The organism is Mycobacterium sp. shizuoka-1 (assembly GCF_002723835.1).
Taxonomy (GTDB): Bacteria; Actinomycetota; Actinomycetes; order Mycobacteriales; family Mycobacteriaceae; genus Mycobacterium.
In genome coordinates, this window is sequence record NZ_BEWG01000068.1 from 1 (window position 1) to 57671 (window position 57671).

The 57671-nt window shown below is 65.5% G+C and carries 48 protein-coding genes, 9 pseudogenes and 1 other annotated feature (1 of these 58 running past the window's edge); of the genes and pseudogenes, 17 read left to right on the forward strand and 40 right to left on the reverse strand.

The annotated features are described in order from the left end of the window. Positions 1 to 72: 72 nt before the first annotated feature. Both MSZK_RS20070 and MSZK_RS33110 read right to left on the reverse strand, forming a co-directional pair. A pseudogene (locus tag MSZK_RS20070) lies at positions 73 to 306 on the reverse strand (helix-turn-helix domain-containing protein); the annotation flags it as partial. A 122-nt stretch (positions 307 to 428) separates the two neighbouring features. Next, the gene (locus tag MSZK_RS33110) at positions 429 to 686 is read right to left on the reverse strand and encodes an aldehyde dehydrogenase family protein (protein ID WP_083339453.1); all 258 of its coding nucleotides are present in this window, start codon (positions 684 to 686) and stop codon (positions 429 to 431) included. A gap of 136 nt (positions 687 to 822) precedes the next feature. Here MSZK_RS33110 and MSZK_RS20080 point away from each other — a divergent pair, with 136 nt between their 5' ends. Continuing rightward, entirely contained in the window at positions 823 to 2127 is a 1305-nt protein-coding gene (locus MSZK_RS20080; protein WP_099250435.1) for an IS256 family transposase, read from the forward strand. Positions 2128 to 2563: 436 nt separating this feature from the next. Here the strand turns inward: MSZK_RS20080 and MSZK_RS20085 are convergent, their stop codons facing one another. Next, positions 2564 to 3019 carry a YkvA family protein gene (locus tag MSZK_RS20085; protein WP_047040634.1) on the reverse strand — a complete coding sequence of 152 codons (456 nt, stop codon included), beginning with the start codon at positions 3017 to 3019 and terminating at the stop codon, positions 2564 to 2566. Beyond that, a complete protein-coding gene (locus tag MSZK_RS20090) occupies positions 3016 to 3612 on the reverse strand; it encodes a Chromate resistance protein ChrB (RefSeq protein ID WP_052773270.1) in 597 nt (198 codons plus the stop codon). Before MSZK_RS20090 ends, MSZK_RS20085 begins: the two co-directional genes overlap by 4 nt. A gap of 131 nt (positions 3613 to 3743) precedes the next feature. Here MSZK_RS20090 and MSZK_RS20095 point away from each other — a divergent pair, with 131 nt between their 5' ends. After that, on the forward strand, positions 3744 to 3980 hold the full coding sequence (locus MSZK_RS20095) for a three-helix bundle dimerization domain-containing protein (protein ID WP_047040632.1): 237 nt from the start codon (positions 3744 to 3746) through the stop codon (positions 3978 to 3980). Positions 3981 to 4075: 95 nt separating this feature from the next. Here the strand turns inward: MSZK_RS20095 and MSZK_RS20100 are convergent, their stop codons facing one another. Together MSZK_RS20100 and MSZK_RS33615 are read right to left on the reverse strand one after the other, a co-directional pair. Beyond that, on the reverse strand, positions 4076 to 4441 hold the full coding sequence (locus MSZK_RS20100; RefSeq protein ID WP_233211411.1) for a hypothetical protein: 366 nt from the start codon (positions 4439 to 4441) through the stop codon (positions 4076 to 4078). Positions 4442 to 4489: 48 nt separating this feature from the next. Further along, positions 4490 to 4774 (reverse strand): ANTAR domain-containing protein, encoded by a 285-nt coding sequence (locus MSZK_RS33615; RefSeq protein ID WP_324614534.1) that lies wholly within the window; start codon positions 4772 to 4774, stop codon positions 4490 to 4492. A gap of 474 nt (positions 4775 to 5248) precedes the next feature. Here MSZK_RS33615 and MSZK_RS20105 point away from each other — a divergent pair, with 474 nt between their 5' ends. Further along, positions 5249 to 5431, forward strand: a complete 183-nt coding sequence (locus MSZK_RS20105; RefSeq protein ID WP_047040625.1) for a hypothetical protein — start codon at positions 5249 to 5251, stop codon at positions 5429 to 5431. A gap of 372 nt (positions 5432 to 5803) precedes the next feature. On the opposite strand, the pseudogene MSZK_RS20110 reads toward MSZK_RS20105, so the two are convergent. After that, a pseudogene (locus MSZK_RS20110) lies at positions 5804 to 6923 on the reverse strand (adenylate/guanylate cyclase domain-containing protein). Between the two features lie 695 nt (positions 6924 to 7618). Here MSZK_RS20110 and MSZK_RS20115 point away from each other — a divergent pair. Then, complete coding sequence (locus MSZK_RS20115) at positions 7619 to 8392, forward strand: FadR/GntR family transcriptional regulator (RefSeq protein WP_075909486.1); 774 nt, start codon at positions 7619 to 7621, stop codon at positions 8390 to 8392. 186 nt (positions 8393 to 8578) lie between these two features. Here MSZK_RS20115 and MSZK_RS20120 read toward each other — a convergent pair. Together MSZK_RS20120 and MSZK_RS20125 are read right to left on the reverse strand one after the other, a co-directional pair. Then, positions 8579 to 8857: pseudogene (locus MSZK_RS20120) on the reverse strand (serine hydrolase domain-containing protein); the annotation flags it as partial. A 40-nt stretch (positions 8858 to 8897) separates the two neighbouring features. Continuing rightward, positions 8898 to 9321: pseudogene (locus MSZK_RS20125) on the reverse strand (transposase); the annotation flags it as partial. A 167-nt stretch (positions 9322 to 9488) separates the two neighbouring features. Between MSZK_RS20125 and MSZK_RS20130 the strand changes: the two are divergent. Together MSZK_RS20130 and MSZK_RS20135 are read left to right on the forward strand one after the other, a co-directional pair. Further along, on the forward strand, positions 9489 to 9752 hold the full coding sequence (locus tag MSZK_RS20130) for a hypothetical protein (protein ID WP_225330463.1): 264 nt from the start codon (positions 9489 to 9491) through the stop codon (positions 9750 to 9752). Positions 9753 to 9782: 30 nt separating this feature from the next. Further along, positions 9783 to 10409, forward strand: a complete 627-nt coding sequence (locus tag MSZK_RS20135) for a site-specific integrase (protein ID WP_011331207.1) — start codon at positions 9783 to 9785, stop codon at positions 10407 to 10409. A 335-nt stretch (positions 10410 to 10744) separates the two neighbouring features. Here the strand turns inward: MSZK_RS20135 and MSZK_RS20140 are convergent. The 7 genes and pseudogenes from MSZK_RS20140 to MSZK_RS20170 form a co-directional block, all read right to left on the reverse strand. Next, positions 10745 to 10984 (reverse strand): annotated as a pseudogene (locus tag MSZK_RS20140) (MaoC/PaaZ C-terminal domain-containing protein); the annotation flags it as partial. Then, a complete protein-coding gene (locus MSZK_RS20145) occupies positions 10981 to 11739 on the reverse strand; it encodes a 3-hydroxyacyl-CoA dehydrogenase (protein ID WP_011331213.1) in 759 nt (252 codons plus the stop codon). The gene MSZK_RS20145 and the pseudogene MSZK_RS20140, both read right to left, overlap by 4 nt. 91 nt (positions 11740 to 11830) lie before the next feature. Next, positions 11831 to 12991, reverse strand: a complete 1161-nt coding sequence (locus MSZK_RS20150) for an acyl-CoA dehydrogenase family protein (protein ID WP_011331214.1) — start codon at positions 12989 to 12991, stop codon at positions 11831 to 11833. An 8-nt stretch (positions 12992 to 12999) separates the two neighbouring features. Beyond that, positions 13000 to 13788, reverse strand: a complete 789-nt coding sequence (locus MSZK_RS20155; RefSeq protein WP_011331215.1) for an enoyl-CoA hydratase/isomerase family protein — start codon at positions 13786 to 13788, stop codon at positions 13000 to 13002. Further along, entirely contained in the window at positions 13785 to 15452 is a 1668-nt protein-coding gene (locus MSZK_RS20160; RefSeq protein WP_011331216.1) for a long-chain-fatty-acid--CoA ligase, read from the reverse strand. The genes MSZK_RS20155 and MSZK_RS20160 overlap by 4 nt, the downstream gene beginning before the upstream one ends. A 7-nt stretch (positions 15453 to 15459) precedes the next feature. Next, complete coding sequence (locus MSZK_RS20165) at positions 15460 to 16635, reverse strand: thiolase family protein (protein WP_011331217.1); 1176 nt, start codon at positions 16633 to 16635, stop codon at positions 15460 to 15462. Further along, positions 16632 to 17498 carry a CoA transferase gene (locus MSZK_RS20170; protein ID WP_011331218.1) on the reverse strand — a complete coding sequence of 289 codons (867 nt, stop codon included), beginning with the start codon at positions 17496 to 17498 and terminating at the stop codon, positions 16632 to 16634. The genes MSZK_RS20165 and MSZK_RS20170 overlap by 4 nt, the downstream gene beginning before the upstream one ends. Positions 17499 to 17599: 101 nt before the next feature. Here MSZK_RS20170 and MSZK_RS20175 point away from each other — a divergent pair, with 101 nt between their 5' ends. Next, the gene (locus tag MSZK_RS20175; protein WP_011331219.1) at positions 17600 to 18187 is read left to right on the forward strand and encodes a TetR/AcrR family transcriptional regulator; all 588 of its coding nucleotides are present in this window, start codon (positions 17600 to 17602) and stop codon (positions 18185 to 18187) included. Positions 18188 to 18313: 126 nt separating this feature from the next. On the opposite strand, the gene MSZK_RS20180 is transcribed toward MSZK_RS20175, so the two are convergent. The 3 genes and pseudogenes from MSZK_RS20180 to MSZK_RS33120 all read right to left on the reverse strand — a co-directional run bounded on the left by MSZK_RS20180 (position 18314) and on the right by MSZK_RS33120 (position 22205). Further along, positions 18314 to 21349 (reverse strand): Tn3 family transposase, encoded by a 3036-nt coding sequence (locus MSZK_RS20180; protein WP_011331220.1) that lies wholly within the window; start codon positions 21347 to 21349, stop codon positions 18314 to 18316. Between the two features lie 83 nt (positions 21350 to 21432). Beyond that, positions 21433 to 21631: pseudogene (locus MSZK_RS33115) on the reverse strand (transposase); the annotation flags it as partial. Between the two features lie 49 nt (positions 21632 to 21680). After that, positions 21681 to 22205: a hypothetical protein gene (locus MSZK_RS33120; RefSeq protein ID WP_233211412.1), complete on the reverse strand. Its 525-nt coding sequence runs from the start codon at positions 22203 to 22205 to the stop codon at positions 21681 to 21683. Positions 22206 to 22309: 104 nt separating this feature from the next. Between MSZK_RS33120 and MSZK_RS33125 the strand changes: the two genes are divergently transcribed. Further along, a complete protein-coding gene (locus tag MSZK_RS33125; protein ID WP_233211413.1) occupies positions 22310 to 22948 on the forward strand; it encodes a hypothetical protein in 639 nt (212 codons plus the stop codon). 338 nt (positions 22949 to 23286) lie between these two features. Here the strand turns inward: MSZK_RS33125 and MSZK_RS20195 are convergent, their stop codons facing one another. From MSZK_RS20195 to MSZK_RS33130, 7 genes and pseudogenes are all read right to left on the reverse strand, one after another. Then, on the reverse strand, positions 23287 to 23604 hold the full coding sequence (locus MSZK_RS20195) for a helix-turn-helix transcriptional regulator (RefSeq protein ID WP_095785371.1): 318 nt from the start codon (positions 23602 to 23604) through the stop codon (positions 23287 to 23289). Between the two features lie 2 nt (positions 23605 to 23606). Continuing rightward, positions 23607 to 24659 carry a site-specific integrase gene (locus MSZK_RS20200; protein WP_095785370.1) on the reverse strand — a complete coding sequence of 351 codons (1053 nt, stop codon included), beginning with the start codon at positions 24657 to 24659 and terminating at the stop codon, positions 23607 to 23609. Positions 24660 to 24814: 155 nt separating this feature from the next. Continuing rightward, positions 24815 to 25457 (reverse strand): annotated as a pseudogene (locus MSZK_RS20205) (transposase); the annotation flags it as partial. 198 nt (positions 25458 to 25655) lie between these two features. After that, a complete protein-coding gene (locus tag MSZK_RS32665) occupies positions 25656 to 26642 on the reverse strand; it encodes a hypothetical protein (RefSeq protein ID WP_233211414.1) in 987 nt (328 codons plus the stop codon). Beyond that, on the reverse strand, positions 26629 to 27177 hold the full coding sequence (locus tag MSZK_RS20220) for a hypothetical protein (RefSeq protein ID WP_095785369.1): 549 nt from the start codon (positions 27175 to 27177) through the stop codon (positions 26629 to 26631). Before MSZK_RS20220 ends, MSZK_RS32665 begins: the two co-directional genes overlap by 14 nt. Before the next feature lie 34 nt (positions 27178 to 27211). Continuing rightward, entirely contained in the window at positions 27212 to 27817 is a 606-nt protein-coding gene (locus MSZK_RS20225; protein WP_095785368.1) for a hypothetical protein, read from the reverse strand. Positions 27818 to 27960: 143 nt separating this feature from the next. Beyond that, positions 27961 to 28317: a hypothetical protein gene (locus tag MSZK_RS33130; RefSeq protein WP_095785367.1), complete on the reverse strand. Its 357-nt coding sequence runs from the start codon at positions 28315 to 28317 to the stop codon at positions 27961 to 27963. 131 nt (positions 28318 to 28448) lie between these two features. Here MSZK_RS33130 and MSZK_RS20235 point away from each other — a divergent pair, with 131 nt between their 5' ends. Further along, positions 28449 to 29399 (forward strand): integrase, encoded by a 951-nt coding sequence (locus MSZK_RS20235; protein WP_233211415.1) that lies wholly within the window; start codon positions 28449 to 28451, stop codon positions 29397 to 29399. Continuing rightward, entirely contained in the window at positions 29396 to 30823 is a 1428-nt protein-coding gene (locus MSZK_RS33135; protein ID WP_226519342.1) for a hypothetical protein, read from the forward strand. Before MSZK_RS20235 ends, MSZK_RS33135 begins: the two co-directional genes overlap by 4 nt. A gap of 973 nt (positions 30824 to 31796) precedes the next feature. Here MSZK_RS33135 and MSZK_RS20250 read toward each other — a convergent pair. The 4 genes from MSZK_RS20250 to MSZK_RS20270 all read right to left on the reverse strand — a co-directional run bounded on the left by MSZK_RS20250 (position 31797) and on the right by MSZK_RS20270 (position 35320). Continuing rightward, positions 31797 to 32318, reverse strand: a complete 522-nt coding sequence (locus tag MSZK_RS20250) for a WhiB family transcriptional regulator (RefSeq protein ID WP_233211416.1) — start codon at positions 32316 to 32318, stop codon at positions 31797 to 31799. Between the two features lie 354 nt (positions 32319 to 32672). After that, positions 32673 to 33374 carry a helix-turn-helix transcriptional regulator gene (locus tag MSZK_RS20255; protein WP_087083930.1) on the reverse strand — a complete coding sequence of 234 codons (702 nt, stop codon included), beginning with the start codon at positions 33372 to 33374 and terminating at the stop codon, positions 32673 to 32675. Between the two features lie 100 nt (positions 33375 to 33474). Then, positions 33475 to 33774: a type VII secretion target gene (locus MSZK_RS20260; RefSeq protein WP_198344639.1), complete on the reverse strand. Its 300-nt coding sequence runs from the start codon at positions 33772 to 33774 to the stop codon at positions 33475 to 33477. A 949-nt stretch (positions 33775 to 34723) separates the two neighbouring features. Then, the gene (locus tag MSZK_RS20270) at positions 34724 to 35320 is read right to left on the reverse strand and encodes a TetR/AcrR family transcriptional regulator (protein WP_044524776.1); all 597 of its coding nucleotides are present in this window, start codon (positions 35318 to 35320) and stop codon (positions 34724 to 34726) included. A 113-nt stretch (positions 35321 to 35433) separates the two neighbouring features. Here MSZK_RS20270 and MSZK_RS20275 point away from each other — a divergent pair, with 113 nt between their 5' ends. Continuing rightward, positions 35434 to 37209, forward strand: a complete 1776-nt coding sequence (locus tag MSZK_RS20275) for an acyl-CoA dehydrogenase (protein ID WP_099250437.1) — start codon at positions 35434 to 35436, stop codon at positions 37207 to 37209. A 158-nt stretch (positions 37210 to 37367) separates the two neighbouring features. On the opposite strand, the pseudogene MSZK_RS32100 reads toward MSZK_RS20275, so the two are convergent. The 6 genes and pseudogenes from MSZK_RS32100 to MSZK_RS20305 all read right to left on the reverse strand — a co-directional run. Continuing rightward, positions 37368 to 38069, reverse strand: a pseudogene (locus MSZK_RS32100) (IS256 family transposase); the annotation flags it as partial. Between the two features lie 204 nt (positions 38070 to 38273). After that, positions 38274 to 39905 carry a long-chain fatty acid--CoA ligase gene (locus tag MSZK_RS20285; protein ID WP_099250438.1) on the reverse strand — a complete coding sequence of 544 codons (1632 nt, stop codon included), beginning with the start codon at positions 39903 to 39905 and terminating at the stop codon, positions 38274 to 38276. Between the two features lie 34 nt (positions 39906 to 39939). Then, the gene (locus MSZK_RS20290) at positions 39940 to 40344 is read right to left on the reverse strand and encodes an SCP2 sterol-binding domain-containing protein (RefSeq protein ID WP_006438776.1); all 405 of its coding nucleotides are present in this window, start codon (positions 40342 to 40344) and stop codon (positions 39940 to 39942) included. A gap of 48 nt (positions 40345 to 40392) precedes the next feature. Beyond that, positions 40393 to 41892, reverse strand: coding sequence for an aldehyde dehydrogenase (locus MSZK_RS20295; RefSeq protein ID WP_087140121.1), 1500 nt, complete (start codon positions 41890 to 41892; stop codon positions 40393 to 40395). 317 nt (positions 41893 to 42209) lie between these two features. Then, positions 42210 to 43316, reverse strand: a complete 1107-nt coding sequence (locus MSZK_RS20300) for an NDMA-dependent alcohol dehydrogenase (protein WP_099250439.1) — start codon at positions 43314 to 43316, stop codon at positions 42210 to 42212. A 346-nt stretch (positions 43317 to 43662) separates the two neighbouring features. After that, positions 43663 to 44367, reverse strand: coding sequence for a response regulator transcription factor (locus MSZK_RS20305; protein WP_099250440.1), 705 nt, complete (start codon positions 44365 to 44367; stop codon positions 43663 to 43665). Between the two features lie 37 nt (positions 44368 to 44404). Here MSZK_RS20305 and MSZK_RS20310 point away from each other — a divergent pair, with 37 nt between their 5' ends. From MSZK_RS20310 to MSZK_RS20345, 6 genes and pseudogenes are all read left to right on the forward strand, one after another. Next, a complete protein-coding gene (locus tag MSZK_RS20310; protein ID WP_099250441.1) occupies positions 44405 to 45736 on the forward strand; it encodes a sensor histidine kinase KdpD in 1332 nt (443 codons plus the stop codon). 478 nt (positions 45737 to 46214) lie between these two features. After that, entirely contained in the window at positions 46215 to 47468 is a 1254-nt protein-coding gene (locus MSZK_RS20320; protein ID WP_233211417.1) for a cytochrome P450, read from the forward strand. Further along, complete coding sequence (locus tag MSZK_RS20325; RefSeq protein WP_099250444.1) at positions 47468 to 48742, forward strand: NAD(P)/FAD-dependent oxidoreductase; 1275 nt, start codon at positions 47468 to 47470, stop codon at positions 48740 to 48742. Before MSZK_RS20320 ends, MSZK_RS20325 begins: the two co-directional genes overlap by 1 nt. Positions 48743 to 48763: 21 nt before the next feature. Continuing rightward, complete coding sequence (locus tag MSZK_RS20330) at positions 48764 to 49084, forward strand: 2Fe-2S iron-sulfur cluster-binding protein (RefSeq protein ID WP_099250445.1); 321 nt, start codon at positions 48764 to 48766, stop codon at positions 49082 to 49084. Positions 49085 to 49671: 587 nt separating this feature from the next. Continuing rightward, positions 49672 to 50924 (forward strand): IS3 family transposase gene (locus MSZK_RS20340; protein ID WP_099250446.1). Its coding sequence is split into 2 segments (ribosomal slippage): positions 49672 to 49966 and positions 49966 to 50924, totalling 1254 coding nucleotides; the frame shifts between segments, so codons are not numbered across the junction. Further along, positions 49956 to 50087 (forward strand) — a sequence feature (AL1L pseudoknot). Its footprint overlaps the gene before it by 132 nt. 55 nt (positions 50925 to 50979) lie before the next feature. After that, positions 50980 to 52003, forward strand: a pseudogene (locus MSZK_RS20345) (aldehyde dehydrogenase family protein); the annotation flags it as partial. Positions 52004 to 52154: 151 nt separating this feature from the next. Here MSZK_RS20345 and MSZK_RS20350 read toward each other — a convergent pair. The 4 genes in view from MSZK_RS20350 to MSZK_RS20365 are tightly spaced (each overlapping or abutting the next) and all read right to left on the reverse strand, a layout consistent with a single transcriptional unit that may run on beyond the window. After that, positions 52155 to 52568: a hypothetical protein gene (locus MSZK_RS20350; RefSeq protein ID WP_044524474.1), complete on the reverse strand. Its 414-nt coding sequence runs from the start codon at positions 52566 to 52568 to the stop codon at positions 52155 to 52157. After that, a complete protein-coding gene (locus MSZK_RS20355; protein WP_099250447.1) occupies positions 52565 to 54706 on the reverse strand; it encodes an integrase in 2142 nt (713 codons plus the stop codon). The genes MSZK_RS20350 and MSZK_RS20355 overlap by 4 nt, the downstream gene beginning before the upstream one ends. Next, a complete protein-coding gene (locus MSZK_RS20360) occupies positions 54703 to 56487 on the reverse strand; it encodes a hypothetical protein (protein ID WP_099250448.1) in 1785 nt (594 codons plus the stop codon). The genes MSZK_RS20355 and MSZK_RS20360 overlap by 4 nt, the downstream gene beginning before the upstream one ends. Further along, positions 56484 to 57671, reverse strand: partial view of a site-specific integrase gene (locus tag MSZK_RS20365; protein WP_099250451.1) — the 3' portion only. The gene runs 321 nt beyond the window's last position; 1188 of the gene's 1509 nt are visible here — the last part of the coding sequence; the start codon falls outside the window, past its right edge; it ends in the stop codon at positions 56484 to 56486. Before MSZK_RS20365 ends, MSZK_RS20360 begins: the two co-directional genes overlap by 4 nt.

The window sequence follows — 57671 nt, forward strand, 5'->3', positions numbered from 1 at the left end:
AGCAACCTCACAAGAATCCGGCGCCTCACATCAGCAACCTCAATGACGAATAACTACCCCGTGGTCGTCATGCTGAGAGACGGTCAACAGGCGGACGAAACCGCGATACTGAAGCATCGATAACAGCCGATGCGCAGTCGACGATGCCACGTCTAGATAGACGCTTGCCTCGGTAAGACGGACCTCTGATCGTTCACCCAGGAGTAGAAGTAGGCGAAGAGCGTTGTCGACAGCCTTGATCGGATACTGAGGCGGTTTAGCGGTACCGAGTTGATCCATTTGTCGCGTTTGCGCCGGTCTCTGCATGGCAGAAAGGGTACCTCCCCTGAGGAACGAGTGAGGCCTGCCGCGCAATTGGTGACTCTTGCGCGATCGGAAGCCCGGGTACCTGGAGTCAAGTATCGTCAGCGCCGCCCGGATCGTTCCGCTCAGCCTCGGGTGCATTCGCGTTCGGCGAAGGCTACCTGGCCACCCAGGACGCCTCCCCTTGATAGCGGGCTCGCGGGCGGTTGGGTCATCGGCTTAACGGTCTCGATCATGCGAAACGCGCTCGTGAACTCCACGTCGAGCAGCGCGAGTTCTTCGGTATGCTCTCGCATGAGTGTCGCCAAAGCTCGCAGCATGGTGCCGCGCTGCCGCGGCGTCCGGAGTGCCCAGTCACGTTGGGCAGCATGCGCAGTCGCCACCGAGCAATGATCAGAACCTGTGGATGAGCCTCGGCGAGGTGGCGTGAAAGTGGGCGCACCTTCCCGAGGATGATCATCACGGAAACAGGATCTCGATCAAGACCGGCGTTGGCGCGCTGGTTGGGAAGGTACGCCCATGCTCACGGTAGTTCACGACGCGGAATCAGCCAACGAGAACGGCAGCGGTGCTGGTCGGTCGTTGTTGGATGAGATCGTCCGCGACGGTGCGCGGCAGATGTTGGCGGCGGCACTGCAGGCTGAAGTAGCCGCCTACGTCGACGCCCATGCCGGTGAGGTCGACGACAACGGTCGGCGTCTGGTGGTCCGCAACGGCTATCACCACGAACGTGACATCCTCACCGCCGCGGGTGCGGTCACGGTGACCGCCCCGCGGGTCAACGACAAGCGCATCGACGCCGTTACCGGTGAGCGGCAACGGTTTTCCTCGGCGATCCTGCCGGCGTGGGCACGCAAGTCCCCGCAGATGACCGAGGTGCTGCCACTGCTGTACCTGCACGGGCTCTCGACGAGTGACTTCGGTCCGGCGCTGGAGCAGTTTCTCGGCTCGAGTGCCGGACTGTCGGCCACGACGATCACCCGGCTCACCAGCCAATGGCAGGACGAAGCGAAGACTTTCGGCGAGCGTGACCTCTCGGGCACCGATTACGTCTACCTGTGGGTCGACGGCATCCACCTCAAGGTCCGCCTCGAGCAGGAGAAGCTCTGCCTGCTGGTGATGATCGGGGTCCGCTCCGATGGCCGCAAGGAACTCGTCGCCCTGGCCGACGGATACCGAGAATCGACCGAGTCGTGGGCCGATCTGCTGCGGGGCTGCCGCCGCGGGATGACCGCGCCGGTGCTGGCCGTCGGCGACGGTGCACTGGGCTTCTGGAAGGCGATGCGCGAGGTCTTCCCGGCTACCCGCGAGCAACGCTGCTGGTTCCACAAACAGGCCAATGTCCTTTCCTGCCTGCCTAAATCGGCGCACCCGGCAGCATCAGCGGCGATCAAAGAGATCTACAACGCCGAGGACATCGACCACGCGCAGGTCGCCATCAAGGCCTTCGAGATCGACTACGGCGCCAAGTACCCCAAAGCGGTCGCCAAGATCGTCGACGACGCCGACGTGCTCCTGGAATTCTACAAATACCCAGCCGAACACTGGATCCATTTGAGAACCACGAACCCGATCGAATCAACGTTTGCCACCGTCCGCTTGCGGACCAAGGTCACCAAGGGCCCGGGATCCCGGGCGGCCGGAATTGCCATGGCCTACAAGCTCATCGACGCCGCGCAAGCCCGCTGGCGGGCAGTCAACGCACCCCACCTGGTCGCCCTCGTCCGTGCCGGCGCCGTCTTCCACAAAGGCAAGCTACTCGAACGCCCCGCCGACATCACACCGCCCGAGCCGGGCGAAACAACCGAAACCGAGGTCGCCTGAAACACCCCGATCCACAGGTATTGACAATATCTCGTCGAGAAGCGCGATCCTGATTTCTCCAAGATCCGCCGATCCGCCGATGAAGCTAGCTGAGCGGTGACCCTGAGCCGCTAAGGCCAGCAGGCCGTTGTCGCGGGCAGTGCTCAACTACGTCAGCCGCGCGGCCGGGCTGCCAGAGTCCCACTGACGACGTTGCCGACGCTACGATATCTCCGCGCTCGCGGCCGTCAGCTGTAGAAGCACGTTCCGTGCTTGGACAACGTCACTCGCAGCACGGCGACCGAGACGGCGCTCTAGCGGCCTCTACCCCGGCGCCAACCTTCGTGATGAAGGGCAAGAGTCTTATCTGTAACGGTTGAGGGGTGTGTAGGACTGTTCCCCACGTGGTTCTCAGCGCGGTTTGACGTCGTAGGTGACAGTGTTATCTGTAACGGTGTCACCCACGTTGGGGTGGTACGTCTCTGTGTTGTCGGCTGGAGGGCTTGGCCAGCCCGGTGAGTCGGGTCAGTGCGGTGAATCCGTCGTCGGTTCCGGGCCAGTGTGCGCGAACGGTGTCGAGGCCGGCGCGGCGGACGACGCTGCGCAGGACGGCGGCGACGATGATGGCGTCGTCGGCGTATCCGAGCACCGGGATGAAGTCGGGGATCAGGTCGATCGGGATCGCGAGGTAGGCCAGCAGCAACCCGAGGCGGACGCGGATCCCGCGCGGCAGGGTGCTGTCGCCGGCGAGGCGACGCACCAGCCGCAGCACGTCGGGCAGGATGCGCACCGCCTCGCGCAGTAGCCCTCCCCGCGGCCGGAGAATTGCCAGTGCGACCAGCAATGCCAGCCAGGCGAATAGGAGTGCGCCGCCAACGCCGATGAGGAGATCCCACCCGAATGAGCCCGTCACGATTCGTGCGCCACGTGCAGCCGCTGCGAGGTGCGCGCATCGGTTTGCGCGGATGTTTCGGCCTGCAGGGCAGCGTCCTCAAACGCTGCCAGCTCAGCAGCCGCGGCGTCGACGGCTGCGCGGGCAGCGTGCCCACCGGGGGCCGTGAAGTAGTCACGGGCGGCGATCTTGGCCAGCCAGCTGCGGAACCGGTCCAGGTCGGCTTCGGACTCCTCGACCTCGGCGTAGGTGAGCCGTCCGCGAGCGCGTTCATCGGCCAGCTCCTGGCGCAGCGCCGGGAGCCGCTCCAGGACTTCGGCGTACTCGCCGTCGCGGGCGGCGTTAAGCTCGTCGATCACGGCCTGTTCGTCGGCGGGATCGACGAAGCTCATCGGTAGGACGCGGGCGGTGCCGCCGTGGTGATGGATCCGATCGGCCAGCCGCCGCACTTCGCGGACCACATGTGCGTGGGCGGGCAGCAGACACACCGATTGCTGCAGATATAAGGCACCGAGCGAGCGCAGTTTGCGCCACACCTGCACCCGCAGCGTGCCCGCCGCGCCAGCAGTCGACACGCTGATCACCAGCCAATCGAGTTCGTCGCCCCTAGCCACAATGAGATGTTACACCCGTAACATCATGCTGATACAGCAGCTACGCGGGCTGAGGTATCTGGTGGCCAGCAGCTGCACCCAACCTCGCTGCGGCAGCCGTGAGATTGATCCCGTTGACGCGGTCAGCGTGTATGCCCCAAGCTGTCGACGTGGCCCAGATCAGCGAAACGCTGTTGATCGACCAGGTCGTGGCGCGGCTCACCGCCAGCTACGCCGACCTGCCGCCGGACCATGTGGCCGGCGCCGTGCGCAGCGCGCACGCCCGGTTCGAGCAGAGCCCGATACGGGAGTTCGTGCCGCTGCTCGTCGAGCGGCATGCCCGCGCCGAGTTGTCCCGCAGCGCCGGTCTGCTTACCTGGTCGTCCTAGGCGTCAGCGCAGGCCCGCCCCGCTTTGCACCGCTCAGCGGCACCAGATCGAGATCGCGACCACCCAAACCGATCAGCTCCGTGGTTGGGTAGCGGTCAGAGGTGTGCCGGCCCGGGCCCTGCCGCAGCGGGGAATCGCTCCTCGATCGCATCAAGCAGGCGTTGCAGCGCGTACTGTTCCTGCTCGCGATGCCGGATCTCCCGTCTGATGCGGTGGACCTGGTTCATCTCGCCGCGCAGTTGATACTTGGCCAGCGCGGCCTCGTGGGCCGCCATCCGGTCAATGAGCAGCTCACGCTGGCGCGAAAGCTCACCCCGGTAGTAGTCGGCCTGGCGAACATCCGCGGCTCGCGCGGCTGCGATGTCGTGGTCTGAGACGGTGGACGTGCTCATCTGGCACACCGTAACCGAGCACCAGACCATGCGCGCGGGCAACAACGAGCCAAAAAGCTCCACCGCCACCCGTTGCACCGCGGGCCAGGAACTGCGGCGTTCAGCTCGTCGACGCGTTCACCAACGCCAACCGCGCCGGCATGACATCGCCCCACAGACGCAGCGCCACCGCGCGATGCTCCCGATTCCCACCCCGGATTCTCGGACCGCACAGGCGATCTCGTCGAACGCGTCCCGCTCAGAACACCCACGCCATCCGATCAAAACGCCGATCGCTACATCGATCACTCGGCGTGACGACGGGTCCGCACCCCGGCCCAACTGGCTCACCTCGTCCACCCTTTCCGCGCCGGAATCATCTCGATCAACCCTGTGTACCCCCGGGCTATGAACAACAGCCACCTCGCAGAAGAACAAACTCGCGACGCCGAACCCGGCGATCGCGGTGCTCAGTCATCTCTTCCTCCGACGCCCCCGGGAGGTCCAGGCAGGTACGACGCCGACCACTTATGCCAACCGTTGGCCTGGTCGACGCCATCACCGATTCTGATCCGACAGACGAACTCGCCTGCTTCGTGGGCGATCACATTGATCTGCTCCCGGAGGTAATTTAGAACCTCGCTTGCTGTCCGATCCGAAGGGACGAACAGGTGGACCGTTTTCCACATTTCCTCCACCAGGCTCCCTTCGCCCCCTCCACCGCACCGATCGCCGCGGTCGGCCCAGCGCAACGCCCGTCGTCACAGTGCACACCATGCACGCTGACTGCACCCGCAACCGTGAAAAGGCGACCTGATCATCGGTGACATAGACGACGGCCGGGCCAGCGTCCAATGCCCACGTTGCGGCGCCCCAAGTCGCCGACCCTGTGAAACGGTGCGCCCGGGCGCCAGTCTCGTCGGCTACCACCGCGAGCGCGGCTACCGCCACGATGAGCTCCTCGACCTGGGCTACATCAAGTACACGCTCGTCAACGAATCCACCCAGCACCCACTTTTCCTGTGGCGCCGCCGGACACAACGCCCGATCATCCGCGACGGCTACCGCCAGTCCGACTAAGGCCGGGCACTACGGCTCAACTAGTTCGAGAAGTCGTCGGCAACATGTGTCGCACGTGTCGCTGAAAGAGCAGACGTTCTACACATGTAATCTACGTTGCTACCAGCAAGAACACGCCAATTGTTCATCTCATTACAGATAAGCGGTCGCGGTGAGGCGGTCAACAATCGCGGCTAGCACGGTTTTCGATGTCCCCTCGCGCGACACCATCTAATCATGCCGAATCAACCAGCGGCGTTGGTGAATGCTACAGCCAGATCGGCGTGCCACGGCACCGACACCTCGTCGCTATCCGGAGCCTGGACCGTTTGTCTTCCCGAACCAGGAGTCTGCGACCGCAACGCAAGGCCATACGCAAGTCGGTGAAGGCGATTACTCAGCCTGCCGGGCGCGCTGGACCCTGAAGAGCTTTACTTTGCCGCTCACGCCTTTGAGCCGGCGTGCGCCCATCGACGACCAGGTGAAGTCCGCAGCGTTGCCGACGGCCTCGCGCGTGGAGTCGGCGACCGCCACCGTCCCCGGCCGCGCCGCTGCCGTTACTCGACTGGCCACGTTGACAGGACTGCCGAACCAGTCGCCCCCGCGTGTGATCGCCAGTCCGGAAGCCACGCCGATCCGCAAGCGCGGCAAGCCATTTGCTGCCGCGTCGTCAGCCAAGTCGAGGATTGCCCGCAGCAATGGCGCCGGATCGAAGCACATGAGCATCACGGCGTCACCCACCGACTTCACCAGCCGCACCGGGGTGACCGCTACGTGCTGGGCCGATTCGGCGAGCCGACTGGCAACGCGTTCAAGCTCCAGAGGTGGCAGCACCTCCCCCAATTTGGTGAAGCCGGCAACATCAGCGAACGCCACCGTTACCTGGTGGGCCCCGGGTAATCTTCCGGCAGCCCGCTCAGCGGCGCTCACGGCCTCAACCTGGAACGAAGTGCGAAGTTGCATAAACAATAGGTCTTCGATCAGCGGTCCGAGGTGAGGCGCGGATCGACGCGCCAGCTGCTCGACCGCCTGCGCCAGCTCGATTTCACTTGTCCCCGGCCGCAGGAGGGTGTTGAGGGCCGCATCGCGCATCGTCGCGGCGGCACCCCAGTCCCGCGATCAGCATGCGCATCACGGCAACCGTTTCGTCCGGCTCGACGCCCATGTCGAGGAAGAATTTCGCGTGCGCGATCGCTTTTCCGTCGGCGCGCAGCAGTACGGCTGCGTCGGGGTCGTCGATCCTCGGCCTTCCGACCGCGCCGTAGAGGCGCTGCAGGAGGTCCAATTCGATCCCTGTGGATTCGCTGATCTCACGCGCGGACACATAGGTCCCGTCGTCGCCGAAGATCGTGTTCGCGGGCAGCAGTAGAGGCGTAGCGAGCGATCTACGTATCTCGTCGAGGGGGTAGCCTTTTCCGATCAGCCATGTGACGAGGTCGGCACGCTCTTCGCGGGCTTGGCCCTCAAGGCCGTCGAGCATACCAAACTCCTCGATGTCGTGGTTAGCTGCCATACCGCAAACGTACTGCTCGATGCATCGCCTACCGCATCGATTCGCAGCGCCACAAGTCGACGGGTGCGTTCGGACAACTTCGCGAAACTTCGCGCTCGGTCCATGCGGAACCGGGCTTCCGAATCAGTGAGGTATTTGCACGCCAAATATCGCCACGGCCCCACGAGCAACTTGGGCATAGCCCGATATCCAACGGTGACTCGCAAGAATTCCCGGGCGTCGGCCACGACCGGCCACCCCGTCTGGCGCTTGGGATGATCTCCACACTTTTCGGGCGTCGCGATCACATCGCCTCCACGGCCGACCCGGGTTGCCGCTACACGGGATCCTGAACCGTGACTCGGTCCCGTTGCTTGTCGACATCGCTAACAGGTGCAGAGGTTGACCGCGGGCCCGCCATGCCAAGATCCCGCCGAGCGGGATACCCATTGACCTGCTATAGAGTTGGCTTACGTCCCTCGTCCGCCGGTGACTGACCATAGCCGATCGCGCGAATGACCACAGAACCGACAACGCCGGGCTATCCGTGACGCCGCCCCACACTCCCTTGAGTTGACCACGAGACTACGCGAGGCAATGACTTGCGAGTCACGTCAGCGAATTCTCGTGCAATTCAGTATGATTTATATCAGAGGGCTGCAGGCTGGAGCTGAAGCTCCGCCCCACGTCACGCCAAGCAGGGCATAGGAGCGGGAGTGGACAGCGATATCGACCAGGCGGCAAACACATCTGAGATACCGCATGCAGCGCGCCGCTATACAAGAGTACCCAAGGCGTCAGATATTCTGGCCGACCGGCTCCGCGCAAAAATCCTCGGCCGCGCGATGCGGCCCGGCGACCAACTGGCTTCGGAAGCGGAGTTGATCTCCGGAGAGGGCTTTAGCAGAGGCACCGTGCGAGAGGCGCTGCGCCTGCTCGAATCCGATGGTTTGATCGAAATCCGCCGAGGCCCACGCGGTGGCATTCGGGTAACTCGTCCCGACCTGCGGCAGATCAGCAGATCCGTTGCGCTCCTACTGACCCTCGCTGAAACCTCAACCAGAAAGTTCTACGAGTTCCGCAAACTCCTCGAACCCGCTATTGCCGCTATGGCAGCCCGGTCGGCCACCGACGAGCAGCGCGGCTGGCTACTCGCGATCGCTGACGCCACATCTCGAAACGGCTCATGGGAACCATCGGTGGAGTTCCACGAGGCTCTCGCGGTTTGCAGCAACAACGAGGTCTTGCGGCTCGTCATATCGATGTTCGAGCAAGAGTTGTCGTGGCACGTCCCAGGTGAGTCGCTCACCGAGCTAGACATGGAGGATACCCGCCGGGCGCACCAGAGCATCGCGCGTGCGGTGGCTGCCGGCGACGCCGACCGCGCGTCGAGCGCAATGCAACGTCACCTGAACCAGTTCGAGCGAATGCTCGACACAAACGGCCGCCTCGACGAGCCGCTGCTCCCCCGAGAGCGTTGGCTCCAGTGACGCCGACCCCCTCGCTCGTCACCGTTTTCACAACGCGCTTACGGGGCATCAGGCAGCGAAGCCATCCACCGATGCATGCCCAACACGCAGCCCGCGTCGCGTCCCTGGCTTGGCAGGGTTGATGCAGACAACAATGATCTTTATTGACTGGGCTCGTCATCGAGGAGATGGACGGCTTGGGCGGTGTAGGTTAGACAGCCCGGCGCGGTGGCGCATCATGTCGCGAATTGTGATGGCTGACTTGCCGTTCGCGCCGAACTCGGGCCAGTATTCGGCGACCGGCACGTCGTAGGAAGCAATCCCCGGTCGACAAGCCGACGGATGACCGTGGAAGCCAATCCCTCTGTCGCTGAAAACGCCATCGCGCCGGTGTTGGCCGCCGACGGTACGCTGCCATGACGATCGGCCCCACCCGATCCACACATCAACAACCGGTCTGCCATCGAGGTATACCGGCAGCGCGCCCGAGACTGTCAAGTTAACGGTGTAACTCGTTGTTGTAGTGTTACTTTCGTTCTGGGGTTAAACGTCCGGGGAAGGCGATCTCGAACGCGTTGAGGGGTGCCTTCCAGCGGTTGATCCAGCGTTGTCGGCCTTTGCCGGTCGGGTCGAGGCTCATGATCGCCAGGTAGACGCACTTCAGGGCGGGCCTGCTCGGTCGGGAAGTGCCCTCGGGCGTTGACGGCCCTGCGGATGCGCGAGTTCAGGCTTTCGATGCTGTTGGTCGTGCAGATCACGCCGCGGATTTCCTTGTCGAAGGCCAGGAATGGCACGAACTCGGCCCACGCGTTGTCCCACAGCTTGACGATCGCCGGGTAGCGCTGGCCCCAGGTCTCGCTGAACGCGACGAATGCATCCAACGCCGCCGACTCGCTTGCCGCGGTGTAGACCAATTTGAGATCCTTGGCGATCGCCGCCCAGTCCTTCTTGGGGGTCGGGGAGCAGATTCTCGAAATCCGGCGCTAAGGATTTACGGCAGATAGTAGCGTACTATCTGCCGTAACTCGTGAGTCGTCCTGCCGCGATGGTCGTTCCGGAGATGGGCGACTCCGGAAACTATCTGCCGTAGTGCTGAAGGGCGGTCGGGGTGGGATCGGTGAGCTCGCTACCGGCGCGGGCCGCCGGGATCCGGCTGGCGGACGCGACGCGGACCTTTCTGGGCACGATCGCGGCGGTGAACACCCGCCGCGCCTACGCCTCGGCGTTGGATCGGATGGTGCGCGACTTCGGCGCGGACGGCGATGTCGGGTTGTTGAACCCGGATCGGGTGTCGGGGTGGTTCGACTACGTGTGGGGCGACAAGGCCCCCAAGACCTACAACCTCCGGCTGACCGCGGTGTCGGCGGCGTGCGCCTACTGACGCGATCAACAGTGGCTGACCGGCGATCCGGTGTCGCGCCTGCGGGCGCGGCCGAGTGCGCCGGACAACAGCAAGGCGATGACCGCCGCCGAGGTTGCGGAGCTGCTGGGCATGGACGCGGCCCTGCGCGAGCGGGTGTTCTGGTCGATGCTGTATGAGTCCGCCGCGCGGGCGGAGGAGATCCTGAATCTCGACATCGAGGACCTGGACACCGTGAACCGATGCGCCACGGTCACCCGCAAGGGCGGCGCCCGCGAGGTGATCTATTGGCAGACCGGCACCGCACGGCCGCTGCCCCGGCTGATCGCCGGACGGAAGTCCGGGCCGCTGTTCCTGACCGACCGCAAAGCCAAGCCGTCGGTCGCCAAGACCGACACCGACAACTCGACCGGCCGCGCCCGACTTTCCTACCGCCGCGCCGCGACGCTCCTCGAGGAGCACACCGAAGGGATGCGACGCGGACCGTTCACGCTGCACCAGCTGCGGCACTCGCGACTGACCCACGCCGCAGAGAAGGGCGCTTCCACGCCGATGCTGATGGCGTTGAGCGGACACACCTCGGTGCGCAGCCTGGTCAAATACGCGAAGGTCTCCGCCGAGGCGCTGGGGCGCTGGCAGGCCGAGACCGATCCCGCTGCGCGGCGGCGCTCCCGCTGAATCTCTCAGTAGCTGACGGTGACGAGTTCCGGCGCGTGTCTGCGTATCTTGTTCAGCACCTTGACTGTTCGGCCCGAGCGCATCTGCTCGAGGGGGGCCGAAAGAGACCAATCAAGTGCGGCACCGTCGATGGGTGTGGTCTTCCGCGTCCGGGAACTCATAGCCGCTGCCGGGCGTGCGTGGTCGTGGTGTTTGTCGGATCCGGCGGGGGCACGGCCGAGAGTAGGGCCGTGAGGTCGCGCGAGACCTCGCCGGGGTTGGAACAGCCGTGGGAGATGAGCGCGCGGGAGCGCGGCTTCGGTCAGGCCGTATCGGATATGGACGGCGTCGTGGTGTTGCAGGATCGCCAACGTGTGGATTCCACTGGCGATCAGGCCACCGAACTGGCCGTCCTGCGCCGCCGCCCGGTCGATGTGAAACCACTGGGGATCCCAGTGGGTGGCGAAGTCGACGAGTTCGGCCTCGGTCACCGTGTGTGAGCCCAAGTCGAAACGCTGGCCGATGCCCAGGTCCTCGGCGTATACAAGGCGTGTGTGCTCATGGTGCGATCCCACCTGCACGCCGACGGGTTTCACCGCGGCGCCATGCGGATCGCGCCGTCGAGGCGGATGGTTTCGCCGTTGAGCATCGGGTTGGTCACGATCGCCTCGACCAGCTGCGCGTACTCGGCGGGGTCGCCGAGCCGGTTCGGGTGCGGCACCTGCTGTCCCAGCGAAATCTGAGCCGCCTCGGGCAGCGTGCCCAGCAGCGGGGTCTTGAACAGGCCGGGCGCGATGGTGTTCACCCGGATCAGCAGCGACGCCAGGTCGCGGGCGATCGGCAGGGTGGCGCCGACGATCCCGCCCTTCGATGCCGAGTACGCGGCCTGTCCGATCTGCCCGTCGAAGGCCGCGACCGAGGCGGTGTTGACGATCACGCCGCGCTCGCCGTCGACGGGCTCGTTCTGCGACATCGCGTGCGCGGCGAGGCGGATGACGTTGAAGGTTCCGGTCAGGTTGACCTTGACGATCTTCTCGAATTCGGCCAGCGGGAACGGTCCGTTCTTACCGACGGTCTTGACGGCGTTGCCGATGCCGGCGCAGTTCACGGTGATTCGCAGTGAGGACTCCGCGTTGGCGCGCTCGACCGCCTCGGTGACCGCGGCCTCGTCGGTGACATCCGCCGGAGCGAATTCCACGGTGTCGCCGAGAGCAGCCAGCGCATCCGTGTTCGCGGTGGGCAGGTCGACGGCGATTACCCGGGCGCCCGACTTGGCGAGGGCGGTGACGGTGGCCAGTCCGAGGCCCGAGGCTCCGCCGGTGACGAGTGCGTTGGTTCCGGTGATATGCATGAATACTCCTGACGAAATAGGTTGAGAACATCGGGTTTTTGACAAAGTGAGGTGTGACTGACGCAGTGGTGTCACTGCGCGAAGGTCAACCTCATAAGGCGCGGCCGATGAGTTCCTTCATGATCTCGTTGGTGCCGCCGTAGATCTTCTGCACGCGGGAAGCGGCGTACATCTGCGCGATCGGGTACTCCATCATGTAGCCGTAGCCACCGAAGACCTGCAGGCAGCGGTCGACGATCTCGCACTGCTTGTCGCTGCCCCACAGCTTGGCCATCGACGCGGTCGCCGCGTCGAGGGTGCCGTCGAGGTGACGCTGGATGCAGTGGTCCATCAGGGTCTTGCCGGCCAGCACGTCGGTCTTGCACTCGGCGAGTACGAACTTCGTGTTCTGGAAGTTCAGGATCGGCTTGCCGAAGGCGTGACGTTCCTTGGCGTACCTGATGCTCTCCGCCACCGCGGCCTCGGCCACCGCGACACCGCCGACACCGAGGATCAGCCGCTCACGCTGCAGCTGACCCATCAGCTGGTAGAAGCCCTGCCCCTCGACGCCGCCGAGCAGATTCGCTGCCGGCACCCGCATGTCGGTGAACGACAACTCGCGGGTGTCCTGGCCGTGCTGGCCGATCTTGTCCAGCACCCGCCCACGCTCGAACCCCGGAAGATTCTCCGTCTCCGCGACGAGCAGCGAGATACCCTTGGAACCTTGGCTCGGGTCCGTTTTGGCGACGATGACGAGCAGGTCGCAGTGCGACGCGTTCGAGATGAACGTCTTCGAGCCGTTGATCACGTAGTGGCCGCCGTCGCGAACCGCGGTGGTCCGTACGGCCTGCAGGTCCGAGCCGGTGCCGGGTTCGGTCATCGCAATGGCGAGGACGCTCTCACCGCTCGCACATTTCGATAGCCAGCGCTTCTTCTGGTCCTCGGTGGCATAGGCGGCGATGTAGTGCGCGACGATCGTCGAGTGCACGGCGAAGCCGAACGCGGTGTCGTGGGCGTAGGCGATCTCCTGCTGCACGATCGCCTCGTGGCCGAAGTTGCCGCCCCCGCCGCCGTATTCTTCGGCGATGTCGAGGCACAGCAGTCCCGCGGCGCCGGCCTTGGTCCAGAACTCGCGGTCGACCTGGTGCTGCGCGGCCCAACGGTCCTGGTTCGGGGTGGCTTCCTTGCGGAAGAACTCGGCGGCGTGCTTACGCAGCAGCGCCTGATCGTCGGTCTCCCACGGGGAGCGGTAATCGGGGAACAGCTCGCTCATGATCGGTCCTACTTTCCGGTGAATTCGGGGGCGCGCTTGGCGAGGAACGCGGCCTGGCCCTCGCGGCTGTCGGCGGAATGGATGGCAACGTGAAAGTTGCGCTTCTCGTGCTCGAGTCCTTGCGCCAGAGAGGTTTCCAGGGCCTGGAGGGCGGCATCCTTGGCCAGCGCCACCGCGAGCGGTGAGTTGGCGGCGATCCGCTGCGCCATGGCGACCGCCGCTTCGAGGGCGGTGCCGTCCGGGACGGTCTCGGCGACGATGCCGGCCGCGCACGCCCGCTGTGCGGACAGGAAGTCGCCGGTGAGCAGTAGGGCCATCGCCTTGGACTTGCCGACGGCCTGAATCAGGCGCTGGGTTCCGCCGCCGCCCGGGATCACGCCGAGCTTCACCTCCGGGACACCGAACTTGGCGGATTCGCCGGCGATGACGATGTCGCAGGCAAGCGCCAACTCGCAGCCGCCGCCGAGTGCGAGGCCCTCGACCGCAGCGAGGACCGGCTTCGGGAATCGGCCCAGGTCGGCCCAGATGGTGCCGCCCAGCGCGGCTCGATCGCCGAGCAGCGACTGGTCGCGAATGGCGTCGAAATTGGTGATGTCGGCTCCGGCGCAGAAGATCCCGCCGGCGCCGGTGAGCACGATGGCACGGATCTCGTCGTCGTGCCGAGCCGCGACGAGCTCGGTGTTCAAGGCGGTGAGCACCGCCTCGTTCAGACTGTTGCGAGCCTTGGGCCGGTTGATCTCCAGGATCAGGAGGTGGCTGTCGCGGGCCGTGCGTAGCGGGGCGTTGTCGGGGTTCATCGGACGTCCTCGTAGACGTTGGTGTGCGCGGCGCGCATGGCCTTCTTGTCGAGCTTGCCGACGCTGGTGCGGGGCAGCTGGTCCAGATACAGGACGGTCTCGGGCAATTGCCATTTGGCGAATGCATCGGCGAGCAATTCGTGGATCTCCGACAGTGGAAGTTCCTGCCCGTCGGTCGTCACGACGAGTGCTACTGGACGCTCCTGCCACTTCGGGTGCGGGACGCCGATGACGGCCGCCTCGGCGATCTTCGGATGGGCAACGAGTGCGTTCTCCATGTCGATGGAGGAAATCCATTCGCCACCCGACTTGACCACGTCCTTGATCCGGTCGGTGATCTTCAAGTAACCATTCGGGTCGATGGTCCCGACATCGCCGCTACGCCAATACCCGTCGAGGAACTTGTCGGCGTCGTCGTCGAGCTTGTGATAGCGCTCGATGATCCACGGTCCGCGCAGCAGCACTTCACCCTGACTCGTGCCGTCGTGCGGGAGATCGTTGCCTTCCGCGTCGACGATCCGGATGTCGATGCCGTTGACCGGCAAACCCTGCTTACGCTTGAGATCCCACTTCTCCTCGTCCGAGATCACACCGCGCAGCGAGGGCTTCAGTCCCCGGTTCACCGCGACCAGAGGGGTGGTCTCGGTGGCGCCGTAGGCGTGGATGACGTCGGCTCCAGTGATGTCGTGGAAGTCGCGCATCAGCGACAGCGGCGGCTCGGTGGCACCGGACAGCAGCCGCGCGCGGGAGAAGTCCGGTGCGACCGCAAGCGTCTTGATGTAGTTCATCATGGGCTGGAAGATCGCCGGCGCACCGTTTGCGACGGTGACTTGCTCCGCGATCATCGCGTCCACGAGGACGGATGTGTCCTCGGCGATGTAGCGACCGGGCAGCACGATTTTTGCGGCACTGTAGGCGGCCGCCTGGGGTAGGCCCCAGCCCTGGCCGTGGAACATCGGCGTGATGAGCATGACGGCATCGTCGCTGCTCATCCCGAGTCCGGCGACCTCGGCGAGGGTGTGCAGGTAGATGCCGCGATGCGAGTAGTAGATGCCCTTGGGCCTGCCGGTGGTGCCGGTGGTGTAACACGCGCTGTAGGAGGAGGTTTCGTCGATGACCGGCCAGTCGATCTCCGGGCCGGCGTCCGCGAGCAGGTCCTCCCAGTGCACCGCGTGCGGGAGCGTGGTGGTGATGTCGGCCAGCGGCTTATCGGTCATCACCACCCACGTCTTCACGTTCGGCGTATGCGGTGCCAGCGCCTCGGCAACCGGAAGCAGCGACTCGTCGATGAGGACCACCGATGCATCACTGTGTCCGGTGACGTAAGCGAGATCCTCTGGCGCCAAACGCAGGTTCATCTGCAACATCACGGCAGCGAGGCCGGGAATCGCCCAGTACAGCTCGTAGTGCCGCTTGCTGTTCCAGTCGAGGATCCCGACCACATCGCCCGGCCCGACGCCGATCGAGCGAAGTGCATTGGCACTTCGTTGGATTCGCGCGTAGGCATCGGCGTAGGTGTACCGGTCCCAGCCGCCGTCCGCGGTGCGGTACACGATCTCCTGCTCGGGATAGGTGCGCGCGGCGTGCCGGATGATGGTGGTGGTGTTGAGTTGATAGTGGTCGCCGTGGGTGGAGGGCAGGCCCCTCACGATCTCGTGGCTCATGACGTCCTCAGATGCGTTCGATGATGGTGGCGTTCGCGGTGCCGGTGGCCTCGCAGACGGTCTGCAAGCCGAACCTCTTGCCGGAGCGTTCGAGTTCGCAGAGCAGGTCGGTGAGCATCCGGGCTCCGGTCGAGCCCAGCGGGTGGCCGAGGGCGACGGAGCCGCCGTTGACGTTCAGCTTGTCGTCCGGGACGCCGAATTCCCGTTGGAAGATCAGCGGCACACCGGCGAAGGCCTCGTTGACCTCGAACAGGTCGATCTCCTCGACGGCCAACCCGCTTCGGCCGAGCGCCTTGTGGGCGGCGTCGAGGATCGCGGTGAACTGGATGATCGGGTCGGCGGCGGCGACCGACAGCGCGCGGAACCGGGCGCGTGGGATGAGGCCGTTGCGCTCGGCGTACTCGCGGTCGGCGATCAGCAGCGCGGCCGCGCCGTCGCTGATCTGCGAGGAGTTGGCCGCCGTGGTCCGCCCGTCGGCGCCGAACACGGCTTTCAGGCTCGCCATCTTGGCGGGGTCGATGTGCTCGCGGATGCCCTCGTCCGAGTCGATGACCGGACCGGTCGGGTCGTCGGGGTCGGCGGTGATCGGCACCATCTGGTCGCGGAACTTCCCGGCCCGCGTCGCGGCGTGCGCCCGCTCGTGGCTGCGAGCGCTGAACGCGTCCAACGCCGCTCGGCTCAGGTCGAACCTCTCGTTCATCAGCTCCGACGACGGGCCCTGCGCCATCAGCCCACCGTCGTAGCGGTCGAGTTCGCGCGGGCTGTACTGCGGGCCGAGCGGCGCGCCGGGCAGGAACGCCGGAGGCATCGGCACCCGTGACATCGACTCGACGCCGCAGGCGATCACCAGGTCGTGGGAACCCGCCATCACCGCCTGGGCGGCGAAGCTGACCGCCTGCTGCCCTGAACCGCACTGGCGGTCGATCGTCACCGCGGGGACCGACTCGGGCAGCCCGGCGGCGAGCACCGCGTGGCGGCCGAGATTGCCCGACTGGACATCGTGCTGGATGACGCAGCCGGTGATGACGTCCTCGATCGCGGCGGGGTCGACGCCGGCGCGGGCCACAAGCTCCCGCAGCGTCTGCCCGAGCAGGTCCACCGGATGCCATGCGCTGAGGATCCCTCCGCGACGGCCGACCGGGGTCCGGACCGCGCCGACGATAACGGCCTCGCGAACACTCATGACAAAGCTCCTTGTGCTGAATTACGGGGTGCCGAATCGCGGATTCCGATCAGGGGAATGTCGAGGCGCTTCGCGACCTCCTCCCATTCGCGCGTCGGCTTGGAAAGAAACGTCTGCTCGAGCTCCTCCTGGGTGCCCTCGACACCGAGACCGGCGCGGGCGCGCTCCCAGAAGTGCGGCTCGAGCGCGGCCAGCGCGACGTGGCCGTCGGAGCTGGAGTAGATCCGGTAACCGGGATGCGCCCCGCCGAGCGGCGCGCCCGCTCCCATCAGACCGTGCCGAACTGCGGCGCCGGCGTCGGCGGCCGCCTGTTCGAGGACGACCCGCTCGCGGTGTCCCACGCCGGACTCCGCGGCCACGCGCAGGGCGAGCAGGGCCGCGGACACGGCGCGCTCGGCGCCGAGCAGGTCGGCCACCGGGACGGTCGGCATCGTCGGCGGCTGGAGAGTGCCGTGCAGGGCCTGGTACGTCAGGTCATGGCCGGGCTGCTCCGCCGCGATCCCGTCGTGCCCGACGATCTCGATATGCGACAGGTGCGGATTCGCCGCGGTCAACTCGTCCAGGCCGAGCTTGACCAGCGCCGAGGGGCGCATGGCGGTGAGCATCAGGTCGGCACGCGACAGCTCGCGCGCCGCCACCGCCCGATCAGCGGGGTCCTTGAGGTCGAGGGTCACGACCCGCTGGCCCACAGTGAGCTCGTCGTACCACGTCGGCGCCACGGCCCGCAGCGGGTCGCCGGCCGGCGGTTCGATCTTGGTGACGGTGGCGCCCAGCGCCCGTAGCCGCGCGGCGGCGAGCGGGCCCGGCAGATTGATCGCGAGCGACACCACCTGCACGCCCTGCAGCGAACTCGACTGCGACATCATCAACCCCTTTTTGACTATACTGATGTATAGCCATTAATGCGCATGTACTGTCTAATGTCAAGGGTGTATGCTTTTTTCCCTGATAGGAGGCAATTTCTGTGACCGACCCCCGCGCCAGTGACGAGGACCTCACCGCGAAGGCCCGCATTCGCAACGCCGCGCTCGACCTCTACGCCGAGCGCGGCGAGGATCGCGTCTCGATGCGCGCCGTCGCCGCCGCCGCCGGGGTCGCCGTGGGATTGGTGCAGCACCACTTCAAGACCAAGGACGGGCTACGCGTCGCCGTCGAGCAACTGGTCGTCGACTATTACGCTCTGGCGATCGCCTCTGTGCCGGACGAGGGCGCCCCAGCGCAGGTCGCCGCCGCTCGAGACGAGGCGGTGCGGCACATGCTCGCGACGCATCCGACGGTGGTGAACTACATCCGGCGCGCTGTGCTCGATCCGCAGGGAAAGAGCGAGTTACTCGAGCGGCTGACCGACCTGAGTCGCAGAGAGATCTCCAAACTCCGCTATTCGGGCAAGACCTCGACACGGCGATCCGAGTCCTCACAGGTCATCGGGCTGATGGTTCGTCAGCTGGGGCAGCTGCTCATGCAGCCGATGATCGATGACATGTGTGACTTCCTCGACCGGACGGGCGTGCCGCACAGCGACAAACTGACGCTCTCCGTGACCGTAATCTAGCGGTAGTTTGTTGGGTCAGGTCGGAGGTAGAGGTGCAGGCCGTGGCCTGTTTCGCGGCTCAGGAGAGACTTCCGCCGACATGCGTCGTCAGGTCCTGAGCGGTCATCCGCCACCCTTCGACTCGCGCTACTCGTCGTCGTCGGCGTCCGGGTCGCGCAGCGGTCGGTGAACTCCGCTGGGGTCGGGCAGGTGGAAGCTGTAGTGCCCGTCGATGCCGATGTGGGCGCGCACGAACGCCGACAATCGCTCGACATCGGTGTCGAGCACCGGGTATCCGCCGGCTCGCAGCGCGGCGAGGGCGCGGTTCTCGTAGACGGTGTTCCACACGACGACGCAATTGAGCACCAATCCCAGCGCCGAGAGCTGGTCTTCCATGCCCTCGTAGTAGGCGCGGGTCATCTCGCCCTTGCGGCCGTGATAGATCGTGCGCGCCAGGTCGTGACGACCCTCGACGAGATTGGACTGGGCCTTGCCCTCGCGCCGGTAAGGTTCGTCGTCGGCCAGGCGCAGGATGTGCAGGGTCTTGAAGATCCGCCCGAAATGGGCGATGGCCTGGCCCAACGCGGTCGGCTGCCCGTCGCGGGAGATCATCCTGGTGACCTCGTGCGCCGACACCTCACCGGAGTGGATCGACACCGCGATCCGGCACATGTCCTCCCAGTGCGCGGCGATCTTGGCGGTGTCGATCACCCCGCGCGCCGCCTTGTCCAGCGGCCCGTAGTCGGCTCGGGCGTCGATGCGCCACAACCGCTGATCGGGCAGGTTCGCCAGCTGCGGCCGGTACTGGCGGCCGATCAGATGCAGCAGTCCGAACACGATGTCGGAATACGACCCGGTGTCGGTGATGATGACCTCCGGAATCCGCCCGCCGTGCTGGGACACGATCACGTCGATGGTGTGCAGCGAATCGCGAGGTGTTCCGCGCAGCACCTTGCCTGCCAGCCCGGCGGACTGGTCGTTGAGCATGTTCAACCAGGTGATGCCCAGTTTCCGGCCGAAGTACTTCGGGTTCGGGCGGGCGTTATGGGTGCGCACGGGCACCACGAACCGCATCCCGTCCACCGAGGCGACCAGCCCGCCGCCCCACGCTTGGGCCAGGGGGATGTCGGCCTGGGCGTCGACCAGCACGGCGTTGGCCGCCTCGATGGTCTCGGCCCGCACGTAGCACTGGTCGACGTGCAGCAGCCGATCCCTGGTCAGGGCGTCGACACCAGGCGTTGTCACCGGTTTGAACCCGACGTTCATCGCATAGGAACAGAGCACGGCCGCCACCGACAAGCCGAGGTCGGCGACGCGGGCCTCGTTGCCCGAGGTGTGGGTGAACGCCTCGGTGAAACCGGGATGCCAGCTCATCACCTCCGTGACCAGTTCCGGCAGGTCCACACGCGGGATCATCGCCTCCACCCGGCGGCGCAGGTCGACCAGCGACGCGGGCTCGGCCTTGGCGTCCAGCGCGGCGACGTGCAGTTTGCCGTCGGCGTCGATGCTGGCTGGGGTGTCCTCGCCCAGCCGTGCGGCCAACTCCCGATAAGCGGTCTCCAACGCCGTCGCGTGATCGGTCAGCAGCTGCGTCGGCGCGGCGGGCAGGCCCAGCGCGTTCATGCCGGCGTCACGCGCAGCCTCCCAGGCTTCGCCTGCCAGCAGGTGCGCCCGCGGGTCGCGCCACCGCGACGAACGCACCGCGAAGATGCTGCGGTGCTTGAGGTGTCGGTGGAACTGTTCCAACACGCAGATCGTGTAGGAGTTCCGGTCGACGGTGCCCTCCGGTCGGCCCGGCGTGTAGATCAAGCGCTTCCACGCGCCGACGATCAAGTCGTGGTCGACCTTGCGGGCGTCCAGCAGGTTTGCCGGGATCTTGCCCGACGACCTGGATGTCAGCAGCTCGGCGAGGGTCTTCATTGCCGCCAGGACGGCGGCGCCGTCACTGGTCGCGCCGAACTCGATCGTGTCCATCAGCATCGACAGGAACGGGCGGACCGTGGCGAACTTGCCGGCCAACTCGATCAACCGCTGCCCATCCAGCTCCGCGTCGTCGGCGGGCACCAGCTCGTCGACCGCCTGGACCGCGTGCCGCAACTCGGCCCGGGTGACGGTCTTCTCGATCATGTCCAACACCACGCCCAGCCCGACGTCCTGGTTGACCTCGACCATCTCCAGCAGCACCTTCACCGCTGCCGCGAGCTTGCCTGCGTTGCGTGACACCCTCGGATAGCGACGCAGCTTCTCCTCGCGAGACTCCCGCTCGGCCTTGGACAGAAGCTTCGTCGTCATCAACATGTCGAAGGTCTCCAACACGTCGTCGACCGCCCGCGCGCTCAACACAACGACCGTCGCGGCCAGCACCGCCAAGCGCTGCTCACGCGTGGGCAGCCGCCGCAGCGCGGCGGCCTTGCTCGCCAACCCGTAGGTCGCCAACCCCGTCAACCGACGCGGCGGGATCGCCCTCACGTCGATGCTGTCCACCCCGACCGCTTGCAGGTCGACAACCCTGCGCAGCGCCGCGAGCATCCCCTTCGACGACGCCTTGAACACGCCCTTGCGCAGCCGCTCCAGCTCGCTGACCTTCTGCCCGCCCTCCGCAGGAACCTCCAGCAGCCGCAACAAGGCAGACGCGGACTCCGAGGTCAGCTGCTCGCCGAGCTGGCGCCACAACCGGGCGTCCGCCGCGTTGCGGCCGTCGCCGATCAGCCGCTCCAACGTGGTGATCCCCGGCAGCAGCGCCTGACGCTTCCGCAGCCATGTCACTGCGTCGCCGAAGATCGCCTTCGGTCCGTCGCCGGTCATCCACGCCTGGTCGACGATCCACGACGTGAGCTCCGACTCCATCTCGCCGAACGGCTTGAGTCCGTACACCTGCTGGATTTCCCAGGCGTGTTCGAGCTTGGTCTTCTCCCGATCGGTGTACCGCTTCACCATCGACGGATCGGAGATCTCCAACTGCTCGGCCAGATACTCGATCAACGCGGGCGGGACATCCAGCGGATCAGCCAGGAACATTCCCAGGTGACGCACCGTCACCACCTGCACCGCGAACCCCAGACGGTTGTAGTCGCGCCGCCGCGCAGCGATCAGCCGCCGGTCCTCGTCATCCAAGTAGCAGTAACGCTCCAGCTCCTGCCGAGACAACGCACCGAACCGGCCATAGCCGCCCTCATCAGTCACGACGACATGAAATCACCTACAGCGCAAGGTCGCTCGGCGATTGCCCCTTAGCGCCGGATTTCGTCAATCTGCTCCCCGACCCCCTTCTTCGACGCGTAGCGAAAGCTGTTGCGCAACAGGTGCACCGTGCAGGCCTGCACAATAGTGGCCGGCCACACCTCACCCACCACGTCGGGTAGGCCCTTGAGCCCGTCGCAGACCAGGAAGAACACGTCGGTGTGTCACGGACACGGTGATGCCCCGGTCGCGCAGGTCGGTCAACACCGCGAACCAAATCTTCGCCAAAGCGCACGGGTTCGCGCGAACCTGTGCGAGGTGGCGCCTGAATTTGTCACGGGTTCGGCAGCCGGGCGGTGTCGACGTGGTCGGCGAGGTAGGCGATGACGCCCTCGTTGGTCATGCCGTAGATGTCGGCGACAAGTTTGGGGTCGACGGTGCCGACGAGGTCGACCAGGCGAGTGGAGCGCAGGATGCGCGGTTGGATGCCGACGGCGCGCAGGGTGTTCTTGACGTAGCTGTCGGAGGCCGCTGCACGGGTGGCCTTGGTCTGCATCGTGATCAGCACGTGGGAGTTGTTGCTGCCCAGTTTCTTACGATGGTCAAGGCAGCGTTGCAGTGCGGTCCAGGTCCACGGGTCCAGCGGTGTCGGTTGTGGGCGCCGCCCGAGCCGGATGCGGCGTGACTCGTGGTCGATGTCGTCGTCGGTGAGGTGCTTCAGTTCCTGGGTGGTGGTGCCGTGCAGCAGGGCGGCCAGTCCGACGAGCGCCTCGTGCGGGTGCACGTCGGGGTCGGTGCTCCATCGCCGGAACAGCTCGCGCTGGCGGTCGGCGGGCAGGGTTGGGCCGTGGAATGCCACGGTGCTTTCACTGCTGCGGTGGGGTCGATAAGGATGAGCCGGCGTCGCCGGGCGTAGCGACAGAACTGGCGTAGCCCGGCCAGGTAGGAGGCGCGTCGGCCGGGATGAGCGTGCAGGAACGCCTCGATATCGCCGACATCGACAGTGGCCCAGTCGGTTTTGCGGCGGCGGGCGGTCAGGAACTGCGTGAAGTCACGCATCGCGGTGAGCCGGGCCTCGAGCGTGGCATGCCCGCGGGGGTGGGTGCCGGCGCGGCGGGCACGGTCACGACTCCTGACGAGGTGCTCGGCGAATCCGGCCACCGCGTCGCGCAGCGGTTCGGGCACCGCGGCGATGCGGGACCGGCGTCGGGCGGCGGCGCGGCGTTCGTCGCGATCGGGCGGCAGCGCCAGCTTGTTCGCGGTGAGGAAGTCTTCCAGAGCCCGCGCCAGCGGCACGTCGGCGGCGACGACCTCCAGCAGCGCCTGCGCGTGCGCTGGATGATCGTCGACCAGGTGCTTGCCGAGTCGGGTGAGCATGGCGCAGGCCCGGCTGGGATGGTGGCGGCCGACCAGGTAGGCGGCGAAGTCGCCGAGCCAGTCGGGTGGATCATCCAGTGTTGCAGCGAGATTGGCGGCACAGACCGTGATCCGGTGCGGCGAGCGCGCCCAGCAGGACCGGCACCGCCCGGCACCGGCGAGCCGGGTGACCTGCCCGCAGTCGACGCAGGCCGCGTCCGGATTCGGGGGCCGGCCCGGGCGTGAACACGGCCCGCACCAACCAGTCGCCGATCGCAGGATCCTGCGTTGCCCGCACCGCGGGCACTCGACCCGGTTGGCGTCCAAACGTTGTCGTCGGACACATTCCTTGCAGAGGTCGCGGTCGACGAACAGCACCGGCGCACCGCAGAGCCGGCAGGTGCGGGAGCAGCGCACGCAGCGGCCGGCGTCGGCCTGCAGGACCCGGTCGATACCGCACCGCGGGCAGCGATGCTTGACCGGCGCGTGTGTGCGCGCCCAGTGGCACCGTGCGCACAGGTCGCGGTCGGGTTTGCCGACCGCTCGCCCGCACCGCCGACAGTCCCGGATCCGTCGGGTCATCCTCAGATCGGCGGCATCGACCGGCCCCGCCGCGACCCGTGCGCGTCGTTGACCGCGACCGTCGCCTGCTTCAGCGAAATCGGTTGTGCGACAGGGGCGGTATCGACGTCGAACAGGTCATCGGGCGTGCATTCCAGGGCGGTGCACAACGCGATCAGGGTGGACAGCTTGATCTGGCTGGGCTGTTTGGTGAACAACGCCGACACCGACGCCGAGGACAGCTCCAATCCGGCCTTCGCCGCGAGCAGCCGTTGCAGCTGCGCGCCGGTCCACACCTCCCGCTGGGCGGCCGCCATCCGCAGTTTCCACCTGATCTGCATGCTCACTCCCCTCCGGTCAACTCACTCAGCGTCGCCGAGATCGCACGCTGGTAGGCGTCTTCGATGAACGTTTCCGACGGACGCACGTACCGCATGGTCGAAGCGACCGTCCAATGACCTAAAAGCTGTTGGATGGCAACAAGATCCACGCCCCGCTCATAGTTGTGAGTCGCGCAGGCCCGGCGCATCCCATGCGGGCTGAACCACTCGGATTCAGGCCGTCCTTCCACGCCCATCAAATGCCGCAACCGGTTGCGGATCGTGGCCGCAGCCATCCGGCCGCCGGACTCATCACACAGCAGCACCGGACTATCTGGGAACCGGCCGCGCACGTCGGCGAGATACCAGCGCACCACCAGATCCAGCCCGTCCAGCATCGGCACCCAGCGCGGTCGGGGCCCGGATCCCTTGGCGCCCTTGCCGAACCGCACGTGCAGCTTGCCAAACGGGCCGCGCCCCAAGTGCATATCGGAGCCGTCGAGCATCACGACCTCTTCCGACCTCAACCCGGCGTGATACAACGTGCGGAACAGCGCGTAGTCCCGCGCGGCCGGCGCGTACTTGCGGGCGGTCGCGATCCGACCCTTGAGGAACTCGAAGAACGCAGCCACCCGCTCCGGCGTCGGCGGCACCTGCGCGGTCGGCGAGTCATCGCTGACGTGGCGAGCGGCGTTGAACTCGTCGAGCGGACACGCCAGCCGCACCCCGAACGCCGCCTCGATCTCGGCCGCCTTGCGGACCTCAAGGAACCGGTGAAAGCCCTTGAACACCTGCAGGTAGTTCCGCCGCGTCGATACCGCGCGACCCAAGCTGGCCAGCTCGCCCACCACCCGGTCGACGTCCTCGGCGCTCACCTCCCATGCCGGTCGTCCCAGCGCCGCCAGCATCCGCTCCAGCACCCCGACGTCGTTGGCGATCGTCGATTCGGCGAACCCCCGCGCGGTCCACGACGCCACGAACGCCTCCACGCATTCGGCCTGGAACCGCCGCGGATCCCGGGTCTCAACGACCGGCGCGACCTCGCCCGTGATCACCCGCAGCCGCCGGTCGCCCACCGCACACCTTCCTCGCACCGGAAGTTTCTAGGCGGCACCTTAACTCGCTGGCCTACACCTTGGAGATCAGCGACACGCGAATAGACCGGAAACCCTCAGGCAGCAGCACGAATCCGGGGAAACGAACATGTGCTCGTTCCATATGATTCCCCGGCGCCGTCGCCGGCCCACAACCCCAGCACATCCTTGTGCCCGGCCAGATCCACCCCTATCGCGGCATAGAACGGCCGATTGGCCACCTGCCCGTCGCGGACCTTCACACTCAAGGCATCGATGAAGACCGCGGCATAGATCGGCTCCAACGGGCGTGACACCCAATCGGCCATGTCGGCGATGATCTTGTCGGTGATCCGACTGATCGTGTCCGGAGATCTTGGCCTCATAGAGCTCGTCGAAGTGAGCAGCGATTTCCCCGGTGGTTAATCCCTTGGCATACAACGACAACACAATCTCATCGACACGAGTCAACCGCCGCTGATGCTTGCGCACGATCTGCGGATCGAAGCTGCCGGCGCGATCACGGGGCACCTGGATTTCGATTTCACCCACGGTATCGGTGAGCACGGTTTTCGTGCGGGTGCCGTTGCGGGAGTTGCCCCCGTTGCGTCCGACCGGATCGTGCTTGTCATAGCCCAGGTGATCAGAGAGCTCTTCTTCGAGCGCGGTCTCCACCACGGTCTTGGTCAACGCCTTGAGCACCCCATCGGCGGTGTCGGCGAACGAGACCCCGCGGGCCTGGGCAGCGCGCACCAGTTCCCGGGCGGTCGCCAACTCCTCCGGTGTCGGAGAGCTGGCCATCAACACATCATCGTTGGTATCGGCTGCTGCTGTCACAGCCCAATGGTTTCGGTCATCATGGACCCTTCCCGCCAAGCTCACGCCCGGCGTGTCGGACCACTTACACCGAAATTCTGAAAGTCCCGCGCCCCGAGGTTCTGTCAAGTTAACGGTGTAACGGGTTGCCGTAGTGTTACTTTCGACCTTGGGGTTAGTAGTTCAGTGTTGGTCGTCGAGGCTGCGTACGGCTTGGGCGGTGTAGGTGGTTTTGACGGCGCCGCCGGGGGTGGTTTCGACTTTCATGAGCGCCTCGATGCGAACGCGGTCGCCGACGGCCAGGCCATGTGCTTCGTCCTTGCCGATGCGGCCAAGTTTGACCGTAACGGTGTCCCCGTCGTCTTGCTGGATGAGCCAGGAGGAGACGGCGCTGACGGTGAGGTATTCGCCGATGATGTGCACGGGTTGTTCGTCGAGGTTGGCGTTTTCGACGGTGGCGGCGATGTAGGCGGCGGCCGTTGAGGATACGGTGACGCGGCGGGTGGCGTGGGATGGTTGCTGCCAGTCGATTTCGATGTCGAATCCGGCGCGGTCCAGTGTTTTGGACAGGTCGCGTAGGGCCGAGGCGGTACGCGGCCCCATCTCGGCGAGCTGTTGGACGAACCGCGATTGCGCGGGGCTGGGCCCGATGTCGTTGCCGGCGCTGAACACATCGATGGCCGCACCGATTGCGGTGTCGAGCAACTGATCGTCGGTTTCCAGTTCGGCGAACATGCCGACTTTGCCGCCGGCGTGGCCGGTTTCGGTGATCGGTGAGGTCGCCGGGGTGACGGTCAGGATGATCGATCCGGGCCCGGGTGATGCTCTGAGCAGGAGGTCGGTGCGGCGGCGTACATCGGCGTTGGGTTGGCGTCCTAGCGCCTTGTCGCCCTGTTGGGCAGCCCCGACCGCGGTGGCCAGGCGTTGAAATCCGGCCATCACGCGGGCGACCTCGGAGACCCGTGCCGAGGCCCCGGTTACGCCGTCGCCGCTGAGGCGGATGTTGCCACGCGAAGGCAGTGTTCGCCCGAGGCTATCGTCGGCTATTAGGGCCTCGACGCTGATGCGGGATAAGTCATCGGGAGTACTCCAGGCTGGCGTGTCGTCGTCGGTCATCGCCGCCAGGATCGCCGTTTCCATCCGGTCGATGTCATCCTCACTGGTAGTCATCGACGATCACCTCCACATATCCGCAGCGCGGCAGCGCGTCCTCGCGTGCGGCTGGTGAACCCATTGGGCCAGAACGCATTCGCTGCAGGTAATCATCGACCCGGCCTCGTCGCTCCAAGTATTGGGGCAGGTAGCGGTCCTCGATCTCGTTGTCGGGTTGGCAGTGCCAGGCGACGACAGAAGTATCCACCCGTACTCCGACAACGCGACGCAGCGTACCGCGCTGCGCGAACGCCCGCAGGATGTTGGCGCTGGCCGGGTCGAGGTGGGCTTTGGACAACTCCAGGTCCTCGGCCCAATACACACACGACACGACCTCGGGTTCGGGCACCTCGGAGAGGAACCGTCCGTAGAGCCAGCAGGCGTTGACGTGCACGTGGCGACCCAGCAGGCTCGTCGCCGACTCCCAGTCCCGCCATAGGTGCTGCCGGTGCTCGCCGCGTCCGTTGACGAATCGCTGGTAGACCTCGGCCCGGCTCGCCCGGTAGCGACCGGGCGGCAGTAGCCCGCCGGATGGGTCCAACTCCGGAATCACACCATTGCCCCTCCTGCCGCACGGTCTGTTAGCTCTACCCGGCCGCGCGGGCGGGGTGATCGGTGGTGAATCCCGTGAAATCCGACACCGATTCGTGATCGGCTGGGTCCTCGGCGCTGGCCGCGGCGAACAACGCGTCGATCACCTCGTCGATACCGGCCACCGCCTCCCGCGCCGCCTCGACCAGCCGCCCGGCGGAGGCGTGCTCACCACCGGCGGTCAACGCGGTATGGAGGCGCTCCCGCGCGGCCAGCAGCCGGCCAAAGTCGAGCCCCGCGGCGGGTGTCGGTTTGTCGTCGGCGGCGAACGCGCGGATGAGCTCGTCGAGCGCCTTGCGCTGCCGGGTGCTCATCCGCTGCGCTTCCGCCGGAGGCTGATACACCACAGCAGCCGGGGCGCTCACCCCCGCTGCCGCGAACGCGACGTTCTCCGACACGTCGGCCAGGTAGGCGATCGCCCGGATCGATGCATCCGACGGGCGGGTGGCGTAGGTGCCCTGCCGAAGTCGGTTCAGCGTGGCGTGCGAGATATCGTGGCCGGCGCGCTGCGCCAGCTCCGCCAGGCGGCGTCCGGACGCCCCGTCGTGCCGTGTGGCGGCGATCTCGATCAGGTCGATCAGCGACTTGCTGGTCTTTGCCATGGCTTCACACCCACTCCCTCGCTACGCTGGCGCGCGCGTGCGCGCGAGACCCATTGTTGCGACGCGTGGAACACGAGTCAAGCGCAACACGCGGTCTCGGTTACGCCCCACTCGAATAGCAGCTCTGTAATCTGCCTCATGTGTCAGACGGCATTGCGATTGTGAGCGGTTGGCTTCCCGACGGAGCGCCGGTGGGTGACGGCGTCTGCATGCTCGGGCCACAGCCGCTGGCCCAAGGCGTGTTCCAGGCGAGCCAGCGAGCCGATGTCGCACAGCACTGTGCCGGCCAGGATGCGCCCGATAGTGGTGTGCGCAACCCCGCTGGTTACGGCGAGGGCCCGCTGACCGGTAGCGGTCTCGGCCATCGCCGCCCCCAGCGCACGAGCCAGGTGTTGAGCGGCGGACGCCGACGGCGGGGCATCAGCTTTGATGTCGGCATTGGGCCAGACACCACTGGCCACGTAGGCCACCGGCGGTTTGTCGCCGTTGCTGCGCGCCACAGGCCCACCTTATCCCGCAACCCCGCCGCATTCGGGCAAACTGTCGTACCCCTCTGCTCAAATGGTGCATACATGCACCACTGTGGATGGGGGCGGCATGGTCAACGTTTCACCAACGGCGCGGACCCGTGGTGAGCATCGGGGAGCAGTTGCTGTTGCCGCTGGGTTGGGGGCCGGCCATGGCTGACGGCAGCTTGAGCGCCGCGGTGGCGGCCGTGACCGGCGCGTGGATCGCCGACGGAGTGCTGGCAACACAGACCCTCGACAAGTTCGGCTTGCTCGCCCGCCGGTTCGCCCGCTTCGCCGCCGCGCACGACGTCACCACGCTGGCCGGCGTCGATCAAGTGTTGGTCGCGAAATTTGTTGCCGCCAAAGGCCGCACCCGACACGGGACCGTGTCGGAGGCGGCGGTGGCGACCATGCACAACCGTCGCGCCGCGCTGCGCGCGTTCTACCGCACCGCCCGCCGGCTGCGGCTCACGCTCGATGACCCGACCACCGACATCGACATTCCGGGCCGCGCGTCGTCGGCTCAGCGACCCCTCAGCGATGACGAAGCCGCGCTCGTGCGGCTGTTCTCCGAACGCGCCACCCCAACCAGACACGCCGCCACCGCCGCACTGCTGCTCGCCGGCGCGCACACCGGCGAGCTAGGCCACATCAGCGCAGCTGACCTCGATCACCACGCCGCGACGGTGTGGGCGCACGGTTCGAGCAAGCATCGCCCTCGGACCCTGCCCCTGGACACCTGGTCGGTGCGGGTGCTGGGCGAACGCGCGACCCGCCTCGCCGATCCACTTCCTGTCGGTGGCCTCCCACCGGTGTTGTGCACCGGCGCCCACGGCAGCAACGCTCACAAACAAGCCCGCGTGTGCCTGACCGTGCGCGACATCCTCACTCGCGCCGGCCTATCCGACGACAGCGGGGTACGACCCGCATCGCTGACCGCCTACGCCGCGCGCCGCGAGTTCGACCGCACCGGCCGCATCGAGGACGCCGCCCGTCTCATCGGCTCGCCCTCGCTGGACACCACAGCGTCGCTGATCGGCTACGCCTGGCACGACGACGGCGACTCGCCATGAACCGAACGACGAACTCCAGCAAGCTAACCCAAGCCTACGGCGCGCAGCGGATCCAGCAACGCGACCTTCACAGGCGCAACTGCCCCGATGAACTCACCCTGCTTGAGATCGACACCCTCGAAGCCGTCGCCTCCCACGAGGTGATTTACCACCTGGCTGCGATCCTGCCCGTCCACGAGCCCGGAACTCCGGGCCGGCGCCCGCACTACCCGCCGTGGGTGCACGTGCTGCACAAAGCTCTGACCGGGGTTCTCGGCTCGCACAGCAAGGCCGCCCGCGCGATGGCCCACCCCGCCTACTGGCGCTCGATCCGCCATCACGCCGCCGCACACCACGCGCCAAAAGCGCAGCGCAAACCACCACAGCGCTGGCACCACAACTACGCCCAACAGCTGCTCGACGACCACGCAAACGAGTTGCTTAACGCGTTTCGGCCGCTCGCCCGCCGGCTGTCCACCGAACTGGGCTGCCTGGCCCAAACCGCCCCTGTCTCGCACACCAACCCCGCCCGTGGGCAATACGTCGTTGGCGATGGCACTGTGGTGGCCGCACCCGTCCGTAAGGCCACCGCCGACCGGTGGGCCGAAGACGGCGGACGCCGCGTCCACGCCGGCATCGAGGTGCAAAACGGCGAAAGCGACAGCGAATTCCGCTACGGCATCAAGTTCGCCATGCTTGCCACCCGCCCCAACGCCATCCGTAACAATCGAGTCATCCTCGACGTCGACGCCGTCCCAGCGGGCAAAGGCTACGGCGGTGAAGCCCGCATCGCCACCGACATGATCGACCGCGTCGTCGCCGACCCCGACGTCCGCTGTGACGGCCTCTGCTACGACGGCGCCTTCCGCGGCAAACACATCGACCACGCCATGAAACACGGCCTGACCGTGCTCTCACCCATCCACGACGGCACCCGAAAGCCCACCACCCTGGCCCGCCTCGACTGTGCCTGCGGCGAGGTTCACGACCTATGGACTCAAGACGGGCGCATCTGCGAACGCCAGATCCTCGACACCGGCGACACGCATCTGCAACCATGCCCAACCGCCAAGATCTACTCGCGCCGCAACGCCGACGGAAATCACCGGTGGTACATCGAGTTCGCGACTCCCACGTGCGGCACCGTGCAGCGAGAGCGCATTGACACCACCGACGACGACCGCAAGCGTGGCTACAATCGGGCAGAGCACCTGCGCCAGCACGTCAAAACCGAGGACGGCGACAGCGTCTACGACCGCTGCTACGGGTGGCGCGAAGACTCCGAAAGTCTCAACAACACTCTCGACCGCACCCTCTACGGCGGGCGCATGATCGCCTACTCGGCTGTTCGCCAACTGACCGTCATGCTCGGATTCGCCCTGGGCCGCAACGCAATAGCGGCCTACCTGCACCGACGACGACACCCAGACGAGCGAGCAGCCTAACGCCGGCCACCACGACGAGCGACCCCAAGCTGCCCACGGACGCCCACGCGTCGCGTGGCCTTTGTCATGCCCGATACACTCACACCCGCCGGACTCGACAACACGACGCCCACCGTCACGACGCCGACCACGGCACCAGGATGTCCAAGAAGCCGCTGAAATCGCGCCCCGCCAGGGTTTTAGTCAGGTATTCAAGGACGTCCCGGTCAACGGGCAATCGCCCACACATCGGGCAGGTAGCGAACACCGATGGCACCGCACGGCGGCGATGACCAGCGGCCACTCCGTTGTGCAGGCCCAACGCGCACGCCGGGGCGGCGACTACGGCAGATAAATCAGCTTCTCGGGTTGATTCGGCTGTAGAGCAGCCGCTACCCTGAGTATGACCGTGCAAAGTCAACTCCTCTCAGTGGGAGACCCGGGACGCAGAAGTTGCGGTCTGTCGTCCTAACCCAGATCAGCCCTCCGTTTTCGCCGGGGGGTTGGTCTATTTCTGGGCCCGGGTCATCGCTATGAAGATGTCCGATTGACGGCTCCTGGGGTCAGCGCCCGGCTCCGCCATCGCTCACAGAGGCAGCGGCATCACCTCATTCGCCAACCGTGGAGCGTGCTGCGCGCTCATCACCGCCGCCCTCGTTTATCGGTGCAGCCCTCGACGTGGCGGCGCGCTTGCTCGGAGGCCACTGACGGCCGCGCCCAATACACCGTGCGGCCGCGGCTTTCCACGCGTTCGACGACTCCATGTCGACGCAGACGCACCAGCGTCCGGTAGACACCTGACTCGACCGCCCACGCACCGAACCCAGCCTCAAGGGCCCGGTGCCGGAACTCCGCCGTCGAAATCGCCCGCCCGGCAGAGCCGTCGATGACAGCCTGCAGGAATGCACCCAACTCGGCCCTCGGTTCATCGCCGAGGTCAGGGGCGTGATGAGGCTCCCACTGGGCCGTCGCAGTCTGCATTTCTGTGGTCCGGCTATCCGGTGGGTGCGTGCGCGGACATCGCCAGGGGCAGCGGCAACACCAGCTGTGCCTCCGCTGCACCCCGCGTCGGCGTGTAGTCCGCCAGCTCGATCACCTCGGCGCCGACTCCATCACTGCCGCTGCTGTCACCGGCCGGCTCTGGGGCGTCAACGTCCTGCACACCCTGCGCGTCACCGACGCTCTCAGAGCACGCATCACCTGCGGCACGGCGAGACAGGACCTGCGCCACTTCCGCTCCCGGTGAGCGCGCCGGACCGATGTCCAGGCCGGCGATGATGCGTAGTTCCTTGCGGTTGCGTTTCAAGCCGGGGCCTGGCGCCAGCCGATATCCGCCCCAGACGCCATGCTCGGGCTGCGGATCCAGGGTTAGGGCGCGCAGGGCGCAACGGGACTGATAGAAGCACGACCAGCAGTCCGCGGCCGCTTCAGCGTCGGGCAGCTGCCCCTCGGGGAACCAGCGCTCGGGATCACCCTGGAAGCACGGGGTCATCTGCTCGGGTTCAGTGTCACGCATCTGGTGTTTGGTCACCTTGTGCATGGGGGCGCCTCCATCGTGGTGAAGGCGCTGATGAGCGCAGAGTTGGGCACGACAAAGCTCCTCATGTGTCAGAGATTGGTGATCGCCGAAGCGTCGGGGCGTCCAGGCGCGACGAAGACAGCACTTCCTGGTGCGCGGAAATGGTTCCTGTGCAAGCGAATTCGTGATCGAGATTCGTTCCCCGGGTTCGGCTGCTGACGGCCTGCTGGCCGCTTGAGTGCGAACGTGTTACCCGGGGGTGGTTACCAGTGACTCCTCAGCGGGCGCTCCCTCCGGTCTGTGTGACCTAACGCCCCGAACGTATCAAAGCACCGAACACGTTGGCAACATTTACCGAGAAGTCGTTGTGTCGTGCACTTCTGATAGTCGCCTGACCAGTGACATTGCATATGAGCGCTCGGATACCGGGAGCTGCGGAATCAAAGGTGCCAACAAAGTCAGCGTTTGCTCGACGCGACCCTGAATCTCCGTGAACATCGCGAGACGAGCTGACTCGGCCACACCGTCGGCTCGCGCCATCTGCACCGCACTCTCGGCAAATCCCAGGACCGCCTCCGCCATCTGCAAGGTTGCGTCAGCCGCTGGCGGCACCACCCCAGCCCCGGATGTCTCACCACCGGTGATTGCCTCCCGAAGGTCTGATTCGGGAACGCCGTATAGGTCGGCGAGCACCGGACGTAGCGCCGCCGGCGGGGAGTACTTGCCGAGCTCCCATCCCGAGACCGCCGAGGGTGCCACATTGATGCGCTTGGCCAGCGCAGCCTGGGTGAGGCCGGCCGCGATCCTGAAGTGCTTGAGCTCCCAACGCTGCCGCGCCGGCATCTCCAGAAAGTCGACGAGATCGCCACCGAAAAAGTCCACGATCTTGGTCAGCAGCTTCAGCGACGGCGTGGAACGACCGCTATAGAGACTGCTCAGCGTCGTTGGAGTCACGCCCAGGCCGGCGGCGATCGCCTTCTTGGTCATCCCCGCCTTGTCGCAGGCCTCGCGAAATGCTTTGGCGGAGAAAAAGTCAGAAGTATTGTCTGCCATCAGCGGGTCATCCGACCCGGGCAGTCACTGCCGAAGCCGACCAACCTGGTCGCACAGGGAACCGTGGCGCCAGACCGTGACTTCACGAGCCGTGAAGCCTTCAGTAGCCATGGATCGCGGCAGCGCTGCCCTGATCGCCAGCGACATACCTCCCGGCCGCGGCGCGGAGGTCCTCGGCATGTTTGGCGAAGTGTTCGGCCACCGCGGTCCCCGAGGCCAGCATGGCCTGCTGGAATTCGCCGACCGCAGCCGTGAACTCCGCGCCCACCGGTCCGTATCCGGTCTGCATCGCTGCAAGCAGCTCGGCGTCGGGCTGGACGTTGGCTGCAACCTCGGAGGCCACCAGATCGTTGGCCGCCGCGAACTGCAGTATGTCCTGATCATCGACGCGCAGATTCATGGCAAAAAGGCTATAGCTGTAACTCAGCTGCAAGCAAGACCACCCAAAGCGGGCTCCACCAGTATGAACAGGCGCCACGCAGCGCCGGACGCTGATCACGAGTGACTTGACCACCAGGTGTACAGCTCCGCGAGCGCGCGATCAGTCGGCGCTCCGCGCGCCACTACCAGCAGCGAGCGCGCTGTGTCAGTCCATGCCACCGTTGAGGCCTGGGCGTCGAGACCGCAGACCAAGGTGCCGACCGGTTGGCCGGCACCACTGCGACGCCACGGCCCCGGCGTTCACTCACCCATTCGACAATTGTCGAATGGGCGAAGGCGCATTGCGAAAACCGGGGGTGATCCCGCTGCTCACCACACCCGATAGTCGTGGGGTGGACCGGCCTCAAGTTCCACACCTCGGTCGACGGGCATGGTTGCCCACCTTCGGTGGTCGTCACTGGCGGGAAACGAACAACCAGGCAATGCTCGCCAAGGTACTCAGCGGGATCGTCGTGCGGCGTCACCGCAGTCACACGTGGGGGCGGCAGCGCCCGGGGCCTCCACCGACGCTCGACGAAATCCGCCACAAGCAAATTGATCTCGCCGAACGATCCTTCGCGCTACTGTCGCCTACCAGGGGTGATGGGACCACCTTCCCGCCGGCTGCAACACAACGACGACGCGCGAATCCGCACTGTATGCCGAATCAGAGTGATTTGGTCCCCCACCCGGCCTGCGGGTCACGATTGCTGATGGTTGCGGTCAGCGCGTTGATGGTCAGTGCGGGAGTCTGGTTGGAGTCGTCGACGAACCGAAGAACCATCGGCATAATGTATCCAGGACCACCGCGCAGTGCACCTTGCCATTATAGGTTCCGCGGATGGTAATGTCGTTGATTTACAACCGCTTTGGCACATCTCCTCGCACGGCTCGCGTCATATATTCAACGAGTTCCCCGACGCGGCACACTAGCGCACCAGACGTTCGGCGATGTCGGCGTACACCGCACCGAGTTTGTGCGGGGAGCTATGCTGCCGCGACGGGAACCAGCGGCAGACATCGACGCATAGCGACGAGATCGCAACCACGACATCGTCGCCACACTGTGCATGGAACTCGCCGGCGTCGATCCCGTCGGTGATGATGGCGCCGACATACGCCATGGTTTGGCGCCGCAGCGCGGCGATGGACCGGTAGTGCGACGGGGTCAGCCCGTGCAGTTCGTGGTGCACGACGCGCGCCTTCTTGCGGTTCTCCGCATGCCAGATTGTGAAGGTCGCTACCACCGCCTTGAGCCGTTCGGTGTGGTTACCGGACGCGGCCCTGGCCTGCGCATCGGCGCCCTTGATGGCCTGAAGCAAACTGCTGTGGCCGTCGAGGGCGATCGCGTAGAGCAGTTCTTCCTTCGACGCGTAGTGGGGGTAGATCGCAGTGGCGCTCATGTTGAGCCGTTTAGTGATCTCCCGCGTCGAGCTGCCGCCGTATCCGGACTCGGCAAAGACCTCGATCGCCGCACACAGGATCCGCTCCGCGGCGGCGGACGAGGCGAGCCGGTCGGTGGTCATGGCGTGTGAAACTGTACCTCGTTCGTTGACAAGCCCGGCACATCATGCGACATTAACGCACGCTAAGAATATTAGCGCTCGCTAATGTTTTCGTTTCGCGAAAGGGTTCCCCGATGGCCGACTTCATCTCCCGGCGTGACGTCGACTTCCTGCTGCATGAGTGGCTCAACGTCGAAGAGCTGACCGAGCGCAGCCGCTACGCCGAGCATTCGCGCGACACGTTCGACGCGGTCTTGGACCTGTCCGCCGACATCGCCACCAAACGCTTTGCCCCGCACCGCAAGAAGGGCGATCAGGTCGAGCCCACCGTCGGCCCTGACGGCAAGGTCGTGCTCATCGACGAGATCAAGGATGCCCTGGACACCTTCGCTGAGTCCGGGCTGCTGGCCGGGTCGTTCGACGAGGCCGTCGGCGGTATGCAGCTGCCCGCGGTGGTCTCCGAGGCGGCCATGACGTTCTTCCGCGCCGCCAATCCCGCCACCACCTCCTACCTGTTCTTGACCATCGGCAACGCGAACCTGCTGGTCGAATACGGCACCCCCGAGCAGATCGACGCGTGGGTGCGCCCCATGCTCGAAGGAAAATTCTTCGGGACCATGTGCCTGTCCGAACCCGAGGCGGGGTCGTCGCTGGCCGATATCACCACCAAGGCCGTGCCCGCCCGGGACGGCACCTACCGGATCGCCGGCACCAAGATGTGGATCACCGGCGGCGACCACGAGCTTACCGAGAACATCGTGCACTTGGTGCTGGCCAAGGCTCCCGGCGGCGGCCCCGGCGTCAAGGGCATCTCGCTGTTCGTTGTCCCCAAGTACCTCGCCGACGGCACCCGCAACGACGTCGCACTGGTGGGCCTCAACCACAAGATGGGCAACCACGCCACCACCAACGCCCTGCTGAACTTCGGCGACGGCACGCACCAGCCCTCCGGCGAGGGCGGCGCCGTCGGCTACCTGGTCGGCGAGGAGCACAAGGGCCTAGCCTATATGTTCCACATGATGAACGAGGCGCGGGTGGCCGTCGGGCTGCAGGCCACCGCCACCGGATACGCCGGGTACCTGGCCTCGGTCGAGTACGCCAAGTCCCGCACCCAGGGCCGCCCGGTGAACGCCAAGGACCCGTCGTTGCCGCAGGTGGCCATCATCGAACACGCCGACGTGAAGCGAATGCTGCTGGCGCAGAAGGCCTATGTCGAAGGTGCGTTGGCGCTGGGCCTGTACTGCACCCGCCTGGTCGACGAGCAGCGTTCGGGCACCGAACCCGACGGCGCCCGCGCCCACCTGCTGCTGGAGGTGCTGACGCCGATCGCCAAGAGCTGGCCGTCGCAGTGGTGCCTGGAGGCCAACAGCCTGGCCATCCAGGTGCACGGCGGCTACGGCTACACCAAGGAGTTCGACGTCGAGCAGGCCTACCGAGACAACCGTCTCAACGCCATCCACGAAGGCGCACACGGCATCCACGGCCTGGACCTGCTGGGCCGCAAGGTGGTTATGCACGACGGCGCCGGGCTGACACTGCTGGCCGAGCGGATCACCGCGACCATCGACAAGGCCGAAACGCACGTCGGCACAAAGCAGCATGCCGATGCCCTGCGCGGTGCGCTTACCCGGCTGGTCGACATCACCGGCACACTGTGGGCTGCCGGTGATATCTCTGTGACACTGGCGAATTCGACGCTGTACCTGGAAGCGGCCGGCCATGTGGTGATGGCGTGGATCTGGCTGGAGCAGTTGCTGGCCGCCGCGGACGGCGACGGCGACTTCTACGACGGCAAGCGTGCCGCGGGCAGATTCTTCTTCACCTATGAACTGCCCAAGGTCGGCCCACTGTTCGATCTGCTAGCCAGCCTAGATACCTCAACGGTGGATGCCGTACCAAGCTGGTTCTGATACCGCTACCCTGAAACCAGGGTCAGAGTGAGCTCGGATACCTCAATGAGGATGGCCGAAGTTCCGTGGAACTTCGGTGGCGGCCCGGTGAACATCAGGCTGCGTTCACCCGATCGGCATTGTGCATGACGGAGTACGACAGGTTCGGCGGTGGCTCGATTGAGTGCTGCGCGAAGTGCGCAAAGGTGCAGGTGGCCGTTGACCGGCGGAACTGCTTGCAGGCCTTGATCACCCCAGCGGCGCACCAGCGCAGCGCGCATCTGCCCGTCGCGCCAGCGTTTGACGTTGCCGGCATGCTCTCGGCAGATCGAGATCATCGACTCGATGCTGTTGGTCGAGTGCAGCGTGCGGGCCAGGCCGGGCGGCACGCCCAGCCGGAGCACAATCGGCGTCCCGTCGAGCCCCTCACGCACACTGGCCGCCGCACCGGATGGGTGCGCTCGAGTTCTTTGGCCAGAGCCAGCAGCACCGTCCCGCCAGCGCCGACTCCACGTGGTAGGCGTCGGTCATCTTGCGGCCTCGACTCGGCCAGCCCGGCCAGAATGTTCTCCATCGCCATCCTGTCCAGCATCTCGGTCGAGCTGAACAGCTCATAGGGGGCGATCGCCACCTCCCGAACCCATCGGCGGCCCGCACCCGCGAACGGGACACCGGCACCCAACGACCGCCCAATGTCACCGAGGCGCGTTCCTGGCCGTGCCGCACCGCCCGGCGGGCCGCATCGTGGCGCCCGTCGGGCCGGCCAGCCGAGCACGTCGGCTTCCATCAGCTCCCACATGACCTGCAGTGTCCGGCATCCACCGCCATCGCAGCCGACCTTCCTGCACTTTCTCGGCGATCTCTGCCATCGCCACACTGATGGTCGGGTACGCGGCGACGGTCGCATCCACAGACGCCAACGATCAGGCGATGTTGACGGCGCGTCGCTGTCGCTGACGCGGTGATCGCCGTGCGTGGCTGTGTCAGCGGCTTAGCTGCGATGGATGCTGCGCAATTGCCAGATCATCGTAGTCATCCTGCAAAGGGGGACGAAAATGGTCGCGCATCAACGCTGCAGTTAGCAGTCACCGCACCGTGGTGATGCTGAGCTTGCCGTCCGCATGGTAGGCGCGCAGCAGCTTCTTGTCGAACTTCCCTACACTGGTGCGGGGAACCTGCTCGATGAACGTCCACTGTTCGGGAAGCCACCATCGTGGAACCTGTTGGGCCAGCCAGGATTTGATCTCTTGGGGCGCAATGTGGAGTCCATCCTGCAGCACGACCGCAGCGAGGGGGCGTTCCTGCCATTTTGGGTCGGGCACGCCGATTACCGCCGCCTCGAACACGGCTGGGTGCCCGGTCAGGATGTTCTCTAGTTGCACCGATGAAATCCATTCGCCGCCGGATTTGATGACATCCTTGGCACGGTCGGTCAAAGTCAGAAAGCCGTCGGCGTCGATGCGCCCGACATCCCCAGTGCGCAACCAGCCGTCGTGGAATTTGTCGTCGTCGGCACCCTGGTAGTACGCGCCTGTTACCCAGGGCCCGCGGACTTCCAGTTCCCCCACCGCTTGACCGTCGTGCGGCAGCACTGAACCGTCATCGGCGACGAGACGCATCTGGACTCCGCACACGGGGCGGCCTTGGGTCGTTCGCATCTCCTGTGCCCGCTCGGGCGGTGCCGTTGCCGACGGGCGTGCGATGGCGGCCAGCGGCGAGGTTTCGGTCATTCCCCAGGCCTGCAACACCGTGACGCCCAGGCGCTCCTCGAATGCCTCTATCAAGGCGCGCGGCACCGCGGATCCGCCACAGACCACCAGCCGCAGCGATGAGAAGTCGCAGGTGCCGACGCGTCCCGTGTGGGAGAGGACGTCATTCCAGATTGTCGGTACGGCGCCCGCTATGGTCGGGCGCTGTTCGTGCACCATCCGGCTGATCGCCTCGGCCTGCAGGAATCGGTCGGGCATCAGCAGGTCGGCCCCTGCCATCAGCGCTGCGTAGGGCAGCCCCCATGCGTTGGCGTGAAACATCGGCACGATCGGCAAGACGCGATCGCCCTCGCCGATGCCCAGCCCGTTCGTGGTGCATGCGGCCATCGAATGCAGGTATAAGGATCGGTGGCTGTACACCACCCCTTTGGGGTCGCCGGTAGTGCCGCTGGTGTAACACATTGCCGCTGCGGAGGTTTCTTCGACTGCAGGCCAAGGGAACTCGTCACCCTCAGCGGCGAGCAGCTCGTCGTAATGGGCTACTTCGGGGCCGTTGCCCCGCAGCAGCTCGACAGCATCGCCGCCGCCAGTGACCACCACCGCCCGCACCGAGGGCGCATCCGCCAACAGCGGGGCCAGCAGTGGCGTCAGGGACGCGTCGACGATGATGACCGTGTCTTCGGCGTGGTTGACCACGTAGCGGATTTGATCGGCCGAGAGTCGGATATTGATCGTGTGCAGGACAGCACCCATGGCGGGTACCGCGCAATAGGCCTCCAGGTGTTCCTGGTTGTTCCACTGGAACGTGGCGACGCGGTCGTCGCCGGTCACACCGAGACGTCGCAGCGCCAAGGCCAGTTGGGCCGACCGCTGGCCGATCTGCCGGTAGCTTGCAGCGCGAAGGCCCTGTTCGGTGGCGCTGATCACCTGCTTGGCGCCGTGTACGCCGCTAGCATGCGCCAGGATCGAGGCGACCGACAGCGGAGCGGCCTGCATGGTCGAGTGCATCAGCGATTCCGCCCGCCACAAGCGATGTCGACCTTCACAGTTCGAGGTCGCTGCGGCCGTCGGCGGCCAGCATCGCGGTGTAGGTGGGAAAGAGCAGTTTGGCGGTGGGGACGAGCTTGATGACTTTCTGCACCGGGCCCTTGGCGCGGACCTGACCCTTGGCCATGGCCAGCGACAGGTTCACTTTGCCCTGCCAGAATCGGTTACCGGTGTCTGCCGACATGAACAACTCGACATCGGGTGTGATGTCGGTGGCGCCGGCGAGCACTGTTGCGTTGGGAAGGTCCACCGTCACAATCGCCTCGGGATCGGTGTAGTTGATTTGCAGCACAACACCCGAGGCGGACAGCTTGGGCCCGATGTCGGGATCTGCTAGGCCCTTCTCGAACACCCCGCCGATGTATTTGTGCACCTCTGCCTCGTCAGTGAAAACGCCCATGGCGGTGATCCTTTCGTGTCGTTGATCGCCAAAGCTGGAAGATCCGGGCTAGTCCAAGCCGATCCACACGGACTTGGTTTGGGTAAAGCCGAGCAGGGACTCCTCGCCAAGATCGCGCCCGTATCCGGACGCCTTGTAGCCACCGAACGGTGCCGCGGGGTCCAACACGTTGTACAAGTTGACCCACACAGTGCCAGCCTGAAGCTCCCTGGCCACTCGGTGCGCGCGTTTGAGGTCGTCGGTCCACACCCCCGCTGCCAGTCCGTACGCGCTGGCATTGGCCCGGCGCACCGCCTCGGCTTCGTCGTCGAAGGTCAACACCGACAGCACCGGCCCGAAGATCTCCTCGGTGGCGATCGTCATGGCGTCGTCGACGTCGGTGAAGATGGCCGGCGTCAAGAAGTGGCCGTGACTCAGTGCGCCGCCGGGTCGCTGGCCGCCGCAGAGCAGGGTGGCGCCTTCCTGGGTGCCGGCGCGCAGGAAACCTTCAACGCGGTCGCGCTGGGTGGCTGAGACCAGGGGCCCCATCTCGGTGCTGTCATCGAGGCCGTGACCGAGCTCGATCGCCCGGGCCGCGGTCTCCAGCTCGGCGAGCAGTTCGTCACGCACGTCGCGGTGAACGAACAGGCGCGACCCTGCACAACACACCTGCCCTTGGTTGAGGAAGATGGCGGCCAGTGCCCCCTGGGCCGCGGCTTTGAGGTCGGCATCCGGGAAGACAATGTTGGCTGATTTGCCACCCAGTTCCAGGGTGAGTTTCTTGATGCTGGGTGCGCTGGCGGTGATTATCCGGCGACCGGTTTCCGTCGAGCCGGTGAACGACACTTTGGCCACCCGGGGGTCTTCGATGAGGGCCTGACCGGCGGAAGAACCGAGCCCGGTGACCATGTTGAGCACACCCGGAGGTAGTCCTGCCTCGAGAGCGATCTCGATCAGCCGCAATGCGGTCAGCGAGGTGTGCTCTGACGGCTTGAGCACGACCGTGTTGCCGGCGGCCAGGGCGGGCGCCACCTTCCACGACGCGATCAGCAGCGGAAAGTTCCACGGCACGATCGCGCCGATGACGCCCAGCGGTTCCCGTTGCGTATACACCAGTGCCTCGCCCACCGGCGGTGAGACGGGCAGGGTCTGGCCGCCAAGTTTGGTTGTCCAGCCACCGAAGTAGCGCCAGATTTGACTGACCAAGCCGATATCGATGTACAACGATTCCGTCAGCGGTTTGCCGTTGTCGAGCGTCTCGAGAGTGGCGAGTTCCTCGGCATGCGCCTCGATCGCGTCGGCGACGTCGAGCAGTATCCGGCCGCGGGCGGCCGGGCTCAGGCGACGCCAGTGTTCAAATGCCTCGCTCGCCGCGTCGACCGCCCGCGCCACGTCGATCGGACCACCCGCTGCGATGGTGGCCAATACGGCGCCGGTCGCCGGATCGGTGGTCACAGCCTCGGCTCCGTCGGCGGCCCCAAGCTTGTCAGCCCCGATGACGATGCTCGCCGACGCACCACGCAAAAACGTTTGCAGCGTCTCAGGTATGTCGATTGATAGCGTGGTCATCACAATTCCTTTGTTTGTCTGCATGTTTGTTGAACAGCGCGGCAAGCCCGCCGCGCTCTAGGTGGGCGCTCTGTGCAGTGTCCGGTGATGACTCACCGGACTCGGGTCTAACATGGTCACGGCCGGGATTGTCCGACTACGTTCCGTTCACCGGCAAAAGACGTCGATACGGCAGGTCTTGGTCACCGACTCTTCGCCAGCGGTGTCCATGTGGTGCGCATGAGTCTCCTGGAGCCGCTACGTTTCCCGGGCTCAGCGCGCGAACCATGCCCGAATCCTGGTCTCGCGAACGGCTAGGTGACCGTCCGAAGGCCCACTCAATAGCGGATGACGCCGCGGATATTTCTGCCCGACCGCATGTCCTCATAACCCTGATTGATGTCCTCCAGGTCGTACTCGGTGGTAATGAGTTCGTCGAGCTTCAATTGGCCGAGAGCGTAGAGCTCCAGCAACCGCGGAATATCGTGCTGGCCGTTGGATGAGCCGAATAGCGATCCACGGATCTGCTTTTCATATAAAGTCAGCTCGAGAAGGTTTGTCGTGATAGTGGTTTCCTCCGGGTGTCCGATCGCGGTGACCACGACGCGACCCCGCTTACCGATGAGACTCAGTTCTGGACCCACCTCGGCGCCCTCAGCGACACCGGTGGTGACGATGCAGACATCGGCAAGCCTGCCGCGGGTCAAGTCGCTGATCGCGTTCCACGCCTCATCGATCGATGAGGCGGTATGCGTGGCACCGAACTCATAAGACTTGGTGCGCTTGAACTCAACTGGGTCCACCACCATGATCATGCGGGCACCGGCGATGCGCGCTCCCTGGACCGCGTTCATGCCGATGCCGCCCGCCCCGATGACCACGACCGCGTCTCCCGCCCGCACCTCACCGGTACGCACTGCACTCCCGAAACCGGTGGTCACCCCGCACCCCACCAATGCAGCGGTATGCAGGGGAATATCGTCATCGATCTTGACCACCGACGCGGCAGGAACGACGGTGTACTCCGAAAACGTTCCGAGCAAACACATTTGACCGACGTCTTCGCCCCGCGCGTGAAAACGGTAGGTTCCGTCGAGTTGCGGTCCCAGCATCACCGCGGCGCCGGAGTCGCAGAGGTTCCCGATGCCGCGGGCACAGTAGGAGCATCGCCCGCAAGCGGGCAAGAACATCATCACGACGTGATCGCCCTCGGCGATATCGGCGACATTGGGTCCCACCGCTTCGACAACGCCAGCGCCCTCATGCCCGCCCACCAGTGGGTATGGAAAGGGAAGGTCGCCAGTAACGAGGTGTTCGTCGGAATGGCATAGACCGCTGGCGGCCAACTTGACGAGCACCTCGCCCTCACCGGGCGGATCCAAGTCGATCTGCTCCACCTGCCACTTCTCGTTCTGGCCCCACAGAACCGCAGCCTTCGTCTTCACTATTGATTCTTCCTCACATGTTGAATGTTGTGTGCCCATCGTCACAACGACGTGGCGCACATACCAGTGCCACCCGTGCCATCAGTGGCCCACGAGTGCCACGCAGATCGAGCACGCCTCGCGCAGCCTTGCACGGCGCCGCCGCGCGGGGGACGCCGGGCCGAGCAGGCAGGGGAGAGGGTCCCCGCCGCCCGGGGGAGTGCTGCGCGACTGGCAGGCAGGTGTCACAGATACGGAAGACTCTCGCCGATCCCGCTGGCCTTGAGCCGCAGCAATGGCGGCGTCACGCTATCTGGCTCTCAGAGTCGGCTGCGTGCGACCAGATTCGCGTCGCTCACTAACGCAGCTAAAGTTTGGGCGAACGGGCCAGGCGCCGAGCCTGGTAATCGCTGATGTCTAGCAACCCGAACTTGCCCGCCAGGGCAGCAGCGCTGATCCGGTTGCTTACGCCAAGCTTGTTCAGCAGCGTGGCCACCATGCGCTTGGCGGTTCGTTCCGAGACCAGCAATCGGTCGGCCATCTCCGCGTTCTCCAGCCCTGCCGCCAGCAACGTCCACAACTTCAGGTCCTGATCGGACAAATGCTCTAGCACTTCACTCGGGGGTCGGCGGGTCTGGGTCAGGAGGTCATCGAGGACGGCGCCATCGACAACCCGCATGCCTTCGGCGATCGTCCACAGAGGGCCCGCCAGCGCTTCGGGCCGTGCGGTCTTGGGCAGGAAGCCGTCGGCTCCGGCACGCAACGCTTCTTCGGCCAGGTCGAGATCATCGGTGCCCGACAGCGCGAGGATCCGGGTCGTGGGGCTACGGCCCTTGATGTGGCGGATCGCAGCCAGTCCTCCCAGCGGGGGCATGGTCAGATCAACGATCGCGACGTCAGCGGCGCAATCGGCGACGAGGTCGGCCGCCTCCTCGACATAGCTGGTTTGGCCCCCCACGGTGAAGATGTCCCCCCATTCGCGGGTGAGCAGCAAGGCTAGTCCCTGCGCAAACAGTTCGTGGTCATCGACGATAGCCACGACGATCCCCTTCCGGCCGCCGCTAGGCTTCATTGTGACGATGTTAGCCGCACCCCCCAGGATAAGGTCGATGAGACTGCATAACCGGGTCACCGCACTTGTCGACGGTGACGAATACGGACTGGCCCGCGTTGTGGTGGCAGTCCGGATGGCGGTAGTGGCGTCAGTCGGGGTGCTGGTGCTTGTGGGACCCGCCTGGGTTCGCCAGCACGTGCCCGCGGTTGTGGGCATTCTGATTGCGGCGACGGTGTACGCAGTGGTGCTGCTGGCCAACCCGAAATTCGAGGCGCGCCGCACCCGGTACTCCTGGGCGGTCGCCCTGGCTGACAGTGCCATCACCCTTGCCTGGATCGCCGTCACCGGTGGACCACATAGCCCGGTGGTGGCGGTACTTCCCCTGGTCGTCATCGCATCGGCGGCCCGGCTGTCATTCATCGAGACTCTGCTGTTATCGACGCTTTTGGGTCTGGCGTACACCGCGGTGATCGTGCCCTCTTCATCGACGCCAGCAACGGCGCTCACCCCTTGGCTCCAGGCCAGCTGGTGGGCGCTGTACCTGTTGTTCGCGGCGGTTCTCACCGCGGGCCTGTCTACCTTGGCGGAGCGCGAACACCGCTCCAGACTGCGCGCTCTAGTCGAAGCCGAGACCCAGCACGCCGCGGCCGAGGAGGAACGCGATCTGCGCTCACGGCTGCTCACCTCTTACCAGTCCCAACAGGACGGGCTGCAGGTGCTGGTGCACGAGTTCCGAACCCCCGTCGCCTCGCTGGAGGCACTGCTCGATGCACTGGCCGGCATCTCACCGATGACGGACGCCGACCGCAGCACCAGCCTGCAGCTGGCCAGCCGACACACCCGCCATGTCGTCGACATGCTCGACGCACTCTCCGACGTCGCGCTGAGCCGACGCCCCACCTTTTCTGGGGGCAGGATACGCCAAGTCGACGTCGCGGACATCGTCACCGCAGCAGCCGATGCGGTAGGCCTCACTGCGCCACGCCTACAGCTTGCGATGACCGCCGACCTGAGTGCTGTCGCGATCAACGCCCAGGGATTGCGTCGGGTGCTGACCAACCTGCTCGAAAACGCAGCCCGCCACGGCCGCGGCGGGCCGGTCGACGTCACGTGCAGTCGACACGGCAACGACCTCGTCATCGCCGTCGCCGACCGTGGCCCCGGAATCCCCGACGAGGATCTGGGAGAGCTGACAGCAAAGTACGTCAGTGCCGGCGGTCAGCGCGGCACCGCCGGTCTGGGACTATGGATCGTGCAGCAGATCACCGACGCAATGGGCGGTCGGGTGAATTTCGCCGCTCGCGCTGGTGGTGGGCTCGTCGCGACCTTCCGTGTTCCGCTGATCACCGCGCCGCAACCAGACCCGCCCCCCGCTCCGCGCTGGTAGTCCGGACAACTTTGCGCGGGCCTCGTCGGCCAGTTGTCGGCGCCGCCAACGGCACGCAGCCCACTGGCCCACGCTGGCGTGATCATGGGAACGAAAGGGCGGCAGTCACCATCGCAATCACGATTCGCAATGTCCGGCGCAGCATGACGATCGGCTCCAGCCCGTCTGCGTGGGCACCGGATCGCCCCGGCAGCAACTTCGCCGATCGGCGGTAGCTCGAATGTCCGGTGCGGCTTACGTCCGCATCCGGCCTCTTCCCGACGTGGCCCGCAGGGGTCATGACGTGGCCCGCGGGCCACTTGTCGTCGGCCTCCTCACTTATCACCCTTAATGGTGTTGAGGGTCACATTAAGCCGCGCGGGGTGCACGTCGAGGTGGAACAGCTCGGCGCGCACAACGGTTGGGGCGAGACATGTTTCCGCTCATGCGCCCATTTTTCTGTAGAGCACCAGGTTGAGAAGGGACCAACATGACCGAAATGACGGTGGCCGCCAGCGACGCGACGAACGCGGCGTACGGGATGGCCTTGGAGGACATCGATGTGAGCAATCCCGTGCTGTTCCGGGACAACACCTGGCATCCCTATTTCAAACGCCTGCGCGAAGAGGATCCGGTTCACTACTGCAAGAGCAGCATGTTCGGCCCCTACTGGTCGGTGACCAAGTACCGCGACATCATGGCAGTCGAGACCAACCCGAAGGTGTTCTCGTCGGAGGCTAAAAGTGGCGGCATCACCATCATGGACGACAACGCCGCAGCATCGCTTCCCATGTTCATCGCCATGGATCCACCGAAACACGATGTCCAGCGAAAGACCGTGAGCCCGATCGTGGCGCCCGAAAACCTTGCCACCATGGAATCGGTGATTCGCCAGCGCACCGCGGACCTCCTCGACGGATTGCCGATCAATGAAGAGTTCGACTGGGTGCATCGGGTGTCGATCGAATTGACCACCAAGATGCTGGCGACGCTGTTCGATTTTCCCTGGGACGACCGCGCCAAGTTGACGCGCTGGTCGGACGTCACCACGGCGTTGCCCGGTGGCGGGATCATCGATTCTGAAGAACAGCGCATGGCCGAGCTGATGGAGTGCGCGACGTATTTCACCGAGCTGTGGAACCAGCGCGTGAATGCCGAACCCAAGAACGATCTCATCTCGATGATGGCCCATTCGGAGTCAACACGACACATGGCGCCCGAGGAATATCTCGGAAACATCGTGCTGCTGATCGTCGGCGGCAACGACACCACCCGCAACTCGATGACCGGCGGTGTGTTGGCCCTGAACGAATTTCCCGACGAATACCGCAAACTGTCCGCCAACCCGGCGTTGATCAGCTCTATGGTGTCGGAGATCATCCGGTGGCAAACACCTCTTTCGCACATGCGTCGTACCGCATTGGAAGACATCGAGTTCGGCGGCAAGCACATCCGCCAGGGCGACAAAGTCGTGATGTGGTACGTGTCCGGCAACCGGGACCCCGAGGCCATCGACAATCCCGACACATTCATCATCGATCGCGCCAAGCCCCGCCAGCACTTGTCCTTCGGGTTCGGCATCCACCGCTGCGTCGGCAACAGACTCGCCGAACTACAGCTCAACATCCTGTGGGAAGAAATCCTCAAACGGTGGCCGGACCCACTGCAGATCCAGGTTCTTCAAGAACCGACCCGCGTGCTCTCACCGTTCGTCAAGGGCTACGAATCGCTGCCCGTGCGCATCAACGCCTGATGATCCACACCGGCGTGACCGAAGCCGTTGTGGTGGTCGGTGCCGGCCAGGCTGGCGCACAGACAGTCACCAGCCTTCGACAAAGAGGGTTCGAGGGGCAGATCACCCTGCTCGGCGACGAGCCGGCGCTGCCCTATCAGCGCCCCCCACTGTCGAAAGCCTTCCTGGCCGGCACCCTCCCGCTGGACCGCCTGTACCTACGCCCTGCGGCGTTCTACCAGCAAGCCCAGGTCGATGTCATGGTCGACACTCGGGTGAGCGAGCTCGACACCGAAAACAGACGCGTCCGGCTCACCGACGGCCGCGCTATCAGCTTCGATCACTTGGTGCTGGCCACCGGCGGCCGCCCCCGCCCGCTGGCCTGCCCTGGTGCCGATCACCCCCGCGTCCACTACCTGCGAACAGTGACCGACGTAGACAGGATCCGCTCCCAGTTCCATCCCGGGACACGGCTGGTCCTGGTGGGCGGTGGTTACATCGGCCTTGAAATCGCCGCGGTAGCCGCAGAACTCGGGTTGACCGTGACCGTCCTCGAAGCACAAACCACCGTCTTGGCACGGGTCACCTGTCCGACGGTGGCCCGCTTCTTCGAACACACTCACCGGCGAGCAGGAGTGACGATTCGGTGCGCAACGACAGTCACACGCATCCACGACAGCTCGTCCACCGCACGCATTGAACTCGATAGCGGCGAGTACATCGACGCAGACCTCGTCATAGTCGGGATAGGATTGCTCCCCAACGTCGACTTAGCCTCAGCAGCTGGGCTGACATGCGAAAGCGGCATCGTCGTGGACAGCCGTTGCCAGACGAGCGCACCTAGCATCTACGCAGCTGGTGACTGCACCCAGTACCCGAGCCCCATATACGGCCGACCACTTCACCTCGAGTCGGTGCACAACGCCATCGAACAGGCCAAAACGGCCGCCGCAGCGATCCTCGGCAGAGACGAGCCGTTCCGTCAAGTCCCCTGGTTCTGGTCAGACCAGTACAACATCAAACTACAGACGGCCGGCGTCAACGAAGGTTACGACGACGTGATCATCCGGGGTGATCCGGCCTCAGCATCGTTTGCAGCCTTCTACATGCGCGCCGGGAAACTGCTGGCCGTCGATGCAATCAACCGGCCGCGCGAATTCATGGCGTCGAAAACCCTTATCGCCGAACGCGCAGAGGTAGACCCGACGCAACTCGCCGACGAGAGCCTCCCCCTCACAGCCCTTGCGGCGGCGGTCAACGGCCCTACCCGCGCAACGTCCCCAACCTCCCTCTAACCCACTGATAAAGGAATCGAAATGCCGAAGATCACCTACATCGACTACACCGGTACGAGCCGCTGCGTTGACGCCGAAAACGGCATGTCACTGATGGAAATCGCCATCAATAACAACGTGCCAGGCATCGACGGGGACTGCGGCGGGGAGTGCGCATGCGCGACATGCCATGTGCACGTCGATGCAGACTGGTTGGACAAACTGCCGCCCAGCAGCGACCAAGAGGTGTCAATGCTGGAATTCTGTGATGGCGTAGACCACACATCCCGACTCGGCTGCCAAATCAAGATTTGCCCGACTTTGGATGGCATCGTCGTACGGACACCAGCTGCACAACATTAGCTACCCCGACCCGAGACCGCAGCTACACACGTTATCGAGACAGTCCCTCCCTAATCGGCCAGTCCCAGCGATTGCGAGGCAGGCCCCGGAATCCCCGACGAGAATCGGGGAAGGCTGACAGCAAAGTACGTCATGGCCTATCAGCTAAGCTAGCCAGGTCGAGGTCGGGTTTGCCGACTGCTCGTCCGCATCGTCGGCAGGTCCCGGATCCGTCGGGTCATCCTCAGATCTGCGGCATCGACCGGCCCCGCCGCGACCCTTGGGCGTCGTTGACCGCGACCTTCGTCGGCTTCGGTGAAATCGGTTGCGCGACAGCGGTGGTGTCGACATTGTTGACGACGGTTGAGAACCCGGCCAGTCGCGACGGGGTGGGTTCTAGCTAGCCTACTTTTCAACCGGCGTCAACATACGGGGGCGGGGCCGGATCCTGCACCGGCTGGCCGATCAGCCAAGCCCGCGGCAACTACGTCGCGCGTGCTGCGGCGAACTTCCGGTTTTTCGCCGACCATGCGCGGCTGGCCACCGCGGAGGTTCTTGAACCGTCCTGGGTCTGGTGGAGATCGTGATCGCACCAGGAGGATGTGGTTGTGGCTGCGCCGAGGAAGTTCGATCCAGAGACCCGTGAACGGGCTGTACGGATGTATCACGACCGTTTGGCCCATAGTGATGATTCGAAGTTGGCGGCTCGCCGCCATGTCGGAGAGCTGCTGGGGATCAATCAGGCGACGTTGCGTAATTGGGTCGAGGACCGCCACTTCGGCAGCCGCTCGACGGTCAGTGACGATGGAGGCGATCAGTCGGCCGAGGTGGTGGCGTTGCGCAAGGAGGTCGCCGAGTTGCGCAGGGCCAATGAGATCCTCAAGACAGCGTCAGCGTTTTTCGCCGCGGCGGAGGTCGACCGCCGACTGCGGTGATCGTCGACTACATCGACGCTCACCGGGACCGTTACGGGGTCGACCCGATCTGCGCCGTGCTGGGTGAGCACGGGCTGCCGATCGCCCCGTCCACCTACTACGCGGCCAAGGCCCGCGGTCCGGTCAGTGACACCGATTGGGCCGATGCGCACGCCGCGAACACCGTGCACCGGTTGTTCGTGGCCAATCGGCGGCTCTACGGGGTGCGCAAGCTCTGGCATGCGATGAAACACGCTGGTCACCACGTTGGCCGGGATCAAGTGGGCCGGCTGATGCGCCTGTGCGGGATCACCGGAGCGGTGCGCGGAAAGCGTCGCACCGTCACCACCACCGCCGATGCGGCCGCGGCCCGACATCCCGATCTCATCGACCGGCAGTGGGGGGTGCCGGCGCGTCCGGACCAGTGGTGGGTAGCCGATTTCACCTACACCTGGACCTTGGCCGGGTTCGTCTACACCGCGTTCTGCGTCGATGTGTACTCGCGGCAGATCCTGGGGTGGCGGGTGATGTCGACCAAGGCCACCCCGCTGGTGAGCAGCGTCCTCGAGCAAGCCGTGTTCACCCGCCGCAGGACTGATTTCCGTTTCACGACAACAGGATTGGTGCATCATTCCGATGCCGGCAGTCAGTACACCTCGCTGGCGTTCACCGAGGCGCTACGGGAATCGGGGATCGCCGGCTCGATCGGCTCGGTCGGCGACGCCCTCGATAACGCGCTGATGGAATCAGCGATCGGGCTGTACAAGACCGAACTGATCGACCGCCACAAATCCTGGACCGGCCGCGCCGAGGTCGAACGCGAAACCGCCAGCTGGGTGCATTGGTACAACACCACCCGCCTGCACTCGTCTCTGAACTATCTCTCACCGGTCGAATACGAGAACCGCTACCGTGACACCGTCACCTCAATCCCGGAGGTGGCATAACCCAGGTCTCCATCCAGGCCAGGACGGTTCACTGCCCATGGACAGCGGCCACCACGCCTACACCCGGTTTGAGCCGGCCGGAGTGGTAGCGGCCATCGCGCCGTGGAACTTCCCCCTGATGCTGGAGACCTGGAAGATCGCCCCACGGCGCTGGCGTGGGGCAACACCGTGGTGCTCAAACCCGCCGAGGACACCATCCTGGGCAGGCTTGCCATCTAAGCCGGCATGCCCCCGGGCGTGCTCAACGTGGTGCACGGCTACGGGCCCGACTCTGCCGGGCAGGCGCTCACCGAGAACCCCGACGTCGACCGGATCACCTTCACCGGTGAATCGGGCACCGGCCGGATCATCGCCCGGGCAGCGGCGGGCAACCTGACACCGGTGAGCCTGGAGCTCGGCGGCAAAGGCGCCAACGTGGTGTTCGCCGACGCCGACCTTCACACCGCGGTGGAGTGGTCGATCAAGGCGATCTTCATCAACACCGGCCAGGTGTGTCTGGCGGGGTCCCGGTTGTATGTGCAGCGCGACATCTACGACGAGTTCCTGCGCCGGTTCACCCAAGCGGCGCAGGCGATGGTGGTCGGCGACCCCAAACAGGAAACCACCCAGATCGGCCCGCTGGCCTCTCAGGAGCACTACCGCAAGGTGCGCGGCTACGTCGAAACCATCGAGTCAGAAGGCGGTTCCATCGTCACCGGTGGGCTCGGCGAGGGCTGGGGTGTGTTGCCCACCGTCGTGACCGGACTGGGCCAGCAGGCCCGCTGCAGCCGCGAGGAGATCTTCGGCCCGGTGGCGGTGGTGATCTCCCGTTTGACACCGAGGCCGAGGCGATCCGGTTGGCCAACGACACCCGCTACGGCCTAAACGCGATGCTGTTCACCGAAAACCTGCACCGCGCCCACCGGGTCTCCGCCGCCCTGCGGGCCGGCACCGTGTGGGTCAACTGCTTTTTCGTCCGCGACCTGCGCGCACCCTTCGGCGGGGTCGGCGACTCCGGCATCGGCCGCGAAGGCGGCACCTTCAGCCGCGAATTCTTCACCGAACCCAAGGCCGTAGTCATGCAAATACAGCCAAGCTGACCCCCGACCGGGCCGCCCGCCGTGGCACACATAATCTGTTCTCCGTGTACTGAATAGTCGGCAGCGCCGGTCCAGGGATGACCTGTCGGTGGACCACCGTCGCGTCCAGGTCTATTGCGACAGCGACCAGTGCGACGCCCGAGGGTTGCCCTTAATCGGACAGTCGTGAGCGTTCGCGTGGCATCGGAACAACGACGGTGGTCCCGGCGGCATCGTGGGTGAGTTCGGTGATCACCGCTGCAAGTGTTCTGATCTTGGCTTGTAGTTGAGTGTTCTCGGCGGCCAGTTGCTGATTGTGATCGCGGGCGTGTGCGAGTTGGCGTTGCACGGCCTCGATGCTCGGGGCAACGGGTCCGCACCCGACCGCCGCCTTGAACTCGTTGAGTAAATCGCTGTGATGTTCGTAGAGTCTTTGCCGTGGTACGCCCGATTCGACCGCCAGTGCCACGACGGTGCGTGCACCGGTGCTCCGCTCGGCATGGTTGTCTCGTAGGCGGCCGATGGCGGCCTGAACCAGTTGGCGTTCCTCCTCGTTTCGGGCGGCGCTAACGCGCACGGTGGTCATTCGTTGTCCCCGTCCTGGTCTGGGTTTGGCGTCGGGCGGCTGGATTCGTGGTCCGCGAGGGTCTTCAGGTGCTCGATCAAACGCGTCTGAATGCGTTGTCGCAGCGGTTCGGGCAGTCCGGGCGCCGCCATGTCCTGCTGGAGTGCGCCGACGTGCTCGCGAAGGTTGACGGCATCGCGGTCGGTGCGGGCGGCGTTGACGCAACCGAGCCGGCACCGGGTCCAGGAGGGTTCATCGGAACTATCGCTGGGTGGCAGGCAGGCCGCGGTGGCGCGTCGGAACACGCAGGTCAGGACCGCGCCGTGGTGGATCTGCAGGGCGGGGTTCGATAGCGCGGCGTTGACCTGACCGGTGGTGGTCACCGTCAGTCCCGCAAACGTGCGTGCCCGCGCGATGCGAGCCCGGTATTCCTCGGCGGCCGGACCAGAGACGTGTTCACCGGCCTCGAGGCGCTGGGCATCGTCGTGGATGGTCTCAGCGCGGTGCAGAAATCGTTCGAAGGTGATGTCGTCGGGAAATCCTGAATCAGCTCCACCGGCATAGCCGTGGATCATTTGTGTGTGCAGGTGGCCGTATTGCGTTGCGCCAGCGATGGTTCCGCCTGGCCGCCGGACGATGTGCCATGCCAGGGTCCGTCGCAGGCGCGGCACTTGAATGCTGCCGTACGGATCAGCAGGTATCAGCGGATGATCGACTACCGGAGCGACCTCTTGGTTGAACCAGTCGATGAAACGAGTGATGTCGGTGTTGATGGAGCCGGGTGTTCTCGTACGGGTGGCCCCGAAGAGGAACCGTTGCTGGGAGCACACGCTGAATGCCGGGAAGAGCAGGTCGCTGACCGTGATCTGTTCCAGGACGGTGACGGCGTGGGCGGTTTCGTCGGTGACGACCCACGGGATCGTGGCAGGTGACCGCTGTCGGCGCCCATCATCAGCCTTCAACTGCAGCCCGGACATGAACGTCAACTCCAGCGTGGGGTCGCGGCTGATGCATCCGCGCCGCAGGTTCAGGGCCTCGCCGGTCCGCACACCCGAGAGGTAGGCGATCACGAGGAAACAGGCAACCGTGACATGACGCAGCAGCCCGACGAGTTCTCGCGCATCGACTGGCTCGTCACGCCAGGGCTTGGTGCCGATGTGGTTGAATGTGTTGATACGCAAAAGATTAACGTCTATCGGCAATCCGGATGCCGCCAACATGACCGGCGTCTCCTTCATGCGTTTCAGTTCGGTGTGGTGCATCCATCCGCCCACCGCCAGGCCCATCAGGTCGACACTGGTCACCTCACCGGTCCGGATCCCGGGAAGTGCGGCGTCGTTGCGGTCGAGTGCAGCGAGCACGCATTCGAGTTGGGCCTTGGTGGTCTCGAATACCGACACCGTGCGCGTGGGCGCCCGGCGGATGGCGGGGGCGATCTGGTGGGCAAGATGGCGCATCGCGAGCAGGTTGCGTGCGGCGGGAAGCAGGTCGGCTGCGATCGTGTGGGTGACCGCGATCGCCCCGGAGAGCAGCGGTTCCATCACATCCGGATGGATGCGGGGGGTGGTGTTGGGCTTGCCCCAAGAGGATTCGTAGTGGGCGAGTCCTCGTGCACTCGCACCGCCCCACAGCGGGCCCGCGGGGAGCCGGCACTGGGCGGGCAACTCCTCCCGATAGAGGTGTAGCCGTTTGATGGCTTGCAGCGCGCAGCGTTTGGTTCCGGCGCTCTCACCGGTGGCGTCGGTGACGTAATGCAGGTAATCGTCGAGGTGTTCGGTGCTGACCTGGTCGAACGATGTCACACCCGCGTCGCTCAGCCACGTCGTGAACCGCCGCAGCGGCACCAGCTCGCCCAAGATCGTCTTGACGTGCGGATGAAGCGATCGCGCACTGTCGAGCCGAGGTGCGTCATCAACGAGGTTGAGCAGGGCGAAGAGGTAGAGCTTGCAAGCGTGGTGAAACGGCGCCGGGAACCGGCCCCAGTGCACGGCCTGCCGGGCGCTGTGCCGGTCTTTGATCGCCCCGGACAGATCCCACACCGGGTCACCGAATCGGCTCCGGACCCCCTCCGCGTGCAGGGTGCGGTTCAGCAGCACCTCCGTTCCTGGGCCGATGCCGATACCGGCCACGACGTCGAGTGCTACAGCCGCGCGGGTCATGACGCTTCCAGGTGTCCGGCCAGCAAAAGATCCACTTTTCGATGATCGCCGTCGGTGATCTCGGCGCGCGCCGCCCTCAGCTGGGCCTGCTCGTACTCGGTGAAGATGTCGTCCAGTTGCGCGAGCGGACCCGCGTGATCGGCGATCCACTGCCCCAGCGGCATCTGCGTGCGCAGTTCGCGAAGCCGGTCGGCAACGACCAGTTGAACGGGCAGATGCCGCGGGAAGGCGCGGGCGTTGCTGCAGTCCAGACACGTCATGAACGACTGCCGGCACCGCTTCCCGTCGACCGGTGAGTGGTCAAAATCACCGCAGGCGCCCAGCACCGCGTCGCGCCCGGATCCGTCGTCCTGGTTGTCTGGATGTGTCGTCATGGCGCGGCGGGCCAGTGCTTGGGTGACCTGGGCATCGAGGGCCTCGCGAACGATCTGGAACCCCTCGTTGCGCACAGACTCCATACGCCCCAGATAACCGGCCAACGTCGCCGGGGTGTGCGCGATGGGCTGGCGGACCTGCTCCAGATAGGTCTTGCGCAGCCGATCCATACTGATCCCCAAGAGCAACTCGTCGTGTCCGGGATCGCCGGTCAGCCACGGCGTCATCCACCGCCGTCGCGCATCGAATCCGGAAGCGGTGCTGCTGATTCCGTAGCCGAACAGTTTCTGTTCGCAGCGGTCGGGCTGGGCACTGTAGTAGATGAACGCTTGCTGGTTTCCGGTCAGCGTGCGGGCCGGGTCGGTCAACTCCAGCAGCGACATGAACACCCCATAGGCCGTGGTGAGCGACGTGTTGGCCACCGCGGTGCGCCGATCCTGGCCAGCAAGCGGGCGCAGTTCGGGGCGCAGCGCGGTCACCGGCACCGTCATCACCGACCGCCGCCCACGGCGGGGCTTGTCGGCGCCGACGAACACGATGCCGGGTTCGGCAGGACTGCTGGCATGTCGGTGCGGGGCAGCCAACGAGTCCAGCGTCGACAGGTTCAGCCCGGTCAAAGCCGCCAGCAGAACACCGAACGCCCATGCCTCACCGGGAGTCAGATGCAGCAACGACATCAGGCGGCATCCACCGGCTGCGGTCACCGCCCGCCGTGTCACGAACGCCCGTGCACCCGACGCGGTGCGGGGGAAGTCACCCTCACGAGCGCAATGATCCAGCGCCTCGGCCAGACTGCGGCGCGGGTCGGCGCGGGGAAGGTGATCGAAACGCCCCCCACGATAATCGGCGACCATTGCCCAATGAGTCTCTAACCGGGTCCGCGCCCGCCGAACCATTCCCCGTGCCACCACGGTGATGCGGCGAAGCTCATCAGCGGAATACGGTTGTCGCGCCGTGTTCGTCTTTGGGTGACGCACGCGCGTGAACGCCTGACGCGCCGGCTGGGAGACAACAGGACTGCAGCGCAGCAGAGTCTTCAGGCCATGCAACGAGCCAGGGCCGCTGGGTACCCGACACGACAGAGCGAGAAGCCGGGCATCCGCAGCGGACATTTCAGCCAGCCCTCGTATGCCTGGCCGGTTGTCGGCCAGCCAGCAGCAGCCATGCCGGGCGGCCTGCCACAGCGCGGCGGCGCCCCGTAATCGCTTGGATGATCCCAGCACACCGGTGGCGTCCTCGAACGCAACCGCGAAATCGTGGCGGATTCCGTGGGTGCCCGGCATAGAGCCGAAGTCGAAGTCCTTGCGCTGCGTGCCGTCCTCGCTGACGAACGTCACGATCAGCCCGCGACGCCGCGATACCGGCCGCCACGACGGATCCGGCTGCGCCGCGGGGCGACCCGTCATGGTTGGACCGCCAACACGCGAGACTCGCCGATACCCACTGTTGCGACGAGACGTTCCAAGGCTTCTCGATCGTCGGCGTCCATCAGCGCGATGAGCTCCTCGACCTGCAATACCTGGAACGGTTCCAGGTAGACGCTGCGCGTTACTTCACCGCTGCGATGTCCGAGGAGTGTCGCCAGGAGAAACCAGACGTCACCAAGCTGGTTGCGGAAGTCGCGCTGCTCCTCCCTGGTCAACATGTCGGTCCGGCGCCACGCGACGAACGTGGCGATGCAAAACCAGCGCAGCGCGAAGGAATGCCGCAGCATGTGGGGTCGACACCACAGCGGCGGACTTCCAGCTTCGGCAAGCGCTTTCGCGGCTCTGGTGTTCGCGCGGTCGAACGTCTTGTACCAGGCCTCTTTCCGCCGAGGTGTCCCGTCGTGATTGAGCCACAGCCACATCGGTTCCAGACCATTAGTGCCACGGCGGAACAGTTTCATTCGCGTCGATGGCCCGAGTGCGTCCAGACGGACCCTACGAAGCGATCCATTCTCGGCGACGACCTCCAGTTGCCCGTCCCGCCGCACATGCTCAAGGACCCATCGGTCTGCGATGTGCTCATACCGTCCGGCGTCCTGCGCGCGAGCGATAGCGGTTCTGCGACTGCCTTCCTGCAGATAGAAGTGAACGTGCTGGACCACACGGCGGCGCATCCAGAAGGTGCGACCGCTCCCATTCTTCGCGCAACGCGACGCGACGCGCGAACGCAGCAGTCCCTCAGATCCCGGCTGCGGCACCTCAATGGTCAGCATGGCGGCCCACTCGCCGACTCGCAAACCCGTCCCGAACAGGCCCTCCACGAACGCGACATCGCGATCCTCAGTTACTCCCCGCCAATCGTGGCGCGGCAAGCCTTCCGTCGTGAACCCGCGCAATCCCAGATTCCGCCACAACCGAAATGCCTGCGGGGTCAGCCATTTCACGTCGGATCTGCGCATCCCGGCGGGAGTGCTCTCCAGCGCGGCGTGACCCCCGATACCTCCGGATCTCGCTATTGCACGGGCTCGGACAGGGTTGTCGATTCCGTGCTGCTCGGCCGCCCACCAGTAGAACCCGCGGATCGCCGCGCGATCGACGCAAAAAGTATCGGCGCTCACATGCTGTGGGTTCTCCCGCGCCGATAGACGCCACTCCTTGAAGGC

Coding starts and splice junctions, on each gene's coding strand:
- MSZK_RS20320 (WP_233211417.1), top strand. CDS start 46,215: ATGACGGTGGCCGCCAGCGACGCGACGAACGCGGCGTACGGGATGGCC.
- MSZK_RS20225 (WP_095785368.1), bottom strand. CDS start 27,817: ATGGCAAAGACCAGCAAGTCGCTGATCGACCTGATCGAGATCGCCGCC.
- MSZK_RS20350 (WP_044524474.1), bottom strand. CDS start 52,568: ATGACCACCGTGCGCGTTAGCGCCGCCCGAAACGAGGAGGAACGCCAA.
- MSZK_RS20080 (WP_099250435.1), top strand. CDS start 823: ATGCTCACGGTAGTTCACGACGCGGAATCAGCCAACGAGAACGGCAGC.
- MSZK_RS20145 (WP_011331213.1), bottom strand. CDS start 11,739: ATGCATATCACCGGAACCAACGCACTCGTCACCGGCGGAGCCTCGGGC.
- MSZK_RS20270 (WP_044524776.1), bottom strand. CDS start 35,320: ATGACCACCGACCGGCTCGCCTCGTCCGCCGCCGCGGAGCGGATCCTG.
- MSZK_RS20305 (WP_099250440.1), bottom strand. CDS start 44,367: ATGAAGCCTAGCGGCGGCCGGAAGGGGATCGTCGTGGCTATCGTCGAT.
- MSZK_RS20325 (WP_099250444.1), top strand. CDS start 47,468: ATGATCCACACCGGCGTGACCGAAGCCGTTGTGGTGGTCGGTGCCGGC.
- MSZK_RS32665 (WP_233211414.1), bottom strand. CDS start 26,642: ATGACTACCAGTGAGGATGACATCGACCGGATGGAAACGGCGATCCTG.
- MSZK_RS20285 (WP_099250438.1), bottom strand. CDS start 39,905: ATGCACTCGACCATGCAGGCCGCTCCGCTGTCGGTCGCCTCGATCCTG.
- MSZK_RS20160 (WP_011331216.1), bottom strand. CDS start 15,452: ATGAGCCACGAGATCGTGAGGGGCCTGCCCTCCACCCACGGCGACCAC.
- MSZK_RS20355 (WP_099250447.1), bottom strand. CDS start 54,706: ATGACCCGCGCGGCTGTAGCACTCGACGTCGTGGCCGGTATCGGCATC.
- MSZK_RS20170 (WP_011331218.1), bottom strand. CDS start 17,498: ATGTCGCAGTCGAGTTCGCTGCAGGGCGTGCAGGTGGTGTCGCTCGCG.
- MSZK_RS20155 (WP_011331215.1), bottom strand. CDS start 13,788: ATGAACCCCGACAACGCCCCGCTACGCACGGCCCGCGACAGCCACCTC.
- MSZK_RS20290 (WP_006438776.1), bottom strand. CDS start 40,344: ATGGGCGTTTTCACTGACGAGGCAGAGGTGCACAAATACATCGGCGGG.
- MSZK_RS20150 (WP_011331214.1), bottom strand. CDS start 12,991: ATGAGCGAGCTGTTCCCCGATTACCGCTCCCCGTGGGAGACCGACGAT.
- MSZK_RS20295 (WP_087140121.1), bottom strand. CDS start 41,892: ATGACCACGCTATCAATCGACATACCTGAGACGCTGCAAACGTTTTTG.
- MSZK_RS20330 (WP_099250445.1), top strand. CDS start 48,764: ATGCCGAAGATCACCTACATCGACTACACCGGTACGAGCCGCTGCGTT.
- MSZK_RS20275 (WP_099250437.1), top strand. CDS start 35,434: ATGGCCGACTTCATCTCCCGGCGTGACGTCGACTTCCTGCTGCATGAG.
- MSZK_RS20195 (WP_095785371.1), bottom strand. CDS start 23,604: ATGCAGATCAGGTGGAAACTGCGGATGGCGGCCGCCCAGCGGGAGGTG.
- MSZK_RS20250 (WP_233211416.1), bottom strand. CDS start 32,318: ATGCGTGACACTGAACCCGAGCAGATGACCCCGTGCTTCCAGGGTGAT.
- MSZK_RS20165 (WP_011331217.1), bottom strand. CDS start 16,635: ATGAGTGTTCGCGAGGCCGTTATCGTCGGCGCGGTCCGGACCCCGGTC.
- MSZK_RS20095 (WP_047040632.1), top strand. CDS start 3,744: ATGCCCCAAGCTGTCGACGTGGCCCAGATCAGCGAAACGCTGTTGATC.
- MSZK_RS20310 (WP_099250441.1), top strand. CDS start 44,405: ATGAGACTGCATAACCGGGTCACCGCACTTGTCGACGGTGACGAATAC.
- MSZK_RS20260 (WP_198344639.1), bottom strand. CDS start 33,774: ATGAATCTGCGCGTCGATGATCAGGACATACTGCAGTTCGCGGCGGCC.
- MSZK_RS33125 (WP_233211413.1), top strand. CDS start 22,310: ATGAGCGTGCAGGAACGCCTCGATATCGCCGACATCGACAGTGGCCCA.
- MSZK_RS20255 (WP_087083930.1), bottom strand. CDS start 33,374: ATGGCAGACAATACTTCTGACTTTTTCTCCGCCAAAGCATTTCGCGAG.
- MSZK_RS33135 (WP_226519342.1), top strand. CDS start 29,396: ATGAACCGAACGACGAACTCCAGCAAGCTAACCCAAGCCTACGGCGCG.
- MSZK_RS20360 (WP_099250448.1), bottom strand. CDS start 56,487: ATGACGGGTCGCCCCGCGGCGCAGCCGGATCCGTCGTGGCGGCCGGTA.